The sequence below is a fragment of the Serratia sp. AR11 genome (genome assembly GCF_056376275.1).
In genome coordinates this window covers 4,081,328-4,138,998 of record NZ_CM150739.1, presented here as the reverse complement: position 1 = coordinate 4,138,998, position 57,671 = coordinate 4,081,328, and the positions used below count along the sequence as shown (strand labels likewise).

General features: G+C 56.3%; 49 protein-coding genes (2 of these 49 running past the window's edge). 38 read left to right on the top strand and 11 right to left on the bottom strand.

From position 1 onward, the window contains the following. From patD to ACSOSI_RS19440, 3 genes are all read left to right on the top strand, one after another. A protein-coding gene (gene patD, locus ACSOSI_RS19450) for an aminobutyraldehyde dehydrogenase (protein WP_012146349.1) crosses the window boundary here: on the top strand, positions 1 to 476 show its final stretch. It extends 949 nt beyond the left edge of the window; 476 of the gene's 1,425 nt are visible here — the last part of the coding sequence; its start codon lies off the left edge, out of view; it ends in the stop codon at positions 474 to 476. A gap of 90 nt (positions 477 to 566) precedes the next feature. Beyond that, positions 567 to 2,477, top strand: coding sequence for an NAD(P)-binding protein (locus ACSOSI_RS19445; protein WP_476705976.1), 1,911 nt, complete (start codon positions 567 to 569; stop codon positions 2,475 to 2,477). Continuing rightward, a complete protein-coding gene (locus ACSOSI_RS19440; protein WP_476705975.1) occupies positions 2,474 to 3,661 on the top strand; it encodes a c-type cytochrome in 1,188 nt (395 codons plus the stop codon). Before ACSOSI_RS19445 ends, ACSOSI_RS19440 begins: the two co-directional genes overlap by 4 nt. A 164-nt stretch (positions 3,662 to 3,825) precedes the next feature. Here the strand turns inward: ACSOSI_RS19440 and hmpA are convergent, their stop codons facing one another. Beyond that, a complete protein-coding gene (gene hmpA / locus ACSOSI_RS19435) occupies positions 3,826 to 5,016 on the bottom strand; it encodes an NO-inducible flavohemoprotein (protein ID WP_017893703.1) in 1,191 nt (396 codons plus the stop codon). Between the two features lie 372 nt (positions 5,017 to 5,388). Between hmpA and glyA the strand changes: the two genes are divergently transcribed. The 5 genes from glyA (at position 5,389) to ACSOSI_RS19410 (ending at position 10,662) form a co-directional block, all read left to right on the top strand. After that, positions 5,389 to 6,642, top strand: coding sequence for a serine hydroxymethyltransferase (glyA, locus tag ACSOSI_RS19430; RefSeq protein WP_012146345.1), 1,254 nt, complete (start codon positions 5,389 to 5,391; stop codon positions 6,640 to 6,642). A 280-nt stretch (positions 6,643 to 6,922) separates the two neighbouring features. Beyond that, a complete protein-coding gene (locus ACSOSI_RS19425; protein ID WP_112363257.1) occupies positions 6,923 to 8,107 on the top strand; it encodes a NupC/NupG family nucleoside CNT transporter in 1,185 nt (394 codons plus the stop codon). Between the two features lie 75 nt (positions 8,108 to 8,182). Next, a complete protein-coding gene (locus ACSOSI_RS19420) occupies positions 8,183 to 8,926 on the top strand; it encodes a glutamine amidotransferase (protein ID WP_012146343.1) in 744 nt (247 codons plus the stop codon). A gap of 1 nt (position 8,927) precedes the next feature. Then, complete coding sequence (gene cdd, locus ACSOSI_RS19415; RefSeq protein ID WP_012146342.1) at positions 8,928 to 9,356, top strand: cytidine deaminase; 429 nt, start codon at positions 8,928 to 8,930, stop codon at positions 9,354 to 9,356. Positions 9,357 to 9,510: 154 nt separating this feature from the next. Next, the gene (locus tag ACSOSI_RS19410; RefSeq protein ID WP_012146341.1) at positions 9,511 to 10,662 is read left to right on the top strand and encodes a 3-phenylpropionate MFS transporter; all 1,152 of its coding nucleotides are present in this window, start codon (positions 9,511 to 9,513) and stop codon (positions 10,660 to 10,662) included. Here the strand turns inward: ACSOSI_RS19410 and csiE are convergent. After that, complete coding sequence (csiE, locus tag ACSOSI_RS19405; RefSeq protein ID WP_017893698.1) at positions 10,659 to 11,924, bottom strand: stationary phase inducible protein CsiE; 1,266 nt, start codon at positions 11,922 to 11,924, stop codon at positions 10,659 to 10,661. The genes ACSOSI_RS19410 and csiE overlap by 4 nt on opposite strands. A gap of 177 nt (positions 11,925 to 12,101) precedes the next feature. On the opposite strand from csiE, the gene ACSOSI_RS19400 reads away from it, so the two are divergent. Together ACSOSI_RS19400 and ACSOSI_RS19395 are read left to right on the top strand one after the other, a co-directional pair. Next, positions 12,102 to 12,737: a DUF1007 family protein gene (locus ACSOSI_RS19400; protein WP_232020733.1), complete on the top strand. Its 636-nt coding sequence runs from the start codon at positions 12,102 to 12,104 to the stop codon at positions 12,735 to 12,737. Then, positions 12,728 to 13,750, top strand: coding sequence for a nickel/cobalt transporter (locus ACSOSI_RS19395; RefSeq protein ID WP_476705974.1), 1,023 nt, complete (start codon positions 12,728 to 12,730; stop codon positions 13,748 to 13,750). Before ACSOSI_RS19400 ends, ACSOSI_RS19395 begins: the two co-directional genes overlap by 10 nt. Positions 13,751 to 13,812: 62 nt before the next feature. On the opposite strand, the gene suhB is transcribed toward ACSOSI_RS19395, so the two are convergent. Continuing rightward, positions 13,813 to 14,616, bottom strand: a complete 804-nt coding sequence (gene suhB, locus ACSOSI_RS19390) for an inositol-1-monophosphatase (RefSeq protein ID WP_012146337.1) — start codon at positions 14,614 to 14,616, stop codon at positions 13,813 to 13,815. 119 nt (positions 14,617 to 14,735) lie between these two features. Here suhB and trmJ point away from each other — a divergent pair, with 119 nt between their 5' ends. From trmJ to sseB, 11 genes are all read left to right on the top strand, one after another. Next, entirely contained in the window at positions 14,736 to 15,470 is a 735-nt protein-coding gene (gene trmJ, locus ACSOSI_RS19385) for a tRNA (cytosine(32)/uridine(32)-2'-O)-methyltransferase TrmJ (protein WP_476705973.1), read from the top strand. 194 nt (positions 15,471 to 15,664) lie between these two features. Beyond that, entirely contained in the window at positions 15,665 to 16,159 is a 495-nt protein-coding gene (gene iscR / locus ACSOSI_RS19380) for a Fe-S cluster assembly transcriptional regulator IscR (RefSeq protein WP_012146335.1), read from the top strand. A gap of 54 nt (positions 16,160 to 16,213) precedes the next feature. Next, positions 16,214 to 17,428 (top strand): IscS subfamily cysteine desulfurase, encoded by a 1,215-nt coding sequence (locus tag ACSOSI_RS19375; RefSeq protein ID WP_012146334.1) that lies wholly within the window; start codon positions 16,214 to 16,216, stop codon positions 17,426 to 17,428. Positions 17,429 to 17,452: 24 nt separating this feature from the next. After that, positions 17,453 to 17,839 carry a Fe-S cluster assembly scaffold IscU gene (gene iscU, locus ACSOSI_RS19370; protein WP_012146333.1) on the top strand — a complete coding sequence of 129 codons (387 nt, stop codon included), beginning with the start codon at positions 17,453 to 17,455 and terminating at the stop codon, positions 17,837 to 17,839. A gap of 55 nt (positions 17,840 to 17,894) precedes the next feature. Further along, positions 17,895 to 18,218, top strand: a complete 324-nt coding sequence (gene iscA / locus ACSOSI_RS19365; RefSeq protein ID WP_012146332.1) for an iron-sulfur cluster assembly protein IscA — start codon at positions 17,895 to 17,897, stop codon at positions 18,216 to 18,218. Between the two features lie 63 nt (positions 18,219 to 18,281). Continuing rightward, positions 18,282 to 18,803, top strand: a complete 522-nt coding sequence (gene hscB / locus ACSOSI_RS19360) for a co-chaperone HscB (RefSeq protein ID WP_012146331.1) — start codon at positions 18,282 to 18,284, stop codon at positions 18,801 to 18,803. A 27-nt stretch (positions 18,804 to 18,830) separates the two neighbouring features. Next, positions 18,831 to 20,681, top strand: coding sequence for a Fe-S protein assembly chaperone HscA (gene hscA / locus ACSOSI_RS19355; RefSeq protein WP_012146330.1), 1,851 nt, complete (start codon positions 18,831 to 18,833; stop codon positions 20,679 to 20,681). A gap of 2 nt (positions 20,682 to 20,683) precedes the next feature. Beyond that, a complete protein-coding gene (gene fdx, locus ACSOSI_RS19350; protein ID WP_017893695.1) occupies positions 20,684 to 21,019 on the top strand; it encodes an ISC system 2Fe-2S type ferredoxin in 336 nt (111 codons plus the stop codon). A 13-nt stretch (positions 21,020 to 21,032) separates the two neighbouring features. Then, the gene (iscX, locus tag ACSOSI_RS19345) at positions 21,033 to 21,233 is read left to right on the top strand and encodes a Fe-S cluster assembly protein IscX (protein WP_012146329.1); all 201 of its coding nucleotides are present in this window, start codon (positions 21,033 to 21,035) and stop codon (positions 21,231 to 21,233) included. Positions 21,234 to 21,471: 238 nt separating this feature from the next. Next, complete coding sequence (gene pepB, locus ACSOSI_RS19340) at positions 21,472 to 22,767, top strand: aminopeptidase PepB (RefSeq protein WP_261408551.1); 1,296 nt, start codon at positions 21,472 to 21,474, stop codon at positions 22,765 to 22,767. A gap of 288 nt (positions 22,768 to 23,055) precedes the next feature. Beyond that, the gene (gene sseB, locus ACSOSI_RS19335) at positions 23,056 to 23,886 is read left to right on the top strand and encodes an enhanced serine sensitivity protein SseB (RefSeq protein ID WP_135345070.1); all 831 of its coding nucleotides are present in this window, start codon (positions 23,056 to 23,058) and stop codon (positions 23,884 to 23,886) included. Between the two features lie 142 nt (positions 23,887 to 24,028). Here sseB and ACSOSI_RS19330 read toward each other — a convergent pair whose 3' ends face one another. From ACSOSI_RS19330 to ACSOSI_RS19315, 4 genes are all read right to left on the bottom strand, one after another. Next, positions 24,029 to 24,112 (bottom strand): Hok/Gef family protein, encoded by an 84-nt coding sequence (locus tag ACSOSI_RS19330; protein ID WP_156816689.1) that lies wholly within the window; start codon positions 24,110 to 24,112, stop codon positions 24,029 to 24,031. Between the two features lie 478 nt (positions 24,113 to 24,590). Beyond that, the gene (locus ACSOSI_RS19325) at positions 24,591 to 25,769 is read right to left on the bottom strand and encodes a MalY/PatB family protein (RefSeq protein ID WP_476705972.1); all 1,179 of its coding nucleotides are present in this window, start codon (positions 25,767 to 25,769) and stop codon (positions 24,591 to 24,593) included. Between the two features lies 1 nt (position 25,770). Beyond that, positions 25,771 to 27,210, bottom strand: coding sequence for a Na+/H+ antiporter NhaC (nhaC, locus tag ACSOSI_RS19320; RefSeq protein WP_012146325.1), 1,440 nt, complete (start codon positions 27,208 to 27,210; stop codon positions 25,771 to 25,773). Between the two features lie 123 nt (positions 27,211 to 27,333). Next, positions 27,334 to 28,371: a LacI family DNA-binding transcriptional regulator gene (locus tag ACSOSI_RS19315; protein WP_017893690.1), complete on the bottom strand. Its 1,038-nt coding sequence runs from the start codon at positions 28,369 to 28,371 to the stop codon at positions 27,334 to 27,336. Positions 28,372 to 28,522: 151 nt separating this feature from the next. Here ACSOSI_RS19315 and ACSOSI_RS19310 point away from each other — a divergent pair, with 151 nt between their 5' ends. The 13 genes from ACSOSI_RS19310 (at position 28,523) to ACSOSI_RS19250 (ending at position 47,118) form a co-directional block, all read left to right on the top strand. Further along, on the top strand, positions 28,523 to 33,514 hold the full coding sequence (locus tag ACSOSI_RS19310) for an alpha-2-macroglobulin family protein (RefSeq protein ID WP_476705971.1): 4,992 nt from the start codon (positions 28,523 to 28,525) through the stop codon (positions 33,512 to 33,514). Positions 33,515 to 33,575: 61 nt separating this feature from the next. Beyond that, entirely contained in the window at positions 33,576 to 35,900 is a 2,325-nt protein-coding gene (gene pbpC, locus ACSOSI_RS19305) for a peptidoglycan glycosyltransferase PbpC (RefSeq protein ID WP_476705970.1), read from the top strand. 181 nt (positions 35,901 to 36,081) lie between these two features. After that, entirely contained in the window at positions 36,082 to 36,507 is a 426-nt protein-coding gene (gene ndk, locus ACSOSI_RS19300) for a nucleoside-diphosphate kinase (protein WP_012146321.1), read from the top strand. Positions 36,508 to 36,805: 298 nt separating this feature from the next. Then, a complete protein-coding gene (gene rlmN / locus ACSOSI_RS19295; protein WP_012146320.1) occupies positions 36,806 to 38,002 on the top strand; it encodes a dual-specificity RNA methyltransferase RlmN in 1,197 nt (398 codons plus the stop codon). Between the two features lie 87 nt (positions 38,003 to 38,089). Beyond that, positions 38,090 to 38,839: a type IV pilus biogenesis/stability protein PilW gene (gene pilW, locus ACSOSI_RS19290; protein WP_476705969.1), complete on the top strand. Its 750-nt coding sequence runs from the start codon at positions 38,090 to 38,092 to the stop codon at positions 38,837 to 38,839. Next, positions 38,829 to 39,800 carry a cytoskeleton protein RodZ gene (gene rodZ, locus ACSOSI_RS19285; protein WP_012146318.1) on the top strand — a complete coding sequence of 324 codons (972 nt, stop codon included), beginning with the start codon at positions 38,829 to 38,831 and terminating at the stop codon, positions 39,798 to 39,800. The genes pilW and rodZ overlap by 11 nt, the downstream gene beginning before the upstream one ends. A gap of 47 nt (positions 39,801 to 39,847) precedes the next feature. Next, complete coding sequence (gene ispG, locus ACSOSI_RS19280) at positions 39,848 to 40,969, top strand: flavodoxin-dependent (E)-4-hydroxy-3-methylbut-2-enyl-diphosphate synthase (RefSeq protein ID WP_012146317.1); 1,122 nt, start codon at positions 39,848 to 39,850, stop codon at positions 40,967 to 40,969. A 138-nt stretch (positions 40,970 to 41,107) separates the two neighbouring features. Further along, the gene (gene hisS, locus ACSOSI_RS19275; protein ID WP_017893685.1) at positions 41,108 to 42,382 is read left to right on the top strand and encodes a histidine--tRNA ligase; all 1,275 of its coding nucleotides are present in this window, start codon (positions 41,108 to 41,110) and stop codon (positions 42,380 to 42,382) included. 13 nt (positions 42,383 to 42,395) lie between these two features. Beyond that, on the top strand, positions 42,396 to 43,016 hold the full coding sequence (locus ACSOSI_RS19270) for a YfgM family protein (RefSeq protein WP_476705968.1): 621 nt from the start codon (positions 42,396 to 42,398) through the stop codon (positions 43,014 to 43,016). An 11-nt stretch (positions 43,017 to 43,027) separates the two neighbouring features. Then, positions 43,028 to 44,209: an outer membrane protein assembly factor BamB gene (gene bamB / locus ACSOSI_RS19265; protein ID WP_261408554.1), complete on the top strand. Its 1,182-nt coding sequence runs from the start codon at positions 43,028 to 43,030 to the stop codon at positions 44,207 to 44,209. A gap of 130 nt (positions 44,210 to 44,339) precedes the next feature. Then, positions 44,340 to 45,824: a ribosome biogenesis GTPase Der gene (gene der / locus ACSOSI_RS19260; protein ID WP_112363243.1), complete on the top strand. Its 1,485-nt coding sequence runs from the start codon at positions 44,340 to 44,342 to the stop codon at positions 45,822 to 45,824. 102 nt (positions 45,825 to 45,926) lie between these two features. Then, positions 45,927 to 46,883 carry an AEC family transporter gene (locus tag ACSOSI_RS19255; protein ID WP_012146312.1) on the top strand — a complete coding sequence of 319 codons (957 nt, stop codon included), beginning with the start codon at positions 45,927 to 45,929 and terminating at the stop codon, positions 46,881 to 46,883. A 13-nt stretch (positions 46,884 to 46,896) separates the two neighbouring features. After that, positions 46,897 to 47,118: a zinc ribbon domain-containing protein gene (locus ACSOSI_RS19250; protein WP_261408555.1), complete on the top strand. Its 222-nt coding sequence runs from the start codon at positions 46,897 to 46,899 to the stop codon at positions 47,116 to 47,118. 4 nt (positions 47,119 to 47,122) lie between these two features. Here the strand turns inward: ACSOSI_RS19250 and ACSOSI_RS19245 are convergent, their stop codons facing one another. The 3 genes from ACSOSI_RS19245 to ACSOSI_RS19235 are packed head-to-tail and all read right to left on the bottom strand — an operon-like array spanning position 47,123 to position 49,613. Next, positions 47,123 to 47,464, bottom strand: a complete 342-nt coding sequence (locus tag ACSOSI_RS19245) for a protealysin inhibitor emfourin (protein WP_017893681.1) — start codon at positions 47,462 to 47,464, stop codon at positions 47,123 to 47,125. Continuing rightward, entirely contained in the window at positions 47,464 to 48,489 is a 1,026-nt protein-coding gene (locus ACSOSI_RS19240) for a M4 family metallopeptidase (RefSeq protein WP_476705967.1), read from the bottom strand. The genes ACSOSI_RS19245 and ACSOSI_RS19240 overlap by 1 nt, the downstream gene beginning before the upstream one ends. 41 nt (positions 48,490 to 48,530) lie before the next feature. After that, positions 48,531 to 49,613, bottom strand: a complete 1,083-nt coding sequence (locus tag ACSOSI_RS19235; RefSeq protein WP_012146308.1) for a LacI family DNA-binding transcriptional regulator — start codon at positions 49,611 to 49,613, stop codon at positions 48,531 to 48,533. A gap of 365 nt (positions 49,614 to 49,978) precedes the next feature. Between ACSOSI_RS19235 and ACSOSI_RS19230 the strand changes: the two genes are divergently transcribed. After that, positions 49,979 to 51,286 (top strand): MFS transporter, encoded by a 1,308-nt coding sequence (locus ACSOSI_RS19230; protein ID WP_012146307.1) that lies wholly within the window; start codon positions 49,979 to 49,981, stop codon positions 51,284 to 51,286. An 11-nt stretch (positions 51,287 to 51,297) separates the two neighbouring features. Further along, the gene (locus ACSOSI_RS19225) at positions 51,298 to 53,664 is read left to right on the top strand and encodes a glycoside hydrolase family 31 protein (RefSeq protein ID WP_476705966.1); all 2,367 of its coding nucleotides are present in this window, start codon (positions 51,298 to 51,300) and stop codon (positions 53,662 to 53,664) included. A 6-nt stretch (positions 53,665 to 53,670) separates the two neighbouring features. On the opposite strand, the gene xseA is transcribed toward ACSOSI_RS19225, so the two are convergent. Then, positions 53,671 to 55,047, bottom strand: coding sequence for an exodeoxyribonuclease VII large subunit (xseA, locus tag ACSOSI_RS19220; protein WP_261096588.1), 1,377 nt, complete (start codon positions 55,045 to 55,047; stop codon positions 53,671 to 53,673). Between the two features lie 170 nt (positions 55,048 to 55,217). On the opposite strand from xseA, the gene guaB reads away from it, so the two are divergent. After that, positions 55,218 to 56,681, top strand: coding sequence for an IMP dehydrogenase (gene guaB, locus ACSOSI_RS19215; RefSeq protein WP_012146304.1), 1,464 nt, complete (start codon positions 55,218 to 55,220; stop codon positions 56,679 to 56,681). Between the two features lie 101 nt (positions 56,682 to 56,782). Continuing rightward, positions 56,783 to 57,671 carry the 5' portion of a glutamine-hydrolyzing GMP synthase gene (guaA, locus tag ACSOSI_RS19210; RefSeq protein ID WP_012146303.1) on the top strand. 689 nt of this gene lie beyond the right edge of the window, so the window shows 889 of its 1,578 coding nt (coding positions 1–889); its start codon is at positions 56,783 to 56,785; its stop codon lies beyond the right edge, outside the window.

Here is a 57,671-nt window from a genome sequence, read left to right as displayed (position 1 = left end):
GCGAACTGGGTCCGTTGATTACCGCTCAGCATCTGGAGCGGGTGGTGGGTTTTGTCGAGCGAGCCAAGGCGTTGCCGCATGTACAGGTGGTGACCGGTGGTGAGCGGGTTAACGGCCCTGGGTACTATTTCCAGCCGACGCTGTTGGCCGGTGCTCGTCAGGAGGATGAAATCGTGCAGCGTGAGGTGTTTGGGCCGGTGGTGACCGTTACACCGTTCGACGATGAGGCGCAGGTGCTGGCCTGGGCCAACGAGTCTGACTACGGGCTGGCGTCGTCGCTGTGGACCCGCGACGTGGGGCGGGCACACCGCCTGAGCGCCCGTTTGCAATACGGCTGCACCTGGGTGAATACTCATTTCATGCTGGTGAGCGAGATGCCGCACGGTGGCCAAAAGTTGTCCGGCTACGGCAAGGATATGTCGATGTACGGCCTGGAAGATTACACCGCAATCCGCCACGTGATGTTTAAACATTGATTCATCAGGTTTTATCTGCAAAATAATGCGGCTTTCAGACCGGCTCCGGCCGGTCTGATGATAATAAAAACTCAAAGGAAGCCAATAGCCATGGGAATCACCAGACGCGATTTTCTTAATGGGGTGGCGATCACTATCGCCGCCGGGTTAACGCCGATGCAGATCCTGCGTGCATCGCCGCAAACCGCCAATCAAACCCTCTATTATCCGCCGACGCTGACCGGATTGCGGGGCAACCATCCCGGTTCGTTTGAGCATGCTCACCAACTGGGGCGTGACGGCAAGGCCTTCGATTTTGCCAGCATCCCGGCGACGGAAGAGTTCGATCTGGTGGTAGTCGGTGCCGGGATCAGCGGACTGGCCGCCGCCTGTTTCTGGCAGCAAATGAAAGGTCAGCAGCAGCGTATCTTGCTGATCGACAACCATGATGATTTCGGCGGCCACGCCAAGCGTAATGAATTCAGCAGCGAAAATGGCACCATTCTCGGCTACGGCGGCAGCGAGTCGCTGCAGTCGCCGCGCTCCAACTTTAGCCCGGTAGCGATGGGGCTGCTGCAAAAGCTGGGCGTCAGCATCGACAACCTGGAAAAAGCTTTCGATAAAACCTTCTACCCGGATCTTAACCTGAGCCGTGGCGTCTATTTCGATCGCAGAAACTTCGGCGTCGACAAAGTGGTGAACGGGGATCCTGGCCGTATGGTGGCGGATGATATTCCCCATGACCGCCTTAATGGCCGTTCCTACGAAGCCTTTATCGGTGATTTCCCGCTGCCGGAAAGCGATCGCCAGGCGCTGATTGCACTGCATACGGTGGATAAGGATTACCTGCCGGAAATGAGTCAGGAGCAGAAAAGCGAATGGCTCGACAAGCACAGTTATACCGAATTCCTGCGTGACAAGGTTGGCCTGAGCGAAATGGCGATCCGTTATTTCCAACAAACCACCAGTGACTTCCAGGCGGTGGGTATCGACGCCACTTCGTGCAGCGATGCGCGTATTTGCGATCTGCCTGGCCTGAACGGCATGAACCTGCCGCCGCTGGATGAAGAGTCACAGGCGGATCTCGACGATCCTTACGTGTTCCACTTCCCGGACGGCAACGCCACGCTGACACGCTTAATGGTGCGCCATCTGATCCCGGCGGTCTCACCGGGCGGTAAGGACATGAATGACATAGTGCTGGCGAAGTTCGATTACAGCCAGCTTGACCGGGCGGAGTCACCGGTAAAACTGCGCTTGAACAGCACCGGGCTGCACGCGGCTAACGTCGGCGACAAGGTCGAAGTGACCTACATGACCGGCGAGAAAATGACCAAGGTGCGCGCCGGGCAGGTAGTGATGGCCGGCTACAATATGATGATCCCTTATCTGGTGCCGGAAATGTCGCCGGAGCAGCAACAGGCGCTGAAGCAGAACGTCAAGTCGCCGCTGGTGTACAGCAAAGTGGTGATCCGTAACTGGCAGTCGTTTATTAAACTGGGCGTGCATGAGGTTTACTCGCCAACGGCGCCTTATTGCCGTGTGAAGCTGGATTATCCGGTGAGCATGGGCGGCTACCAGCATCCACGCGATCCGAACCAGCCGATTGGCCTGCACATGGTGTATGTGCCGACGCTGGCGGGCAGCGGGTTAAGCCCACGCGAGCAGTCGCGCAAGGGCCGTGCCTTGCTATTGGGCACGCCGTTTGAAGTGCATGAGCAGATGATCCGTGAGCAATTGCAGGGCATGCTCGGCTCCGCCGGTTTTGATCATCAGCGTGATATTGAAGCGATCACCGTTAACCGCTGGTCGCACGGCTATTCCTACTTCCTCAACGGGTTGTTTGACGATGAGGACGAGGCGAAGAAAATCATTGAGACGGCGCGTAAGCCGATCGGCAAAATTGTGATTGCCAACTCGGATTCAGACTGGAGTCCGTACGCCAACTCGGCGATCGATCAGGCGTGGCGTGCGGTTAATGAATTGGCCTTCGGCCAGGTTGCCGCCAAGGAGGGAGCATGAGCATGCGTTCACTGTACTTACTGACCTTACTGGCGGCGGGTGGCTCGGCACAGGCGATGTCGGCCGGGGAATATGTTGCCAGGGCTGGTGACTGCACCGCCTGCCATACCACACCGGGTGGGGCTTTGCTCGCCGGTGGTATGAAGTTTCCGACCCCGCTGGGCAATATTTACGCTACCAATATTACACCGGACAAGCAGCAGGGCATCGGCGCCTATTCCTTTGACGAGTTTGACCGTGCGATGCGTCAGGGGATCGCCAAAGATGGCCATCGACTGTATCCGGCGATGCCGTACACCTCTTACGCCAAAATGAACGCGGAAGATATGCGTGCGCTGTACGACTATCTGATGAAGGAAGTCCCGGCGCAGAACACCGCCAACCGCGCCAGTGATATCAGTTGGCCGCTGTCGATGCGTTGGCCGTTGGCAATATGGAACCAGCTGTTCCATGAGGATACGCCTTATCAGCCGGACAGCAGCCAGAGCTCCGAGTGGAACCGTGGCGCCTATTTGGTGCAAGGGGTAGGGCACTGCGGCAGTTGCCATACGCCGCGCGGTTGGGCGATGCAGGAGAAAGGGCTGGACAGCAAAGATCCGGTCTTCCTGAGCGGTGCCGAACTCGATGGCTGGTACGCTTCAGGAATACGCGGGCTGAAACAGGATGATGTGGTGGCCTTGCTGAAAACCGGGCGCAGCCAACATGCGGCAGTCGCAGGGCCGATGAGTGAAGTGGTTAGCCACAGCACGCAATATCTGACCGACGGTGATTTGAACGCCATTGCTACTTACCTGCACAGTCTGGCTGCAGAGAAACCGCCGGCGGAGAAACCCGTAGCGATGGCGGTCGACAACTGGCAAGCGGGGCAACGCACCTATGCCATGTACTGTTCAACCTGCCATGGTAATAAGGGCGAGGGCAGCGATAACACCATTCCGGCATTGGCCGGTAACGCAACGGTCACGGCGGAGGATCCACTCACCGCGCTGCGCGTAGTGTTGGAAGGAGCACATACGCCGATCACCCAACATGCTACGGCGCTTGCTATGCCGGGTTACGCCTGGACATTGAACGACCAGCAGGCTGCCGATCTGATGAGTTATTTGCGGGGAAGTTGGGGCAACCAGGCGGCACCGGTCACGGCGCAGCAGGTAAAAGAGACACGCAAGCTGGCGGAGAAATAACGGTGGGCGCGCGTTGAGCTGTTTGTTAGACAGAGATACTCGGGCCTAGCGCACCGAGGGGCGCTCCGGCGGGCAAGCCGCTACGACCCCTTCGGCACGCTCTCCCTAATAACGGGCATTATCAGCCGTCTGAGGGCACGGCAGCAGGCCGCGCCCCATTTCAATTACATGACCTTGTGCGGGCCGAAGCATTCGTAGTGGATGCGTTCGGCCTCTACACCCATGTCCAGAAGTTGGCTGGCCACAGACTGCATAAACGGCAACGGCCCGCAGAAGTAGTAATGCATCTGCGGCGTGCTGAGCGTTTCACGCAGGGCACTGAGATTCATCAGGCCACGGCTCTGGTAGTCGCGGCCTTCCACATCATTGGCACCCGGTTGGTTGTACCACACGTGACGGCTCAGATTCGGCATGCGGCCGGCAATATCCGCTACTTCATCGGCAAAGGCGTGAACGCTGCCGTTTTCCGCCGCGTGCAGCCAGTGCACGTCCGCCGGGTGCTGGTTATCGTGCAGCGTATGGAGCATGCCGAGCATTGGTGTTTGGCCGACACCGGCGGAGATCAGTGCCACCGGGGTTTCCGGCTGCGCTTCCAGGAAGAAATCCCCGTGCGGCGGAGCGATATAAATGACGTCGCCTTCTTTGGCCTGCTGGTGCAGGAAGTTCGATACCTTGCCCTGATCCTCTCGTTTTACCGCAATGCGATAGTACTCGCCATTCGGTGAGGTGGTCAGTGAGTATTGGCGAATCTCCTGGTTTTCCATGCTGTCGTGCTTGATGTAGACCGCAAGGTACTGACCCGGTTTGAAGTCGATCACCTTGCCACCGTCAACCGGCGCCAACACGAAGCTGCAAATCACCTCGCTCTGTGGCTGTTTTTTGACGATGCGGAAGGCTCGTCGATCGCGCCAGCCACCCTCGGCAGTTTCGCTGGCCTGATAAATCTGGCCTTCGCGCTGGATAAATACATCCGCCAACACCCCGTAGGCTTTACCCCAGGCGTCCAGCACTTCCTGCCCCGGGCTGAACATTTCGTCCAGGGTTGCCAGCAGATGACCACCGACAATCTGATATTGATCCGGGCGAATATTCAGGCTGGTATGCTTCTGGGCAATGCGCTCCACCGCCGGCAGCAGCGCCGCCAGGTTTTCGATATTCGCGGCATAGGCGCAGATCGCGTCGAACAGCGCCTGACGCTGATCGCCATTGCGCTGATTGTTCATATTGAACACGTCCTTTAACTCGGGATTATGCTCGAACATGCGATCGTAGAAGTGGGCGGTCAGTTTTGGCCCGGTAGCGGCCAGCAGGGGAATGGTAGATTTTACGGTGGCGATGGTTTGGCTATCCAGCATGGTGGCGCTCCTTGGTCGGACATTATTGGAATATTCTAATGATGCATTTAAAATGCATCTTTACGTTTGAACGCATCCTAACGGTTTCTGCCGTGGCTGTAAATACCCCTGTTTTTGTTGCGGAGTCGCCATGCGACGATCTCGCTCACAGAACATGAAAAAACCGCATCCTCAGTATGAGTAAATGTCGGTTGTCGAATGGGGTGTTTTATCGGATCAAAGCCTTGCTGCGCCTTATGCCAATCGTTTGCGTAAAAACCTCTGTCAAGACCTATCCTCGGTGGGGCGAAACAGTTTACACTGTGGCCCAGAACCCGAACGGGTAGTTATTTGGTGATTTTTTAGTTAGCTGATTTAGTCAGGAGAAGCCGGATGTTAAAGCGTGAAATGAACATTGCTGATTACGATGCCGAACTGTGGCGTGCAATGGAGCAAGAAGTTGTGCGTCAGGAAGAGCACATTGAGCTGATTGCGTCTGAGAACTACACCAGCCCGCGCGTAATGCAGGCCCAGGGCTCCCAGTTGACCAACAAATATGCCGAAGGTTATCCGGGCAAGCGTTATTACGGCGGCTGCGAATATGTGGATATCGTTGAGCAACTGGCCATCGATCGCGCAAAAGAGCTGTTCGGCGCAGATTACGCCAACGTCCAGCCACACTCCGGTTCCCAGGCGAACTTCGCTGTTTACACCGCGCTGCTGCAGCCGGGCGACACCATTCTGGGCATGAACCTGGCGCACGGCGGCCACCTGACCCACGGTTCACCGGTCAACCTGTCTGGTAAACTGTATAACGTGGTGCCTTACGGCATCGACGAAAAAGGTCAAATCGACTACGAAGATCTGGCCAAGCAGGCACAGACTCATAAACCAAAAATGATCATCGGCGGCTTCTCTGCCTTCTCCGGTATCGTTGATTGGGCAAAAATGCGCGAAATCGCCGACAGCATCGGCGCTTACCTGTTCGTTGACATGGCGCACGTAGCGGGTCTGATCGCCGCCGGCGTTTATCCGAACCCGGTCCCTCACGCACATATCGTGACCACCACCACCCACAAAACCCTGGCAGGTCCGCGCGGCGGCCTGATCCTGGCGAAAGGCGGTGATGAAGATCTGTATAAAAAGCTGAACTCCGCGGTGTTCCCGGGCGGCCAGGGCGGCCCGCTGATGCACGTGATCGCCGGTAAAGCGGTGGCGCTGAAAGAAGCCATGGAGCCTGAGTTCAAAATTTACCAGCAGCAAGTGGCCAAAAACGCCAAAGCCATGGTGGAAGTGGTGCTGGAGCGCGGCTACAAAGTGGTTTCCGGTGGCACTCATAACCACCTGTTCCTGCTGGATCTGGTTGATAAGAACCTGACCGGTAAAGAAGCTGACGCTGCACTGGGCCGCGCCAACATCACCGTGAACAAAAACAGCGTGCCAAACGATCCCAAGAGCCCGTTCGTCACCTCCGGTGTGCGTATCGGTACTCCGGCAGTGACCCGTCGCGGCTTCAAAGAAGCTGACGTGCGTGAACTGGCCGGCTGGATCTGCGACGTGCTGGACAACATCAACGATGAAGCGACCATCGAACGCACCAAGAAGAAAGTACTGGATATCTGCGCCCGCCTGCCGGTTTACGCATAATTTCCATTGCTGTAAAAAACGCTGAGGCGTCAGGCCGGTCACTTGGGTGACCGGTTTTTTTTTACCTTTAGGCGACGGTTAGAGATTGAACGTCGTATATATATTTCCGTCATTAATATTAGTTATTGATATATATATCAACGATAGGGTGTGATATTTGTCGTCTTTTAATTAATTACCTTGTTTACAGACGGTGTTATGTGATGTAAGTCTATATGATTGTTATTTGCTCTCATGGTATACCTTGAAAAAGGACGGTTATTATACTATGGAGTGTCGTATGACGCAGGTTATTCACTTTATCCTCTCGTGTCTGTTAGTGACGATAATGGCATTGATGGTCAGCCATGACCGAAAGTTAATTAAGATCCGCTATATTATTCAGCTGCTGGTGATTGAAGTATTACTTGCCTGGCTGTTCCTTCGTTCTGATATGGGTACCGGATTTACGGCACAGGTTTCTACGGTGTTTAACGGTTTGATGCTGTTTGCCGGTGAAGGCACTGACTTTTTATTCGGCGGAATGCGGGCGCAAGGGCTGGCATTCTTCCTTCTCAATGTATTGTGTCCTATTATTTTTATTTCTGCATTGATCGGTATTATTCAGCACATCAATCTGTTGCCGATTATTATTCGGGTAGTGGGGACGGTGTTGTCCAAAGTCAATGGCATGGGCAAGTTGGAGTCTTTTAATGCTGTGAGCGCATTATTGCTGGGGCAGTCAGAGAACTTTATCGTTTATAAAGACGTGCTGGGCAAGATGTCCGAAAATCGCATTTACACTATGGCAGCCACCGCGATGTCAACCGTCTCGGTTTTTATGGTCGGTGCCTATATCAATATGGTTGATGCCCGCTATGTCGTAGTGTCATTGATTCTGAATATGTTTAGCACATTTATCGTGCTGTCACTGATTAATCCGTATCGTGTCGATTTGGAAGAAGAGGTTGAGATGCAGGATCTGCATCGTGGACAAAGTTTATTTGAAATGTTGGGCGAATATATTCTTGCCGGCTTTAAGGTCGCAGTAATCATTGCCGCCATGCTGCTGGGCTTTATTGCCCTGATCGCCGCCATCAACGCGTTGTTTAGCAGCCTGTTTGGCATCAGTTTTCAAGGCTTGCTGGGCTATCTGCTTTATCCTTTTGCCTGGGTGCTTGGCGTGCCGGCTCATGAGGCGCAGCAGGTTGGCAGCATCATGGCGACCAAGATTGTCGCCAACGAGTTTGTCGCCATGACTGAGTTGCAACAGATTAAAGCCGTGCTGTCGCCCCGCGCCGAAGGGATCTTGTCGGTATTCCTGATTTCCTTTGCCAACTTCACCTCGGTGGGCATTGTGGCGGGGGCGATTAAAGCATTGAACGAGGAGCAGGGGAACGTGGTTTCCCGTTTCAGTATGAAACTGCTGTATGGCTCAACGCTGGTGAGTTTCTTATCGGCAGCGGTAGCGGGCTTGGTCATTTAAACCCTCTGGCAGGCTCGATTAAGGAATATTTATCCCGGCGGTATTTAAAATCAACCGACATAAGGAGGTGTTGCAATGAAGATTTTGTTTATTGGTGAGTCATGGCATATTCACATGATCCACTCTAAAGGCTTTGACAGTTTTACCTCGAGTAAATATGAAGAGGGAGCAGAGTATCTGTTGTCCTGTCTGCGCAGCGCCGGTATTTCCATCGACTATATGCCGGCGCATACAGTACAAAATGCCTTCCCACAAACGTTAGACGAACTGCTGGTTTATGATGTCGTCGTGATTAGCGATATCGGCAGTAATACCTTCCTATTGCAAAATAAAACCTTTTATAAAATGGAGATGATGACCAATGCTCTGTCACTGATAAAAGACTATGTCGCTATGGGAGGCGGTGCGTTAATGATAGGCGGTTATCTTTCCTTTACCGGCATAGAGGCAAAAGCAAATTATAAAAACACCATCCTTGCCGAAGTATTACCGGTTGAAATGTTAGACCACGACGACCGCGTTGAGTTGCCGCAAGGCTGCAAGCCCCTCACATTAAGCAAGACTCACGAGATTACCCGTCATTTAAATGAATGGCCGCCCTTACTGGGCTATAACAAATTTATTGCCAAACCCGGCAGCGAAACATTAGCCGAAATTAACGGCGATCCTCTGCTGGTGGTGGGTAAGTATCAAGAAGGCCATGTTGCCTGCTTTGCCGCTGATTGCTCCCCTCATTGGGGTGGGCCGCAATTTATGCAATGGGAAAGTTATACCGCCTTCTGGTGCAATATATTGAATTCAATCAAAAGGAGAAATTAGAATGGAAGACAAAGCCAAGATTCAAGAAATGATTGCTGCCGCCTCCCAGGCCAGAGAGTTTTCCTATGCCCCTTATTCTAACTTTACCGTGGGGGCGGCATTGATCACCAAGAGCGGCAAGGTGTTCACCGGCTGCAATGTCGAATCCGTCTCTTATTCGCCAACCACCTGCGCAGAACGCGTGGCGATCCTGAAAGCGGTCTCCGAAGGCGAGCGCAGTTTTGAGATGATTGTGGTGATCGGCGGCCCCAGAGTGGGTGAAAGCAAGGCTAAAGGTTATTCCGGGCCTTGCGGCGTGTGCCGCCAAATGATTTATGAATTCGGCAAGGATATCCAGATCATTATCGCTAACAGCCTGGATGAGTACTATGTGCACGATATTTCTGAGCTTTTCCCACTTGGGTTCGGCCCGGATCATTTGTTGGGCTAAATAGCTATCTCTCCATAATCAGGGTAGCGGCAAGCTGCACCCTGATTATGGGAATAAACTGTGAACTCACTAGCACTCTACTCCCTCGACTGTGAATGAACATTGCTAGCCAGTGTGAGCTCTGTCAAAGTATCGCCCTCACACCGGAGGGATCATGGTTCTGCAATCTACGCGTTGGCTAGCTCTCAGTTACTTCACCTACTTTTTTTCTTACGGCATCTTCTTACCCTTTTGGGGCGTTTGGTTAAAAGGTGAGGGCATACCGCCTGAAACCATCGGTATTCTGCTCGGCGCCGGTCTGGTTGCGCGCTTCCTCGGTAGTTTGTTGATTGCTCCCCGGGTAAAAGATCCCGCCCATCTGGTGACGGCATTGCGCCTGCTAGCATTGCTGACGCTGGCTTTTGCCATTGGGTTCTGTTTCGGCAACGGCTGGGGCTGGCTGATGCTGGTGATCGCCGGCTTTAACCTGTTCTTTTCACCGTTGGTTCCGCTCACCGACGCACTGGCCGGCACCTGGCAAAAACAAATCACCATGGATTACGGCCGGGTCAGGCTATGGGGCTCGCTGGCGTTTGTGATTGGTTCGGCGCTGACCGGGCAGATGGTTTCCGTCTGGGGCCATAGCGCCATTCTCTACAGCCTGATAATCAGCATACTGGCGATGCTGTTGGGCATGATGTTGAAACCGAGCGTGATGCCGCAGGGGGAAGCGCGCACCCACAGCGAAACCGAACGTTCTCTGTGGGAGATGCTTAAGGAAGGGCCCGTCTGGCGCTTCCTGTTGTGCGTCACTCTGCTGCAGGGCGCGCATGCCGGTTATTACAGTTTCGGTTCTATCTATTGGCAGGAGGCGGGCTACTCGGCTTCGACCATTGGCTATTTGTGGTCGCTGGGGGTGGTGGCCGAAGTGGTTATTTTTGCCAGCAGCAATTTCCTGTTCCGCCGCTGGAATGCGCGCAATCTGCTGCTGCTTTCCGCCTGTTGCGGGATACTGCGCTGGAGCCTGATGGCCAGTAGCACCGAGTTGGGGTGGCTGCTGGTGATCCAAATTCTGCACTGCGGCACCTTTACCGTTTGCCATCTGGCAGCGATGCGTTTTATCGCCGCGCGCAAGGGGCCGGAAGTGATCCGGCTGCAGGCGGTTTATTCGGCGCTGGCGATGGGCGGCGGTATTGCGATTATGACGGTGATCGCCGGTTTCCTGTTCGAGCATCTGCAGGGTGGGGTGTTCTGGGTGATGGCGGCAGTGGTGTTGCCGGCGTTGTTTATCCGCCCACCGGCCGTTGCGGTCAGCAGCAGCCGTTAAGAGGTTTCCAGCAGCGCACGGATGAATTTGCGCTGCTGGCGCGCTAATGGCAATTCGGTATAAATCAGCGGCGGCTGTGGCGCACTGTGCTCCGTGGCATAGGGGGTGATCACCAGGGTGACGCCCTGCGGCGCGCCAGAATGCAGATAGTCGCGTAGTGGCAAATACTTGATATTCAGTGGCAGCAGCGTTAATTCGCGGATCTGATATTCCACTTCATCTTCCAACTGCGGGTTGTCCAGCGTCAGCAATAACACCTGTTTTTCCTGCAACGCATTGCCCTGCATCAACCAGGCACCGAAACTGATGGCGACCAGCCCGGCTTCTTCGCTGGAAAAATGAATACCGTATTCCTGTTCCAGCGGGGCCAGTGCCTCCTGGGCGGTACGCATCAGGCGCGGATACTTGCGTTCAACTTCCTCCAGCAGGGTGTTATCGATACCAATCTCAAAACGACAGCGTTCTACCGCAGGGGCCAGATGGGCGAACAGCTGGCTGATCAAATCCTCTTTACTGCTAAAAGTCATGCCGGAAATCTGCTGGAAGCGCTCGACCATATTTTCAATCGCTGCCATTAATCGCAGATCTTCCGTTGAGTCATTGCTGTGGTAGCTGTGATTTTTCAGCATGGTAAACATCAGCACCAGAAAATCGTTTTCGCTGGTTTCGGGTGGCAGGGCAAATAACTGATTCAATGATTGATGCAGCAAGAGGGTCGCCTGATGTTCCGGCTTCTGATGCAGCCAGTCGCGTTGTGCGGGGCTGAATGTCGGGTGCCGCCGGCGCTGGTTCTCCCATGCGCAGTAGCGCAGGTAGTGTTGCAGAAACTGACGATCGCGTCGATCAAAGCTGCGGTTGACCAGCGCTTCATACTCGCTGATGCACTGTTCCAGCTGCGGTGTCAGATCGGTGCTTTGCCCCAGAGCTTGCTGTAACCAGCGGGAAAAATGTTGATCGATAAATTCCGGGCTACAGCGCAGGGCTCTGCGCAGCCAGTGGAGCAGGCAGAGGCGTTGGTTGAGTGCGCTGCCCCTGATCCGGTAACCCTCGTCGGGGTTACCGTCGATCTCCAGATGGTGGAAACGCTGGATTTCACTGGCAACCTCGGCTATATCTTGCCGGGTAATCGGGGGGGAAACGCCATTAATTTGGCTGATAGTCTCCAGTTGTACTGCGGGCACCGGCGCATACAACATCAATAACAGATGGCAGCGTCGTTGTTGACCGGAGAGCTCAGGCACGGGGGCAGTGTCCAGGCTCATATCACCTTCGGGCAGGTAACGTTTAAATTAAGAATAAGCATAGCAAAAGGTGATGCGCGGCGCGGCAACGGCACCCGGTTTTACTTCGGCTTACAACTTTCGTCACAAATATTGGGCGGGATCGCGGCGGTTGAAGAACGGTTTATGTTACTTTATAACAATAATGAGTATCTTTTGATGATGAAGTTACGCTTTGTTTTGGCCGGTTTTTTAATGCTATTGAGCGCCGGCGCTGTGGCTCACCCGCACAGCTTTATTGATATGAACACCACCTTTGTGGCGAAGGATCAACAGCTGGTTGGCTTGAAAATGGTTTGGGTTATGGATGAAATCACCTCGGCAGATCTGCTGTACGATGCACAAAATGCCAAAAAAGACTCGGAAATATGGAAAAAGCTGGCGGCGGAAGTGATGGCCAATGTTCTGGGGCAACACTATTTTACGGATGTCTATCGCGACGGCAAGCCGGTGAAATACCTGAATCTGCCAACGGAATACCACCTGTCACGCCAGGGGCACCAGGCGGTACTGGAGTTTGTACTGCCGCTGGCCGAACCGCAGCCGCTGGCGGGCAAGCCGTTCGAGATCTCCACCTACGATCCCACTTATTTTGTCGATATGACTTATAAAGATAAAACGGCACTGCATTTGCCGCCGGAGATGGCTTCGCAGTGCAAATTCAAACTGATGACGCCCAAACCGGATTCCTCTTTACAGGCTTACGCATTGTCCCTCGATAAAAACGATTCACCCGGCGAAGATATGGCGCTGGGGCAACAGTTCGCCCAGCGGGTTAGCCTGCAATGTCAATAAATCTCAGCCAGCACCGGGCGCGTAAGCGACACTGGGGTTTCAGCCTGTGGCCGCTGCTGCTGTTTGCCGTGTTGCTGATGCTGGGCGCGCAGTTGGCGTGGCACTATTGGCCGCAATTACTGATGCAAAGCGTGGTGTGGCAGAAAGGGCTGCACCTGCAATTGGCGGGTTTGTTGCAGCAGGTAAAAGCGGCACCGCAACAGGCCGGGTTGGCGCTGATGTTGTTCAGCCTGAGTTATGGCGTGCTGCACGCCCTTGGCCCCGGCCACGGTAAAGTGGTGATTGCCACCTATCTGGCTACCCATCCGGCGCGGTTGAAAAGCAGCCTGAAACTGACCTTTGCCGCGTCGTTGGTGCAGGGACTGGTGGCGATCGCGCTGGTGACGTTGATGCTGGTGGTACTGCAACTGTCGTCCCGGCAACTGCACCAGAGCAGTTTCTGGCTCGAGAAAGGCAGTTTTATTCTGGTGATGCTGCTCGGGGTGTTGCTGAGCTGGCGAGCGCTGAAGCGTTTGTATTATGCGGTGAAAGCCATGCGTCCGTCGCCAGCGCTGCGAATCAACAGCCTGCAACTGCTGCCGGCGGACCACGTTCACAGTGAGCATTGCGGCTGCGGTCATCGCCATATGCCGAGCGACAGTGAACTGCAGGCGGGTAGCGACTGGCGTACGCAGACCGCCATCGTGTTGGCGATGGGAATGCGGCCGTGCTCGGGCGCAATACTGGTGTTGCTGTTTTCCAAGGTGATTGGCGTGTTTGTCTGGGGCGTTTTCTCGGCGTTGGCCATGGCGCTGGGCACCTCACTGACCATCTCATTATTGGCCTTGTTGGTGCATTACAGTCGCCGATTGGCGGTACGTCTCAGCCAATCGCGTGCACCTGCGGCCTGGAGTGCGGTGGCCTGGGGTTCTCTGGCGCTGGCCGGTGGCCTGATTTTGCTGTTCGCCGGGCTGTTGCTGTATCTCACTGCCCAGTCGGAATTTATCGGCGGCATCCGGCCTTTCTCCCGCTGACAGGCATAAAAAAAGCGCTGCAATAACTGCAGCGCTTTTTTTTACTCATTCACTTCGCGATATTAACGCTTCAGCGCTTCGCTCAGTTCTTCACGCATGGTGGAAAGCATGGCTTTCACTACGCGCGGGTTGCCGGCTACCACGTTGCCGGAGCTGAAGTGGTTATGGCCGCCAACAAAGTCGGTCACCAGGCCGCCGGATTCACGTACCAGCAGTTCACCTGCGGCGAAATCCCATGGCTTCAGGCCAATTTCGAAGAAACCGTCAACGCGACCGGCGGCCACATAGGCCAGATCCAGCGCGGCAGAACCGGTACGACGGAAGTCGGCACACTGAGTGAATAGTTTGCCAACCACATTAATGTATGGAGTTGCGTGCTGCTTAACCTTGAACGGGAAGCCGGTCGCCAGGATGGTGCCATCGAGATCTTTGGCATTGGTGCCGCGCAGACGGTAACCGTTGAGCTGTGCGCCCTGACCGCGGGTGGCGGTGAACAGTTCGTTACGCATTGGATCGTAAACCACAGCCACTTCAGTACGGCCTTTAATGCGTACGGCGATGGAAACTGAGAAGTGTGGGAAACGTTTGATGAAGTTTGATGTGCCATCCAGTGGATCGATCACCCATTGTACGTCTTTATCTTCGCCGACCAATTCGCCGCGTTCTTCGGTAACAATAGTATGTTGCGGATAGGACTTGCGAATGACGTCGATGATCAGATGCTCTGCATCGCGATCGACGTTAGTGACAAAGTCATTGGTCCCTTTCTGGCTCGCTTCTACAGCGTCCGGGGTTTCGTAGTTTTTGGCAATCAGGTTACCGGCCTTGCGCGCAGCGCGCACGGCGATCGTCAGCATCGGATGCATGGGTATCTTCCAACTAGGATGTTAAAGAACAGGAAACGGCGCGAAGTATAGCAGGTGTTCGGCAAAATGCCTACGGCTGTGTTAAGCTGCTGTGATTTTCCGCTACGCTCAGAGTTTGTATGCTGCATAACATCCGCATTGTTCTGGTAGAAACCTCTCATACCGGTAACATGGGCTCGACCGCCAGAGCCATGAAAACCATGGGATTAACCAACCTTTATTTGGTTAATCCGCTGATAAAACCTGATTCTCAGGCGATCGCCCTGGCCGCTGGTGCCAGCGACGTGATCGGCAACGCCACTATTGTTGACACTCTGGATGACGCCATTGCCGGCTGCAGTCTGGTCGTGGGCACCAGTGCGCGTTCGCGCACCTTGCCGTGGCCGATGCTGGAACCGCGCGAATGCGGCATCCGCGCCGTGCACGAAGGTGAACATGCCCCGGTAGCGCTGGTGTTCGGCCGTGAACGTGTCGGCCTGACCAATGATGAGCTGCAAAAATGCCATTATCATGTCGCCATCCCTGCCAACCCGGATTACAGCTCGTTGAATCTGGCGATGGCGGTGCAAATTCTGGCCTATGAAGTGCGTGTGGCTTACCTCGATCGTCAACAGGCAGACGCGCCACAACTGGAAGAAACGCCGTATCCGTTGGTCGATGACCTGGAGCGTTTCTATCAGCATCTGGAACAAACGCTGCAGCATAGTGGCTTTATCCGCCCCTCTCATCCGGGGCAGGTCATGAGCCGTTTGCGTCGTTTATTCACCCGTGCGCGGCCGGAAGCTCAAGAGCTGAATATCCTGCGCGGTATGCTGACGTCGATCGAGAAACAGGACAAACATCAAGGTAATTAATTTGATGTGAAATGACGGCTTGCGGTAATAGTATTAGTTATCTAACGGTTATAATGTGTATTTTATATGCATATTATCTGGCTTAGTCCAAAACGTGCTAATACTTGAGTAAATTACTAGGTTAAATAGTTGACTGATTTACTCAGGAATGTCAGACTTTCGGCCATGTTTGACCAACAGGTAACCACTTAGCTATGAGACTGACATCCAAAGGCCGTTATGCCGTAACCGCTATGCTTGACGTGGCATTGCACTCCCAGGAAGGGCCCGTTCCTCTGGCGGATATTTCTGAGCGCCAGGGTATCTCGCTCTCTTATCTGGAACAATTATTCTCCCGTCTGCGCAAGAATGGCCTGGTGGCCAGCGTACGTGGACCGGGCGGTGGTTATCTGCTGGGCAAAGACGCAAGTGAGATTGCCGTAGGTGCAGTCATCACTGCTGTCGATGAATCGGTAGACGCAACCCGTTGCCAGGGTAAAGAAGGCTGTCAGGGTGGCGATCGCTGCCTGACCCATACCCTGTGGCGCGATCTGAGCGAGCGCATCAGCGGGTTCCTGAACAACATTACGCTGGCTGAACTGGTGAACAACCAGGACGTGCTGGTGGTGGCGGACCGTCAAAACAACGATACCCGTCGCACGGCCAACGGTCGTCCGCAAGAAACTATCAACGTTAATCTGCGCGCATAAGCAGCTGGCGATATTTTTTTAGTTTTTGGAAGTGATGTACGGAGCACAAGAGCAATGAAATTACCGATTTATCTGGATTACTCAGCAACGACGCCGGTTGATCCGCGCGTTGCTGAGAAAATGATGCAATTTTTGACTCTGGACGGGACTTTTGGTAACCCGGCTTCCCGTTCCCACCGTTTCGGTTGGCAGGCGGAAGAGGCGGTAGATATCGCCCGTAACCAAATTGCTGAACTGGTTGGCGCTGACCCGCGCGAAATCGTGTTCACTTCCGGAGCCACCGAGTCCGACAACCTGGCGATCAAAGGCGCTGCCAATTTCTATCAAAAGAAAGGCAAGCACATTATCACCAGCAAAACCGAACACAAAGCCGTGCTGGACACCTGTCGCCAGCTCGAGCGTGAAGGCTTTGAAGTGACCTATCTGGCACCTCAGAGCAACGGTATTATCAGCCTGCAGGCCCTCGAAGCCGCGATGCGTGAGGACACCATTCTGGTTTCTATCATGCACGTGAACAACGAAATCGGCGTGGTGCAGGATATCGAAGCTATCGGCGAAATGTGTCGTGCGCGCGGTATCATTTATCACGTTGATGCTACCCAGAGCGTGGGCAAATTGCCTATCGACCTGAGCAAGCTGAAAGTTGATCTGATGTCTTTCTCCGGCCACAAAATTTATGGCCCGAAAGGCATTGGTGCACTGTACGTGCGTCGTAAGCCACGTATCCGTATCGAAGCCCAGATCCACGGCGGTGGTCATGAGCGCGGTATGCGTTCCGGTACCCTGCCAGTACACCAGATCGCCGGTATGGGCGAAGCCTACCGTATCGCCAAAGAAGAAATGGCGTCGGAAATGGCACGTCTGCGCACGCTGCGCGATCGTCTGTGGAACGGCGTGAAAGATATGGAAGAAGTGTATCTGAACGGCTCTCTGGAGAACGGGGTGCCTAACATCCTGAACGTCAGCTTCAACTATGTTGAAGGCGAGTCGCTGATCATGGCGCTGAAAGACCTGGCCGTATCCTCGGGTTCTGCCTGTACCTCCGCCAGCCTTGAGCCATCTTACGTGCTGCGCGCGTTGGGCATGACTGACGAATTGGCGCATAGCTCGATCCGTTTCTCTCTGGGGCGTTTCACCACAGAAGAAGAGATCGATTACACCATTCAACTGGTGCGTAAATCCATCGGCCGTTTGCGTGACCTGTCTCCACTGTGGGACATGTTCAAGCAGGGCGTGGATATCAACAGCATCGAATGGGCACATCATTAATTCTCAGGATTCAGGAGCAAGGTCATGGCTTACAGCGAAAAAGTAATCGATCACTATGAAAACCCGCGTAACGTGGGTTCTTTCGACAACGAAGATCCTAGCGTTGGCAGCGGCATGGTGGGTGCACCGGCCTGTGGCGACGTGATGAAGTTGCAGATCAAAGTCAACAATGAAGGTATCATTGAAGACGCCCGTTTCAAGACTTACGGCTGCGGTTCCGCCATCGCCTCCAGCTCGCTGGTGACCGAATGGATGAAAGGCAAGTCTCTTGATCAGGCCGAAGCGATCAAAAACACCCAGATCGCCGAAGAGCTGGAATTACCGCCGGTAAAAATTCACTGCTCAATCCTGGCCGAAGACGCCATTAAAGCAGCGATTGCCGACTACAAGAGCAAACACAGCGCCAAGTAATTATTTCTGAGTCATTTAGCCCGGCTTTGGTTGGGCTTTGAAGTGTGAGGTTGTGATGTCAATTACCATGAGCGACAGCGCTGCACAGCGCGTTCAGGCATTTATGAATAACCGTGGCAAAGGCCTTGGCCTGCGTCTGGGGGTGAGAACCTCTGGCTGCTCCGGGATGGCGTACGTGCTGGAATTTGTTGACGATATGAACGATGACGACATCGTTTTTGAAAACAAAGGCGTTAAGGTGATCATTGACGGCAAGAGCCTGGTCTACCTTGACGGCACCGAGCTTGATTTCGTTAAGGAAGGCCTGAACGAAGGCTTCAAGTTCAACAACCCCAATGTCTCAAGCGAGTGTGGCTGCGGCGAAAGTTTCAACGTCTGACAGTCCATCGTGCTCCCCCGCCAGGTGCGGGGGAACTTCATCCGATAACGCCCAGAGCACGCTATGGATTACTTTACTTTATTCGGGCTGCCAGTTCGCTATCCCGTGGACGGCAGCCTGCTTGCCTCTCGCTATCAGGATCTGCAGCGCCAATTCCATCCCGATCGTTTTGCAAGTCAGCCAGAACGCGAACGCCTGATGGCGTTACAACAGGCAGCGACTATCAATGAAGCCTACCAAACGCTGAAGCACCCATTAAAACGCGCGGAGTATATGCTATCTTTGCACGGCTTTGATTTGGGCAACGAGCAGCACACTATGCGTGATACCGCGTTCCTGATGGAACAGTTGGAACTGCGCGAGGAGCTCGACGCCATTGAGCGCAAAGCAGATGCACAAACCCAGTTGGCCAGCTTTGGCGCGCGGGTTAACGAGACGGTCAAACAACGCAGCGCTCTGATGATTCAGCAACTCGATAGCCAGCAGTGGATGGATGCCGCTGACACCGTGCGTAAGCTGCGTTTTTTGGACAAACTCCAGCAACAGGTTGAACAACTCGAAGAAAAACTGCTGGGTTTTGAGTAACACATTTTTGCTTGTGGAAGCTTCAATATGGCCTTATTACAAATTAGTGAGCCCGGCCTCAGCGCTGCGCCGCACCAGCGCCGTCTGGCTGCCGGTATTGATTTAGGCACCACCAACTCTCTGGTCGCCACGGTGCGCAGTGGGCAGGCGGAAACGCTGGCCGATGCCGAGGGCCGCGATTTACTGCCCTCGGTAGTGCATTACCAGGCTGACACTTTGCGTGTCGGTTGGGATGCGCGCCAACAGGCAGCGCAGGATCCTGCCAATACCATCAGCTCAGTCAAACGTATGATGGGCCGCTCATTGGCCGACGTACTGGCGCGTTACCCGAACCTGCCGTATCAGTTTCAGGCCAGCGACAACGGCTTGCCGATGATGCTGACCGCTGCCGGTGCGGTTAACCCGGTAGGGGTTTCTGCCGATATCCTCAGAGCCCTTGCCGAGCGTGCAAAAACTGCGCTGGAAGGGGATCTGGACGGCGTGGTGATCACCGTTCCTGCCTATTTTGATGATGCACAGCGCCAGGGCACCAAAGACGCTGCGCGTCTGGCCGGGCTGCACGTGCTGCGTCTGCTGAACGAACCGACGGCGGCGGCGATTGCCTATGGTCTGGATTCCGGGCAGGAAGGCATTATCGCGGTGTACGATCTGGGCGGCGGTACCTTTGATATTTCCATTCTGCGGCTGAGCCGTGGGGTGTTTGAAGTGTTGGCTACCGGCGGGGATTCCGCGCTGGGAGGCGACGACTTTGACCATCTGCTGGCTGACTGGCTGCGTGAACAGGCCGGTGTGGCTGACCGTAGCGATCACGGTGTACAGCGCCAACTGCTGGATGCGGCCATCGCGGCCAAAGTTGCACTGAGCGATGCCGACAGTACTGTCGTTGAGATTGCCGGCTGGCAGGGCGAAGTGACCCGAGCACAGTTTGATGCGCTGATCGCCACTCTGGTGAAACGTACCCTGATGGCCTGCCGCCGTGCGCTGAAAGACGCGGGCGTGAGTGCCGAAGAAGTGCTGGAAGTGGTCATGGTTGGCGGTTCCACCCGCGTGCCTCTGGTGCGTGAGCAGGTGGGCACGTTCTTCGGCCGCACGCCGTTAACTTCGATCGATCCGGATAAAGTAGTCGCTATTGGTGCGGCGATCCAGGCGGACATTTTAGTGGGTAACAAGCCTGACAGCGACATGCTGCTGCTGGATGTAATCCCACTTTCGCTAGGTCTGGAAACCATGGGCGGTCTGGTAGAAAAAGTGATCCCGCGTAACACCACCATTCCGGTGGCGCGTGCGCAGGAGTTCACCACTTTTAAAGACGGCCAAAGCGCGATGATGATCCATGTGCTGCAGGGCGAGCGCGAATTGGTGCAGGATTGCCGCTCGCTGGCGCGCTTCTCGCTGCGTGGCTTACCGCCTCTGCCTGCCGGCGGCGCCCATATTCGCGTTACCTTCCAGGTGGATGCCGATGGCCTGCTGAGCGTCACCGCGATGGAGAAATCCACCGGCGTTGAGGCTTCAATTCAGGTTAAACCGTCGTATGGTCTGTCCGACGCCGAAATTGCCGGCATGATCAAAGATTCGATGGCCAATGCGCAGAGCGATGTCGGCGCGCGCATGCTGGCGGAGCAGCGGGTTGAGGCGTCACGGGTGCTGGAAAGCCTGCAGGGCGCACTGGCCAGCGACGCCGCATTGCTGAGCGAAGCAGAAAGCACGGCGATCCCCGCGGCGGTAGAAGCTTTGCAACAGGCGACGCAGGGCACCGATCCTGCCGCTATTGAAGCCGCAATTAAAACATTAGATGCACAAACGCAAGACTTTGCCGCGCGCCGCATGGATGCTTCCATTCGCCGTGCGCTGGCTGGCCATTCTGTGGATGAGGTTTAATCATGCCTAAAATTGTTTTCCTGCCCCATCAAGATTTATGCCCGGAGGGGGCAGTACTGGAAGCCGAACAAGGGGAGTCAATCCTCAACGTTGCGCTGCGCAACGGTATCGAGATTGAGCATGCCTGTGAGAAATCCTGCGCCTGCACCACCTGTCACTGCATCGTGCGCGAAGGTTTCGACTCTCTCGAAGAGAGCACTGAACTGGAAGACGACATGCTGGACAAGGCCTGGGGTCTGGAGCCGGAAAGCCGTCTGAGCTGTCAGGCACTGGTGGCCGACGAAGATTTGGTGGTTGAAATGCCGCGTTATACCGTTAACCACGCGCGTGAAGGGTGAGAGGAAAGTAGAAATGGGACTGAAGTGGACCGACAGCCGTGAAATCGGCGAAGCCCTGTACGACCAATACCCGGATACCGATCCGAAAACCGTACGCTTTACCGACATGCATCAGTGGATTTGCGATCTGGAAGATTTTGACGACGATCCACAGGCTTCCAACGAAAAAATACTGGAAGCTGTTCTGCTGGTCTGGTTAGATGAAGCGGAGTAAATAGCGTAACGGGCTGCCATAGGCGGCCCGTTTATTTTGTATCCGACATACCCCTCGCCTTTCAAGCTGCAGCGTTGTTGCCTGCACTCACTCCCCCCAGTTACTTACTCAAGTAAGCGCCTGGGGATGAGCGAGCTGGCCGCCTAGCTGCAACTTGAAACTCATAGGGTATACAATAAAAATCCCCAATAGATTTTGCGCGTGGCGTGAAAATGAAGGGGAAATCCGGAGTAAGGCTATGACAACTGAATTTATGCTGGTAACGCTGTCGAACCAATCTGCTGACGCTCGCTGGGGCGAGAAAGCGCTACTGAGCACCGGTGCAGAAGGGATGACCATCCACCTGACCGGCAAAGATAAACTGGGCAGCATTCAACGTGCGGCCCGTAAGATTGACGGCCAGGGCATCAAGAATGTCAAACTGGCCGGTGACGGCTGGGATCTGGAAAACAGCTGGGCATTCTGGCAGGGCTTCCGTGGGCCGAAAGGCAAACGCAGTGTCGAATGGGCGCCATTGCCGGCAGCGGAAAGCAAAGAGCTGGAACAGCGCCTGAAGATTGTTGACTGGGTGCGTGACACCATCAACATGTCGGCGGAAGAGTTGGGACCGGAGCAGTTGGCTACCCGCGCAGTGGATCTGATGTGTGACATCGGTTGTGAAGCCGTCAGCTATCGTATTACCAAGGGTGAAGATCTGCGTGAGCAAAACTACGCCGGTATTCACACCGTGGGCCGTGGGTCAGATCGTTCACCGGTGCTGTTGGCACTGGATTTCAACCCGACCGGTAACCCGGAAGCGCCGGTGTTTGCCTGCCTGGTGGGCAAAGGCATCACCTTTGACACCGGTGGCTACAGCCTGAAACAAAGCGCCTTTATGGACTCCATGAAGGCGGATATGGGCGGTGCAGCCACCATTACCGGCGCACTGGCGCTGGCAGCGGCTCGCGGTCTGAAACAGCGCGTGAAACTTTACCTGTGCTGTGCCGACAACATGGTCAGCGGCAATGCTTTCAAATTGGGTGACATCATCCGTTACCGCAACGGCAAAACCGTTGAGGTGATGAATACCGATGCGGAAGGGCGTCTGGTGCTGGCCGATGGCCTGATCGATGCGTCCGCGCAGAACCCTCAGTTGATCATCGACTGCGCCACTCTGACCGGTGCGGCGAAAACGGCGGTGGGTAACGACTACCATGCGCTGTTCAGCTTCGATGACGCCCTGGCGCAAGAGCTGCTGGCCAGTGCGGCGGCGGAGCAAGAGCCATTCTGGCGTCTGCCGCTGGCTGAATTCCACCGCAGCCAACTGCCGTCCAACTTTGCCGAACTGAACAACGTAGCCGGTCCGGCCTACACGGCGGGTGCCAGTACCGCGGCTGCCTTCCTGTCGCATTTTGTGACTAACTACCAGCAGGGCTGGCTGCACATTGACTGTTCCGCTACTTACCGCAAAGGTGCAGTAGATCAATGGTCCGCTGGCGCAACCGGTCTGGGGGTACGTGCCCTGGCCAACCTTCTGCTGAGTAAAGCCAAATAATTGAATGCCCACCCCGGTGGGCGTTATACCCGTCATCTTTCAAGTTGCAGCGTTGTTACCTGCTTACAAGGCCCATCCATGGTCCTTGCCCTTTCAGGGCCGCTGCAAGCAGCGTTCAAATCTGTTCCCGACAGATTTGTCGCTCACCCCAGTTACTTACTAAAGTAAGCGCCTGGGGATGAGCGAGCTGGGCGCCTAGCTGCAAAATGAAAGCTATAGGGTATAGAATGTCGTTTACCCTCGGGGCCCAGCATGCTGGGCCCCGTTATTTGATTGCTGGAGTTTGCCATGAGTTCTCACCATCACGAAGCCGCCACAGGCGAAAACGAACTTGAACGCCTGTTGAAACTGGCGGTGACGGAGCCGGCCCATCGTCCGGCATTCTTTCGTGAACTGCTTGAGGCTACGGTGTTGATCCTCGGTGACAGCGAACAGGTGCAACTCGGTGGAGACATCACGCTGAACGCCGATACGCCGGTGAATATTCAGCATTGGGAAAAGCAGGAAGGCGGCAGTATCATCCCGTTTTTCACCTCGGTGGAAGCGCTGCAAAAGGCCGTTGAAGATGAACAGCCCTTCATCGCCATGCCGGCACGGGTCTTATTCGAAATTACGCAGGGTGCGGACCTGTTCCTCAACCCGAAGGCCGAGTACGGCAAGGAGTTTTATCCTGAAGAGGTGGCAATGCTGCTGGCCACCGGCGGCGTAAGCAAACCGGCAGAACGCTATATCGACAAGGATACCCAGATCCTGTTGGGCCAGCCGGAAGAATATCCGTCGGCGATGGTCGATGCCTTGACCACATTGTTCAGCCAGCGCAAGCCGGTCCGCCGCGCGTTTCTGGCGCTGATGCACGATCAGGCGGTCGACGAAAAACCCAATCTGCTGGTCGGGCTGGAAGTAGACGGCGAACAAGGCGATATCGAGGCGCTGATCAATGAAGCGGGCAGCGTGGCCAGCGAAACCGCACCTAACGACGAACCGGTGGATTTTTGCCTGGTATCGGAAAAGGAACGTGGCGTCAGCCATTACCTGATCACCCATACCCAACCCTTCTACCAGCGCCGCTGGGGCAGTTGGTTACGCAACATCATCCCTTCTACCGATAAAACTCAGTAGCCCTGTTTTTGCTGTTGTAAGTTGTATCAGGGTAAAAGAGAGCGGCCAACCTCGAAAGGCTGGCCGCGTACAACAATGGGCGCCGGAAAACCACTGCGTCGCACCAAAACAGGCGGGGCGAACCCCGCCTTCAGGTTGCCATTTAACGTTTAACGTTACAGGACAACACTGCCGCTACCTCCGTATTTCCCTGTTTGTATGTAAGCTCGCAAACTGAGCCACGTATTTACCCGTCGCCTTTCAAGTTGCAGCGTTGTTACCTGCACTCGCTCACCCCAGTTACTTACTAAAGTAAGCGCCTGGGGATGAGCGAGCTGGGCGCCTAGCTGCAACTTGAAACTCATAGGGTATAGGTTGGGTGAATACCAAGAATGTTACGCATCCTATTGTAAATCCTGGTAAAAACAGTTTTCGCGACATGTCAGCCCTCCGTTGCATTTCTGCGGTTAAGAGGCTACCATGCTGGTGTTGATGCAGTATGGTGAAGCCTCATTCTGATTAAGAGTCAGTTTGGGGCTTTCTTCTTTCTGCTTCCCACCCAGGGCCTGAAGCAGAAAGCTTCAAGCGCCCGTCAGCAGTCTAACAGAAGCTTTAATTTCAAAGCTATACCGTCAGGTCGAGGTAAATTCGTTCAACCATTTCCGCCAGATATCGTTCAACAAAAAGACCCCGTTTGGGGCCTTTCATACGTCGGTGATTGTGGTTCAGGGTTTTAACCGTGCGAGCCCCGCGATGGCCTGTTCAAGATATTGGCGAGGACAGCCGAGGTTGATGCGGATAAAGCCTTTTCCCTGCTCGCCAAAGCTGATGCCCATCGAGGCGGCAATCTTTGACTGGTGGATCAACGCCTGCTGTAGGGCGTGATCATCCAGGCCTAAGGCGCGACAATCCAGCCAGGCAAGGTAGGTTCCTTCGGCTGGGGTCATTTTGCACCAGGGTGCGGCACAGGCTAATGCCTGCTCAAACCAACGCCGGTTGTCTGCCAGATAACCTTGTAAATCATCAAGCCAGGCTTCCCCCTGTTGATAAGCTGCCGTTGCGGCAGTCATCGAGAGTGCATTAAAGACATCCAACCCATGGGCATTAAGGCGTTCGATAAACGCATTACGGGTGCGAACATTGGGGATCAGAAAATTTGAGATCCTCAGCGACGACAAGCCAAAGCTCTTGCTGGCTGAGGTCGCCGAAATCATCTGGTCGTGCCAGGCTTCATCCAGATGCAGCACCGAGGTAAAGGTTTCGCCGGGCAGCGTCAGGTCGGCCCAGATTTCATCGGAAATCACCGTCACGCCATGACGACTGCATAGCGTCATCAACTGCGTCAGTTCGCTGCGAGTCCAGCATCGCCCGGTGGGGTTATGCGGATTACACAACAGCAGTAACGGCGGTTTCCGCTGTTCAAAGCAGGCTTCCAGATGCTCGAAATCAAATTGATAACCCTGCGCGCTTTTCTTCAGCGGGTTTTCGAGGACTTCTCGGCCGTTCATGGTGATGATCTTGGCGAAAGATCCATAGTATGGTCCCTGGATCACTACCGGATCGCCAGGCTGGCTGAGCAGTTGGATCAGCATCGCCAGGCCGGGCACCACCCCCTCAACGGAGGTGAACCATTCGCGCTGCAAAGGCAGATTGTGCCGTCTTGAGAACCAATTGATCGCCGCCTGGTAATATGCGTCATCGCGCTCACTGTAGCCAAATACGCCGTGATCAACCCGCTGATGCAGTGCCTGCCGGACTTCCGCCGGGCACTGGAAGTCAAAATCAGAGACCCACATTGGCAAAAGGTCGGTTTCATCGAGTTGCAGATAGCGGTCGATAAAGTCCCATTTCACCGAGCCGGTGTTGTGGCGGTTAACTATCTGGTTAAAATCGGTCTGTTTCACGTCAGGCTTCCTTACGCTGTAAATCGTTTTCTGGCTGTATTCTGGCAATCCCAAATCCGGTAAACCCATAAATCAGGGCGAAGACCACGGCGGCGTAGCATTGGATGGCCCACGGCAGGAGATCCAGCGTGCTGACCCCCAGGGTGGTTGCCATATAAATACCTGCAGCGGTCCACGGAATTAAAGGTTCGATGACGGTGCCCGCATCTTCTACGGTCCGCGACAGGTTTTTATTGTCTAACCCCATGCGACGGTAAGCGCCTTTGAACAGCTCGGCGGGAATGAGCAGCGCCAGCTTGCCGTCGCTGGTGGCACCGGTCACCAGAATGGTGGTCGCGACCGTCGCGGCGATCAATTGGCCGGTGGTATGAACCACTTTCAGCAAGCGATTGATGATAACGGTCAGCGCGCCGGTCAGCGTTAAGGCACCGGCAAAGGAAAACGCACAGAACACCAGCAGAATGGTGCTCATCATCGAGGACATGCCGCCGCGGTTGAGCAGGCGCGGAACATCTAGGGCGATGCCAGCAATGTTGTGTCCCTGAGCCGTAAACATTGAAAGATTAAAGCCGTCCATCAATGCATTTAAGCCCTGCTGCAGGTTAAACCCCTGGAGCAGTACCCCAATGAATATGGCCAGAGTACAGGCCGACAGCATGACGGGGATCACCGGCCGTTTGGTCACGGCACCCCACAGCACCAACACCGGCGGCAGGATCAGCAGCAGGTTAAAGTGATACAGACCCTCCAGCGCGGTCACGATCTCGGTGACTTTTTCCGGCGTGGCTACGCTGCCGACGGCGCTGGTGTGCCCGGCAATCAGATACACCACCGCGGCTAAAACAAAGCTCGGTATTGTGGTGTACATCAGGTGCTGGATATGGCTGTAGAGATCGGTATCCGCGACGATGGCCGCGAAATTGGTGGAGTCGGACAGCGGGGAGATCTTATCGCCAAAGTAGGCGCCGGAAACCACGGCACCGGCGGCGGCGGCCAGGGGAACATCCAGTCCGGCTGCAACGCCCATTAATGCCACGCCCACGGTGCCTGCCGCGCCCCAGGAGGTGCCGGTACAAACGGAGATCACGCTGGTAATAAAGAATGCGGCGATCAGGATATATTGCGGGCTAATCAGCTTTAAGCCCCAGTACACCATGTAAGGAATGGTGCCGCTGAACATCCAGGTGCCGATCAACCCGCCGACGCAGATCAGTATCATGATCACCGGCATGGCCTTGGCCAGTTTGGCGACGATGGACTCGATAATGTCGTTCCAGCGATAACCTTGCCACCAGGCCAGTGCGGCGGCAATGGTGGCCGAAACCAGCAGCAACGGCTCGATCCGCAGCCCAAGCTGGCCGTAGCCGACGATGAGCAGCAATAGCATCGCCACAATGGGCAGCATCGCCAGTCCCAGGTTGAGTTTCTTTTTGTTATTCATTAACAACTCCGGTTAAGGATGAGGGTGTGACGCCAGCCTAATGAATTCGTTTTGATTGAGATGTGAGCCTGGGCAACTGTCCATGTAATCGGTTTCATGAGTAGGCGTTGTGTGCGTTGCCTCTCATTTTTCAGGCTTGTTTTCTTGATTTGAGGTGTTTTTCTCGAGGGGGGTGACCGAGTCACGCAGGATCAATTCAGCGGAAAACATATTATTCTGCGGTGCCACAGTGGCAGCAGAGTTCAACTGCAGCGCCAAATTAGCCGCACGTCGCGCCATTTTCTCAATCGGATAATGCATGGTGGTCAATGACGGGTGAAGATATTTTGCCAGGGTCACGTCATCAAAGCCGACAATCGAGATAGCCTCCGGCAGTTTTATCTGCCGCTGGCGAAAGGTTCGCATCATACCGGCGGCCATCACGTCATTGAACGTCAGTGCGGCGGTAAAAGGGTGATCGCTTGCCAGGATCCTTTCTGCCGCTAATTCGCCCCCTTGCTCATTGAAGGGAACGCTGATGATCCAGCTACCCGGCACCGAGATCCCGGCATCATTCATGGCACTGCGATAGCCTTCCAGACGCTGTTTTCTGTCATCGATGGGTAAGTCCGTCGTGATACAGGCGATATTGCGGTGCCCGTGCCGAATCAGCATCTGGGTGGCGGCCTGAGAGGCGCTGACGTTGTCCAGCCAGATGCAGCGGTTGGCGATGGCAGGCAAATAGCGATTGATCACCACCATCGCCGGGGTGTGGGCGGCATAGCGTAAAACGTCGGCATCGCTCATCCGGGTCACGTGGGCGACGATGGCTTCACAGCCCTGATTGATCAGAAAATCGAGACCATTCTTCTCCAGTTCGGCCTGATGGCCGCCGCTGCAGACCATTAATTTTACGCCGTCTTTGCGCGTGACATCTTCGACTCCCCGTGCCAGACGCGAGAAAAAAGGGTCGTCGAGATTACCGGTCAACAGCCCCAGCATATTGCCGCTTCTTTTCGCCAGGGCCAGCGCGGCGGCATTGCGGTGATAGTTAAACTCGCGCATGGCTTTTTCAACCCGTTCGCGGGTGACCGGCTCCACATAGGCGGTGCTGTTGATCACCCGGCTGACGGTGGCCGTCGACACCCCTGCCCGGCGGGCAACATCTTTCATTGTGGCCATATCATTTCCTGCTTCAGGCTTGGGTGGCCCCTTTCTGTTGAAGGGGAAAAATTGAGCTGGGTCTGATGCTAACAGCGCTGCTATTATTCATCCATATTCGGATCTTGCGCCGACGAGTGTCGTTGCGTAAAGGCTGCCAGGGAGTTAAACGATGAAACCATACCGTTCAGGGGCATTTGCATCAGGCAAGAAGCTTTGTCAGGGGATCGCATTGGCGGGAGGCCTGCTGCTGCTGGCCGCCTGTGATGACGGCGGAAAAAAACCAACCGCAGCGCAGGCTGATGCCCAGGCCAGCAGTGTCACGCAGGCCAAACGGCCGGATGCCGCCGCGTTGGCGGCATTGGCGAAACGCGACGCCGGTAAGCCGCTGACGTTGCTTGATGCCTCCGAACTGCAACTCGACGGCGCCAGTGCCATGGTGCTGACGTTTTCTTTGCCGCTGGATCCGAGTCAGGATTTCGCCGCGCGAGCGCATCTGGTCGACAGCGTTAGCGGTAAAATCGACGGCGCCTGGGAGCTGTCAGATAACCTGATGGAACTGCGGCTGCGTCATCTGCAGCCCAACCGCAAGCTGGTGCTGACCCTCGAGAGCGCTCTGAAAGCGGTCAACGGTGCCGAACTGGGCAAACAGCAAGAACAGACTATTACCACCCGCGACATCAAACCGAGCGTCGGCTTTGCCGGCAAAGGCTCGCTGTTGCCGACCAAGCTGGCGCAGGGGCTGCCGGTGATGGCATTAAACGTCGATAACGTTGACGTTAACTTCTTCCGGGTGAAGGCCGATGCCTTACCTGCGTTCCTGGCAAACTGGGAATATCGCAATTCGCTCTCCAGTTGGGAGTCGGAAGAGCTGCTGAAAATGGCCGATCTGGTCTACAGCGGCCGCTTCGATCTCAACCCGCAGCGCAATACCCGCGAACGCCTGCTATTGCCGTTGAGTGGCATCGAGGCCTTACAGCAGCCGGGTGTCTACCTGGCGGTGATGCAACAGGCCGGGCATTACGGATATACCAACCCGGCGACCCTGTTCACTCTCAGTGATATCGGCGTTTCGCTGCACAGTTATCATGACCGTCTGGACGTGTTTACCCAGGCTCTGGATGGCGGCGCGGCATTGGGCGCGGTTGAACTGCGCCTGCTGGATGAAAAAGGTCAAACGCTGACCCAGGGCACCACCGATAAGCAAGGGCACGCCCAGTTGGTGAAAAGCGCCAAGGCGCGGCTGTTGCTGGCGACCCAACAGGGCCAGACCAGCATGATCGATCTGTCGATGCCGGCGCTGGATTTGGCTGAGTTCGATATTGCCGGGCCGGAAGGCTACAGCAAGCAATTCTTCGCCTTCGGCCCGCGTGATCTTTACCGCCCCGGCGAAACGCTGATCGTTAACGGGCTGCTGCGTGACGCCGACGGCAAACCGCTGCCGGCTCAGCCGGTGAAGGTGGATATCGTCAAACCGGACGATCAGGTGGCGCGTAGCTTTGTCTGGCAGCCGCAGGATGGCTTGTATCAATATCAGTACCCAATCCCTGAAGGCGGGCCGACCGGCAACTGGTCGCTGCGTTTCAATCTGGGCGATAACCAGCCGCGGCTTTACAACTTCAAGGTCGAGGATTTCCTGCCGGAACGCATGGCGCTAGACATTACCGCCGAGAAAACCCCGCTGCGCCCTGACGCACAGTTAGTGTTCGACGTCACCGGCCGCTATCTCTATGGTGCCCCGGCCTCGGGTAACCGTCTGCAGGGGCAGGTGTTCCTGCGGCCGCAGCGTGAGGCGGTCAGCAGCCTGCCGGGCTATGAGTTTGGTTCGGTGACGGAAGAAAGCCTGTCGCGCAATATGGATGAATTCGACCAGGCGCTGGATAACGCCGGCAAGGCGCAGGTGGCGGTGGACAGCAGTTGGGCAGAGGTAAAATCGCCGTTGAAAGCCATCTTGCAGGCCAGCCTGCTGGAGTCCGGTGGTCGCCCGGTGACGCGCCGCGCCGAACAGGCAATCTGGCCTGCCGATGCGCTGCCCGGCATTCGACCTTTGTTCAACAAACAACAGATTTATGATTATCGTAGCAACAGCTACCAGGCCCAGCCGGTGGTGGATGAAAACACCCAGGCCGGGTTTGATATTGTCTACGCCAATGCCGCTGGTGAAAAACTGGCCGTCAGCGGGCTGAAGGCTCGCCTGGTGCGTGAGCGTCGCGACTACTACTGGCAGTGGTCAGAAGGCGAAGGCTGGCAGTCGTTGTACGATAAGAAGGATCTGCCGCTGGCGGAACAGTCTATCGATATCGCCGCCAACGGCAGCACCAAGGTCAGTTTCCCGGTGGAGTGGGGCGCATATCGTATTGAGGTCGTGGATCCGCAGAGCAATCTGATCAGCAGCCTGCGTTTCTGGGCCGGTTACAGCTGGCAGGACAACACTAATGGCAGTGGGGCTGTACGTCCGGACCAGGTGAAGCTTAAGCTGGATAAACCGGCCTACCAACCGGGCGAGAAAGTGAAGCTGCATATCGAAGCGCCGGCCGCCGGCAAAGGCTATCTGCTGGTGGAATCCAGCGATGGTCCGCTGTGGTGGCAGGAACTGGATGTGCCGGCCAAGGGCGTTGATGTTGAAGTACCTATCAATCAGGAGTGGAAACGCCACGATCTGTACCTCAGCGCATTGGTGATCCGCCCGGGTGACAAGCAACAGCAGTCGACGCCGAAACGGGCGGTGGGGCTGTTGCATCTGCCGCTGGTGGATGAAGGACGCAAACTGGCACTGCAGCTGGACGCGCCGCAGCGTATGCGGCCGAACCAAATGCTGACGGTGAAGGTGAAGGCTGCCCACAGCAGCGGTAAACCGCCACAGCAAATCAACGTGCTGCTTTCCGCGGTGGACAGCGGCATCCTCAACATTACCAATTACGCGACGCCGGATCCGTATCAGGCCTTCTTTGGCCGCAAACGCTACAGCGCCGATCAGTACGATGTTTATGGTCAGCTGATTGAAGGCAAAGGGCGTTTGGCAAACCTGCGCTACGGCGGCGACGGTGATGACGAAGATGCGTTGTCGCGCGGCGGTAAAAAGCCGATCACCGCGGTTACCATTGTTGCCCAGCAGGCGCAGCCGGTTAAGCTGGATGCCAACGGCGAAGGCGAAATTCAGATTGCCATTCCTGACTTCAACGGTGAATTACGACTGATGGCGCAGGCGTGGAGCGATGAAGACTTCGGCAAGGCGGAAGGCAAGACCGTGGTTGCCGCACCGGTGGTGGCAGAGCTGGCGACGCCACGCTTCCTGGCCGGGGGCGACAGCACCCAATTGGCGCTGGATGTCAGCAACCTGTCCGGCCAGCCGCAGACATTAACCGTGAAACTGGCTTCCAGCGGGTTGGTGGCGCTGCAGGGGGCTGGCGAACAGCAGGTTAGCCTGGCCAACGGTGAGCGCACCACGCTGCAGATACCGGTGCAGGCGCTGGCGGGCTTTGGTCAGGGCGAGGTCGCGCTGACCCTCAGCGGTCTGGTGCTGCCGGGGGAAACGTTCAAGGACTATCAGCACAGTTGGAAGATTGGCGTAAGGCCTGCTTATCCAGCGCAAACCCGCCAGTTCGCCAGCGTGATCCACGCCGGTGAAAGTTGGAGTCTGCCGGCAGATGCCGCCGCTGGGCTGGTTCAGGCGACGACCGAAGGGCAACTGCTGTTGACCAGCCGTCCGCCAATCAACCTGGCGCGTTACATCAGCGAACTGTACGCCTATCCCTACGGCTGCCTGGAGCAGACGACCAGTGGGCTTTATCCGTCGCTGTATACCAACCGGGCGCAGCTCAGTGCGCTCGGGATTAAATCCGGCAGCGATGAAAGCCGCCGCAACAGTATCGACGTTGGCATCGAGCATCTGCTCAGCATGCAGCGCTATAACGGCGGTTTTGGTCTGTGGAGTCGCGACAGCCAGGAAGAGTTCTGGCTGACGGCCTACGCTACCGACTTCCTGTTCCGTGCCAGTGAACAGAATTACAGCGTCCCGACCGATGCGCTGACGGCGGCCAACAACCGGCTGCAGCGCTATTTGCAGGACCGTAGTCAGATTGACGTTGCTTCCACCCAGTATCCGGACCACACCCGTTTTGCGGTGCAGGCCTATGCCGGATTGGTATTGGCGCGTCAGCAACAGGCACCGCTCGGGGCATTGCGACAGCTGTTTGAGCGCCGTGCCGATGCTCGTTCGGGCCTGCCGCTGGTGCAACTTGGCGTAGCGCTGAAGCTGATGGGCGATATGCCGCGTGCCAATCAGGCTATTGAACAAGGGCTGGCAACGCAGCGCAATGCCAAGGATTACTGGTTGGAAGATTATGGCAGTCCACTGCGTGATGACGCGATGATCCTGGCGCTGCTGACCGAAAATAACCTGCTGCCGGCCGAGCGTGACCAGCGTTTGCTGACGCTCTCTGAACGTCTCAACGGTGAACGTTATCTGTCTACGCAGGAGAGCAATGCCCTGTTCCTGGCGGCGCGCAATCTGATTGGCAGTGCTGAAACGCCATGGCAGGCACAAACGGCGCAGGGCAAAACCCTGTCCGGCAGCCAGGCGCTGACGCAAAATCTGTCCGCTGAGCAGTTGGCGAACGGGTTGCAGCTCACCAATACCGGCAGCGGTACGCTGTACAGCCGGGTCGATTTGGTCGGTTATCCGCAGCAGGCGCCGGAGCCGCAGAGCAACGTGTTGAATATTCGCCGCGAATTCCTGGGGTTGGACGGCAAACCCGTGGATCTGACCCAACTGAAAAGCGGCCAGCTGATCCTGGTGCACCTGGACGTCTGGGCCGATAATCAGGTGCCGGACGCGCTGGTGGTGGATCTGCTGCCGGCCGGGCTGGAGCTGGAGAACCAAAATCTGGGGGACAGCAGCGCCAGCCTGGGCGAAAGCGCCAGTAGCGTGACCGAACTGCTGCAGGACATGCAGCAGGCCGATATCAAACATCAGGAGTTCCGTGACGATCGCTATGTGGCGGCGGTGAATATCGACGGCTACCGTCATACCACGCTGCTGTATCTGGCTCGGGCAGTGACGCCGGGCGCTTATCTGGTTCCGGCACCGCAGGTTGAGTCGATGTATGTGCCTGCCTGGCGTGCGCTGGGCGCGACACCACAGCGGCTTGAAATTGCCAAATGATCCTCTTTGCCCCGCCCCGGTGATTTAGCCGGTGGCGGGGCAAAGGGGTGATACCTTCCTGATGAATCGACTTCTTACTCATTTACGTCGCCGGGCAGCCATCTGGCTGCTGGCTATTTTGCTGCCGCCCGTTTTGCTGTGGTTGGCGGACCGGCTGTGGCCGTTGCCGCTGAAAGATGCCGAGATGGCACGAGTGGTGGTGGCGGAAGACGGTACCCCGCTGTGGCGCTATGCGGACAGTGACGGCGTATGGCGCTATCCGGTCAGTCTGCAGCAGGTCTCGCCCTATTATTTGCAGGCGCTGCTGACCTATGAAGACCGTTGGTTTTATCGGCACCCCGGCATCAATCCATTGTCGCTGGCCCGTGCTGCCTGGCAAGACCTGTGTAACGGGCAGATCGTTTCCGGCGGCAGCACGCTGTCGATGCAGGTAGCGCGCCTGATTGATCCCCATCCACGCACGCTGGGCGGCAAGTTACGCCAGGTGTGGCGTACCGCCCAGTTGGAATGGCATCTGTCGAAGGATCAAATCCTTGAAATCTACCTTAACCGGGCGCCGTACGGCGGCACGCTACAGGGGATTGGTGCGGCCAGCTGGACTTATCTGGGCAAACCGCCTTCGGCGCTGACGCGTGGTGAGGCGGCGTTGCTGGCAGTGTTGCCGCAGGCTCCCAGCCGTTTGCGGCCGGACCGCTACCCGGAACGGGCGCAGGCTGCGCGTGACAAGGTGCTGGAACGCCTGGCGTATTATCAGGTTTGGCCAGCGCAGCAGGTGGCCGAAATCCGGCAGGAAGCGTTGTGGCTGGCCCCGCGTCAGGTACCGCAGTTGGCCCCGTTACTGGCAAGGCGCATGACACAGGGTAATCGTAGCCAGGTGGTGACCACCACGCTGGACGCTACCTTGCAACGGCGGCTGGAAGAACTGGCTCGCGGCTGGAAGAGTCAACTGCCGGAAAAAACCTCGGTTGGCGTATTGGTGGTTGATCACACCAATATGAAAGTACGTGCCTACCTGGGCTCGCTGGATTTGAACGATAACAGCCGTTTTGGCCATGTCGACATGGTGGCTGCCTGGCGTTCGCCGGGCTCGACGTTAAAACCCTTTTTGTATGGTTTGGCGCTGGACGACGGCCTGATCCACGCCGAATCGCTGTTGCAGGACGTACCGCGCCGTTTTGGGGATTATCGGCCCGGTAATTTTGATACCGGTTTCCACGGCCCGGTCAGCGCCAGTGAAGCGTTGTCGCGTTCACTCAACCTGCCGGCGGTCCAGTTGCTGGAAGCCTACGGGCCGAAGCGTTTTGCCGCCAATCTCCGTAACGTGGGGGTTGAACTGCGGCTGCCGGCACACGCCGAACCCAGCCTGGCGCTGATCCTGGGCGGGGCCGGTGCCCGGCTGGATCAGTTGGTGGCCGGGTTCAGCGCGCTGGCTCGTCAGGGCCGGGTGGCACCGCTGCGCTTTACACCTCAGCAAGGAATTTACGATCGCCAGTTCATGTCGCCGGGCGCCGCCTGGATTGTACGGCGAATATTGGCGGGAGAGGCACGTCCATTGCCGGATGATGCATTGCCTGCCAGTGTGCCACTGGCGTGGAAGACCGGCACCAGTTACGGCTACCGCGACGCCTGGGCCATCGGCGTTAATGCGCGCTATACGATAGGCATTTGGGTGGGGCGACCGGACGGTACTCCGGTGGCCGGGCAGTTCGGCTTCGCTACCGCGGTGCCGCTGCTTAATCAGGTCAATAACCTGTTGCTGACCTCTTTACGCCAGCGTGGGGAAGGCATTCCGGCCGATCCGCGCCCCGCCAGCGTCAGCCGTGCGGTGATCTGCTGGCCGGGCGGCCAGCCACTGCCCGCGGGTGACAGCAATTGCCGCCAAAGACGCCTGAGCTGGACTCTCGACGGGACTATTCCGCCCACGCTGCCCGCACCGGGTCAGGAAAGTCTGCTGGGTAGCCAGCCGCTGATGTGGTTGAACGCGCGCGGATTGCGGGTTGCAGCGGATTGTCCGGGGGCGACACCGCGTCGGCTGGCCCTGTGGCCTACGCCGCTGGAGCCCTGGTTGCCTCCGGCGGAGCGTCGTGCGCAGCGCTTGCCGGCTATTGATCCGCAGTGCCCGCCGTTGCAGCAACAGGAAGCACCGCCGCTGTTGATGCTGGGCGTGCGTGACGGCGCGATACTGCGTCGCCTGCCGGGCAATAATACGCTGGATTTGCGGGTCAGCGCCCAGGGCGGCGGCGGACAGCGCTGGTGGTTCCTCAACGGCCAGTTGGTGGGGGAAGGGGAGTCGCTGCTACAGACGCTGACCCAACCTGGTCGCTATCAGCTCAGCGTGCTGGATGAGAGCGGTCAGGTGGCATTGCGCGAATTTAGCCTCGATTAAGGTAAGTTTTCATAACCTGTGCTCTGGGCCGCAAAGTGAAGAATAAAGATAATGATTTTTTAATGAAATGTTGATTTTCCCGTAGGCAAGCGTTGGCAGCACACATATAATCTGCGCCACTTGAGAAGGCCGGCACCCTGTTTGCAGACCGGCCTGTTTTGGAAGTTATACAGAGGCCATCATGACCGTAGAACGTACCTTTTCCATCATTAAACCAAACGCTGTAGCTAACAACGACATCGGCGCAATCTATGCTCGCTTTGAGCGTGCCGGTTTCAAAATCATCGCATCCAAAATGCTGCGTCTGACTCGCGAACAAGCCGAAGGCTTCTACGCTGAGCACAAAGGCCGCCCATTCTTCGATGGCCTGGTTGAGTTCATGACCTCTGGCCCGATCGTGGTTCAGGTTCTGGAAGCAGAAAACGCCGTACAGCGTAACCGTGACATCATGGGCGCAACCAACCCAGACAACGCACTGGCCGGCACCCTGCGTGCTGACTACGCGGACAGCTTCACTGCCAACGCCGTACACGGTTCTGACGCAGTAGAATCTGCACAGCGCGAAATCGCGTATTTCTTTAATGAGAGCGAAATCTGCTCACGTTAATTTGCTCGTAGCCTTTCAAGCTGTAGGCGGCGATATATTCGCCCCGATTGGCTCAGGCGCAGCATGCAGCGCCGCTACTCGAATTTTTCATTCATCGGCTGAAACAATAAAAATGCCCTGAATGTCTTTCAGACGTGGAAAGCTGCTACTAAAATTTGTACAATGCCGCGCCCCTGATGAGGCTTCTTGTCAGGGGCGCGCTTTTAGCGCCGTCACCGCAATTTATGCGGGTTGAACGACGCACTTACTTTCCACTCTTTCGCGCCGTAACGTGTAACAACGAGGCCAGAGATCAATTATGTTAGAACCCATCACGTCCGAGCACATCGTGTCTGAAAATAATTCGCTGACTACTCAATCCGTTAACGCGGAACAACCGGCTGTGGCCAAAATTAACCTGCTGGATTTGAACCGTCAGCAACTGCGTGAGTTTTTCGCCAAAATGGGCGAGAAACCCTTCCGTGCCGATCAGGTCATGAAGTGGATGTACCACTATTGCTGCGATGACTTTGAGCAGATGACCGACATTAACAAGGTCCTGCGCAATAAATTGCAGAGCGTCGCCGAGATCCGTGCGCCAGAAGTGGCGGAAGAACAACGCTCAGCCGATGGCACCATCAAATGGGCGATCAAAGTGGGCGATCAGCAGGTCGAAACCGTGTATATCCCGGACGGCGACCGTGCGACCCTGTGTGTCTCTTCCCAGGTGGGTTGTGCACTGGAATGCAAATTCTGTTCGACCGCGCAGCAAGGCTTTAACCGCAACCTGCGCGTGTCGGAAATCATTGGTCAGGTTTGGCGTGCGGCGAAAATTATCGGTGCGCTGAAAGTGACCGGCGAACGTCCGATCACCAACGTGGTGATGATGGGCATGGGTGAGCCGTTGCTCAATCTGAACAACGTGGTACCGGCGATGGAAATCATGCTGGACGACTTCGGTTTTGGCTTGTCCAAGCGTCGTGTGACCCTGTCTACTTCCGGCGTCGTGCCGGCACTGGACAAGTTGGGCGATATGATCGACGTTGCACTGGCAATCTCGCTGCATGCGCCGAACGACAAGATCCGCGACGACATCGTGCCGATCAACCGTAAATACAATATCGAGACCTTCCTGGCGGCGGTACGTCGCTACCTGGCAAAATCCAATGCCAACCAGGGGCGGGTAACGGTTGAGTACGTGATGCTGGACCACATCAACGACAGCACCGACGACGCGCACCAGCTGGCAGAAGTCCTGAAGGACACGCCATGCAAGATCAACCTGATCCCATGGAACCCGTTCCCGGGGGCACCTTACGGCCGCAGCTCCAACAGCCGGGTGGATCGTTTTTCCAAAGTGTTGATGGAATACGGCTTTACGACTATTGTTCGTAAAACCCGTGGTGATGATATCGATGCCGCCTGCGGGCAACTGGCGGGTGAAGTGATCGACCGTACCAAGCGTACCCTGAAAAAGAAAATGGCCGGGGAACCTATCTCTGTACGTGCGGTCTGAATCCTATAGCATGATTTTTTTGTTATCTTACAGTCTGTTATGTGAATGGACGTCAAGGTGACATCAGACAAGGAAATGAATGCAGGCATGAAGCTGACTCTGTGGGGAACGTTGCTGGCGGCTGGTTTACTGGCCGGCTGTTCCGGTTCAACGCCGGAAGAAAAAGACGCGCAGTCACAAGCGGGCCAGACGCGTTTGCAACTGGGTCTGGAATATCTCAAGCAGGGCGATTTACCCGCCGCGCGACAGAATCTGGAGAAAGCGGCAGACGCTGCCCCACAGGATTACCGTACCCAATTGGGCATGGCGCTTTATGAGCAGCGGATGGGCGAAAATAGCGCGGCCGAACAGCGTTATCAGCAAGCGCTCAAACTTGCGCCGAACAATGGCACCGTGCTGAATAATTACGGTGCGTTTCTTTGCAGTTTAGGGCAGTATGTACCGGCACAACAGCAGTTTAGCGCTGCGGCAGTAGCACCGGATTACGGTCAGGTTGCCGACAGCCTGGAAAACGCAGGTTACTGTTTTCTCAAGGCCGGACAGAACGATGAAGCACGTACCTTGTTTACGCGTGCCATGAAGATCGATCCGGACAAAGGCACTCCACTGTTGGTGGAGGCAGAAAAGCAATTTGGAGAAGGGAAGCGCGCACAGTCGCAACTTTTACTCGATAGTTATCAGCATGTTCTGCCGGCTAGCGCCGACAGCTTATGGTTACAGATTCGTTTCGCCGCGTTAGCCGGGCGCCAGGATAGCGTGCAACGCTATGGCAAGCAGTTATCGCGAAGTTTTCCACAATCCAAACAGTACCAGCAGTTCTTAGCTAATGAATACTGAAGCCTCCCAAGATAAAACTGTATCAATGACGACAGGCGAACGTCTGCGTCAGGCCCGTGAACAACTCGGGTTGAGTCAACAGGCCGTTGCAGAACGCCTGTGCCTCAAAATGTCTACCGTGCGCGATATCGAAGAAGACAATCTGTCCGCAGATTTGGCTTCAACCTTCGTGCGGGGTTATATCCGTTCCTACGCCAAGCTGGTGCGTTTGCCAGAGGATGAACTGCTGCCGATGCTGGCCAAGCAGGCTCCGTTGAAGGTTGCGAAAGTTGCACCAATGCAGAGTTTTTCATTGGGCAAGCGCCGCAAAAAACGCGATGGCTGGCTGATGAGCTTCACCTGGCTGATCGTTTTCGTGGTGGTTGGCCTGACCGGCGCCTGGTGGTGGCAAAACCACAAGGCCCAGCAGGAAGAGATCGTCACCATGGCCGATCAATCCTCTGCGCAGCTTTCACAAAACAATGAAGGCCAGTCAGTGCCGTTGACCGACAGCAATGCCGACAACAGCGCGCCTCTGGCTGACAATGGTTCCACGCCGGTAGATACCGGCGTTGCTCCACAGCAGTCTCAGACTCCGGCCGTTAGCGGCAGTGCAACCGCGCAGCAGCCTGCGGTGGTTTCACCAAGCCAGACGACGCTGCCTGAGACCACGCCTGCGGCTCCAACTGCGCCGTTACCAACTGCCGACGCGGGCGTGACTGCCCCGGCTGTTGATCCTAACGCGCTGGTTATGGAGTTCTCCGCCGATTGTTGGTTGCAGGTGAGTGATGCCAACGGTAAAACGTTGTACAGCGGCAGCCAGAAAAGCGGCGGCAAGCTGAGCCTGGCGGGTACCGCGCCGTACAAACTGACCATTGGCGCCCCGGCTGCAGTACAGATTCAATATCAAGGTAAGCCGGTTGATTTAAGCCGGTTTGTTAAGTCAAACCGTGTTGCTCGTCTGACCGTTGCCGCGCAGTAATTGCGCGGCCATTGTCGTTAAGTCAGGGCAACAATGGAGAGTAAGTAATGCATAACCAATCGCCCATCATCCGTCGAAAATCAACGCGAATTTACGTCGGCAATGTGCCTATTGGTGATGGTGCGCCGATTGCCGTGCAGTCGATGACTAACACCCGTACCACTGATGTTGAAGCAACGGTTAATCAGATCAAAGCGCTGGAGCGCGTGGGCGTTGATATCGTCCGCGTTTCAGTCCCCACCATGGATGCCGCCGAGGCGTTCAAACTGATCAAGCAGCAGGTTAACGTGCCGCTGGTCGCCGATATCCACTTCGATTACCGTATCGCGCTGCAGGTTGCCGAGTATGGCGTAGACTGCCTGCGTATCAATCCGGGCAATATCGGTAACGAGTCGCGTATCCGTTCAGTCGTAGACTGCGCGCGCGATAAAAACATCCCAATCCGTATCGGGGTGAATGGTGGTTCGCTGGAAAAAGACATCCAGGAAAAATACGGCGAGCCTACGCCGGAAGCGCTACTCGAATCCGCCATGCGCCACGTTGATATCCTTGACCGTCTCAACTTCGACCAGTTCAAAGTGAGCGTCAAGGCATCCGATGTGTTCCTGGCGGTGCAATCCTATCGTCTGTTGGCTGCACGTATCGATCAGCCGTTGCATCTGGGCATCACCGAAGCCGGTGGCGCACGCAGTGGCTCAGTGAAGTCGGCGATTGGTTTGGGGCTGCTGCTGTCGGAAGGCATCGGCGATACTCTGCGTATCTCATTGGCAGCCGATCCGGTGGAAGAAGTTAAGGTCGGTTTCGACATTCTGAAATCGCTGCGCATCCGCGCACGCGGCATTAACTTTATCGCGTGCCCGACCTGTTCACGTCAGGAATTTGACGTTATCGGAACGGTCAACGCATTGGAACAGCGTCTGGAAGACATCATCACGCCGATGGACATTTCGATTATCGGCTGTGTGGTCAATGGCCCGGGCGAAGCGTTGGTTTCCACGCTGGGCGTTACCGGTGGCCATAAAAAGAGCGGTTTCTACGAAGACGGTGTGCGCCAGAAAGAACGTTTCGACAACGAGCAGATGATTGACCAGCTGGAAGCCAAAATTCGCGCCAAGGCGTCGATGATGGATGAAAGCAATCGCATCGCGGTCAACCTGCTGGAAAAATAAGCATTACACCGATACGGCGGGCTTTTTAGCCCGCTTGTTTATGAACCCGGGAGCAGAACTCGGTATTCGCGTTGAATACGGGGCGGCAAAGTCCCTATAATCGGGTTCATTTTTTTAGACAACGGACAGAGAACTCACGTGGCAAAGAACATTCAAGCCATTCGCGGCATGAACGACTACCTGCCGGAAGAAACGGCATTATGGCAGCGTATTGAAGGCATCCTCAAGCAGGTGCTTAGCGGCTACGGTTACAGCGAAATCCGCTTGCCGATTGTAGAGCAGACCCCGTTATTCAAACGCGCGATCGGCGAAGTGACCGACGTCGTGGAAAAAGAGATGTATACCTTCGACGACCGCAACGGCGAAAGCCTGACGCTGCGTCCGGAAGGCACGGCTGGTTGCGTTCGCGCCGGCATCGAACATGGTCTGCTGTACAATCAGGAGCAGCGTCTGTGGTACGTCGGTCCGATGTTCCGCTACGAGCGCCCACAAAAAGGCCGCTATCGCCAGTTCCATCAACTGGGGGCCGAAGTGTTTGGCCTGCAGGGCCCGGATATTGACGCAGAGCTGATCCTGCTGAGCGCCCGCTGGTGGAAAGCGCTGGGGATCGCCGAGCACGTCAAGCTGGAGCTGAACTCCATCGGTTCACTGGAGGCGCGCGCCAACTACCGCGATGCTCTGGTGGCCTTCCTGGAACAGCATCAAGAGAAGCTGGACGAAGATTGCAAACGCCGTATGTACAGCAACCCGCTGCGCGTACTGGACTCGAAAAACCCGGAAGTGCAGGCGCTGTTGAACGACGCGCCACGCCTGTCCGAGTATCTGGATGCAGATTCCAAAGCCCACTTCGAAGGTCTGTGTGAACTTTTGGCGCAGGCAGGCATCCCATATACCATCAATGAACGCCTGGTGCGCGGTCTGGACTACTACAACCGCACGGTATTCGAATGGGTGACCACCAGTCTGGGCGCTCAGGGCACGGTGTGTGCCGGCGGTCGTTATGACGGCCTGGTAGAGCAACTGGGCGGGCGTGCAACGCCGGCGGTCGGTTTCGCCATGGGCCTGGAGCGCCTGGTGTTGCTGGTTCAGGCGGTTAACCCAGAGTTCAAGGCCGCGGCGACCATCGACGTGTATGTGATCTCCTCCGGTGCCGGTACTCAGAGTGCAGCAATGCAGCTGGCGGAGCGCGTGCGTGATGCGGCGCCACAGCTCAAACTGATGACCAACTACGGCGGTGGTAACTTTAAGAAGCAGATCACCCGTGCGGATAAGTGGGGCGCGCGCGTCGCCTTGATCCTGGGTGAGAACGAAGTCGCAGCCCAGCAGGTGGTGGTTAAGGACCTGCGCAGTGGTGAACAAGAAACGCTGGCGCAAAGCGAAGTCGCAGTGCGCCTGGCTCTGATGTTAGGTTAAGGAGAAGGACACCGTGGAAGTCTATACCACTGAAAACGAACAAGTCGACGCCGTGCGTCGGTTCTTTGCCGAAAATGGCAAAGCGCTGGCAGTGGGCGTGGTGCTCGGAATTGGTGCCCTGGTCGGCTGGCGTTACTGGCAGAGCCACGAAAACTCCAACATGATGGTTGCGTCCCAGTCCTATCAGGAAGCCAGCGATCGTCTGGCTAGCGGTAAGCCGGACGATGTAGCCGCCGCGGAGAAGTTTGCCCAGGCCAACAGCAACAGCTATGGCGTGCTGGCCTCCCTGGAGCTGGCGAAGCATTTTGTTGAACAAAATGAGTTTGCCAAAGCGAGCCAACAACTGGTGTTGGCTCAGGGCCAGACCAAAGACGAAAACATGCTTTCGATGATTAACCTGCGTCTGGCACGTGTCCAGCTGCAGGAGAAAAAGCTGGATGACGCGCTGAAAACGCTGGATGGCGTGAAAGGCGAAGGCTGGGCGGCGATGGCGCAAGATACGCGCGGCGACGTGTTGTTGGCTAAGAGTGACACCAAAGGTGCACGTGAAGCTTACAGTAAAGGCATTGAGTCTAACGCTTCTCAGGCGCTGCAGGTTCTGCTGCGCATGAAATTGAATAACTTGTCCAGCTAAGGGGAATTCCCATGCAATTGCGTAAAACACTCTTGGTCGGACTGGTTTCCGTTGCCTTGCTGAGTGGTTGCTCACTGTTCAACAGTGAAGAAGACGTGGTTACCATGTCGCCGCTGCCGAAAGTTGAAAATCAGTTCACGCCGAACAAGGCGTGGAGTACCTCGGTCGGTGACGGTGTTGGTGAGTTCTATTCTCACCTGCGTCCTGCTTTCCAGGACAACACTATTTACGCAGCCGATCGTCATGGCATCGTGAAAGCACTGGATGCCGATAACGGTAACGAAAAGTGGAAGGTTGATCTCTCTGAGAAAACCGGCTTCCTGTCCAGCAACCTGCCGGCACTGCTGTCGGGCGGTATGGCGGTCGCGGGCGACAAGGCTTATGTCGGCAGTGAGAAAGCCGTGGTTTACGCGCTCAATACCGCAGACGGTACCCTGGCCTGGCAGACCAAGGTGGCCGGCGAAGCGATTTCACGTCCGGTGATCAGCGACGGCATGGTGTTGATCCATACCACTAACGGCCTGCTGCAGGCGCTGAACGAATCTGACGGCGCGGTGAAGTGGACGGTTAACCTGGACATGCCTTCACTGTCGTTGCGCGGTGAGTCCGCACCGGCCGTTGCCTTTGGCGCAGCCATTGTTGGCGGTGATAACGGTCGCGTCAATGCCGTGCTGATGCAGCAAGGTCAGTTGATTTGGCAACAACGTATTTCCCAGCCAAGCGGCGCGACCGAAATCGATCGTTTGAACGATGTCGACACTACGCCGGTGATTGTTGAGGGCGTTGTCTACGCATTAGGTTACAATGGCAACCTGACGGCGCTGGATCTGCGTTCCGGCCAGATCATGTGGAAGCGTGAATTGGGCTCGGTGAACGACTTTATCGTTGATGCAGGTCGCATCTACCTTATCGATCAGAACGATCGCGTGGTGGCGTTGAGCACCGAAGGTGGCGTGACCGTATGGACGCAGAGCGATTTGCTGCACCGCAACCTGACTCCGCCGGTGATGTACAATGGTTTCTTGGTGACCGGTGACTCTGAAGGTTACCTGCACTGGATCAACACCACGGACGGCCGTTTTGTTGCTCAGCAGGAAGTGGATAGCTCCGGCTTCCTGTCAGCGCCGATGGTAGCTGGCGATAAGCTGGTCATCCAGGCGAAGGGCGGAAAAGTTTACGCTTTCACCCGCTAACGCCGCTCGTCGCACGGATTGCCAACGGCTCCTGAATGTTCAGGGGCCGTTTCGTATTTTTATAAGCTGCACTCCTGGTGTCTATCCATAGTGTAGTAACGCTTTGATTATTAAGTAATGAGGCTTCACAATGATACCTGTCGTCGCGCTAGTAGGGCGCCCGAATGTGGGTAAATCCACCTTGTTTAACCGTTTAACCCATACGCGCGATGCGCTGGTGGCGGATTTCCCCGGGCTAACGCGAGACCGCAAGTATGGTCGTGCTGAGGTTGAGGGTAATGAATTTATTATCGTCGATACCGGGGGCATTGACGGCACCGAAGATGGCGTTGAAACACGCATGGCCGGTCAGTCGCTGCTGGCGATCGAAGAAGCAGACATCGTGCTGTTTATGGTCGATGCTCGCGCCGGTCTGATGCCGGCCGATCTGGGCATTGCCCAGCATCTGCGCAACCGTCAGAAAGCCACCTTCCTGGTTGCCAACAAAACCGACGGTATGGATCCAGACATGGCCGCCGCCGATTTCTATTCGCTGGGCCTGGGCGACGTGCATCCGATCGCGGCTTCCCACGGTCGTGGCGTAGCGCAGTTGATCGAGCACGTACTGGTGCCGTTTGTCGGTGAAAAGCCGGAAGAAGTCGAGCTGACCGAAGAAGAGGCTAACGCCGCTTATTGGGCCGAGCAAGAAGGTGAAACCCTCGAAGGCGCAGACGAAGAGCCGGAAGACGACTTCAACCCGCAGGATCTGCCAATCAAGCTGGCTATCGTGGGTCGTCCTAACGTAGGTAAGTCCACACTGACTAACCGCATTCTCGGCGAAGATCGTGTCGTGGTCTACGACATGCCGGGCACGACCCGTGACAGCATCTATATCCCGATGGTCCGCGACGAGCGCGAATACGTGCTGATCGATACCGCCGGGGTACGTAAGCGCGGCAAGGTTACGGAAACCGTAGAGAAGTTCTCGGTAATCAAAACCCTGCAGGCGATTGAAGACGCCAACGTGGTGTTGCTGGTCGTGGATGCACGCGAAGGCATTTCCGATCAGGATCTCTCGCTGCTCGGCTTTATCCTCAATAGTGGGCGCTCACTGGTGATTGTCGTCAACAAGTGGGACGGCATGAGCGAGGAAGATCGCGATCACGTGAAAGAGATGCTCGATCTGCGTCTGGGCTTTGTCGATTTCGCCCGCATTCACTTTATCTCTGCCCTGCATGGTAGCGGCGTTGGCAACTTGTTCGTGTCGGTACTGGAAGCTTACGAGTGTGCGACCCGCCGCGTGAACACCTCAATGCTGACCAAAATCATGCAAATGGCTGCCGACGATCACCAACCGCCGTTGGTACGTGGCCGCCGCGTGAAGCTGAAATATGCGCACGCCGGTGGGTATAACCCGCCGATTGTGGTGATCCACGGCAACCAGGTGACCGATCTGTCCGATTCGTACAAACGCTACCTGATGAACTACTTCCGTCGTTCTCTGAAGGTGATGGGTACGCCGATCCGCATCCAGTTCAAAGAGGGTGAGAACCCGTTCGCCGGTAAGCGCAACCTGCTGACGCCGAACCAGATGCGCAAGCGTAAACGCCTGATGAGCCACCTGAAGAAAGGCTAATCATAAGAATGAGGGGCGCGGTATCACTACCGCGCCCCTTTTTTATTGGATCGAAATCGTTTTATTATCTGACTATTACCGCCGTTAGCCTGAAGGAACATCATGTCCTGGGAAACCTGGAGTTTTGCATTCAACGTCACCGTACCCAATCTGTTAATGATGTTGCTGGGCATATTGCTGCGCCACTGGCGCTTGATGGACGACCGTTTTATTGATGGCGCCACCAAGCTGGTGTTTAACCTGGCGCTGCCCTGTTTGTTGTTCTTCAGCATCGCCACCAACCACCCGCAGTTGCTGGGCAACCTGCCGCTGGTAATCTTTGGCGCTATTGGTACCGTGGTCACCTTCCTGCTGCTGGAAGTGGCGGCCATCTGGCTGGTTAAAGAGCCACGTGAGCGCGGTGTCTTTGTGCAGGGGGGCTTCCGTGCCAATACCGCTATTGTCGGCCTGGCCTATGCCATGACCGCTTACGGCAGTGAGGGCGTGGCGTTAGGGTCGCTGTACCTGACGGTGACGGTGATCCTGTTTAACATACTGTCAGTGATCACCCTCACGCGTAGCCTGCAGGGCGGGCAGGGCAAGAGGATCAGCCGTTTGTCGCTGTTGCGCAGTATTGTCACCAATCCGCTGATTATCGGCCTGGTGTGCGGACTGGCTTATGCCCAGACCGGTCTGGGAATACCTCAGGTGATCCGGCAGACCGGCAGCTATATCTCCGCACTGTCGTTGCCACTGGCCTTGCTGTGCACCGGCGCCAGTTTAGACCTGCGCGCCATGTTTCGTTCGTCCAACGTGGCGGCGCTGTCCTCTTCGGCCAAGCTGTTTGTCGTGCCAGTGATAATGACGCTGAGTGGCTGGCTGTGCGGTTTTCACGGCGCGGCGTTGGGGATTATTTTCCTGTTCTCGGCCACGCCAACGGCTTCTGGCAGCTATGTGATGACGCGTGCGATGGGGGGGAACGCCACGCTGGCGGCGAATATTATCGCCATCACCACCGTCGGCTCGTTTTTCACTACCGCGTTGGGCATCTATTTCTTACGCTCATGGGGCGTGATTTAACCAGGGAGTGACTATGGAAGCGCAGTGTCCGCAATGCGATCAAACGATGGAGTGGGTGAATGGTCACTACCATTGCCCCGCCTGTAACAGCGATTATCAGCAGTTGGCCCACTGCCCGGATTGCGGGCAGCCGTTACAAGAACTCAAGGCCTGCGGAGCGGTGGACTACCTGTGCCAGAACGGCCATGGGTTGATATCCAAAAAGCGGGTGTTATTCAGTTATCAGCCGTTGTAAGCGTTCACTCATCCACCTGACCGGTTTTCCACAGGTCGATCAACGCCTGCGGGGCGCTGGTTTCCGGGATCAGCAGTACGATTTCGCTGCGTAAAGTTTGGCTGTAATAGCTGATCTGCACGCGAAAATAACGTTGGTCACCGCAGCCGGGAGAGTCCGGTTGCCCCTCTTCCTGGGCGTAGGGCAGCGTCTGGTTCAATAGTTGATTCAGGCGCTGCCGTTGTTCTGGAGTAATGTCGGCCAGCGCAATGCGCCGCTGGCCCGCCAGTTTGGGAATAAAGGCGAAGCCGCCTTCACGCGCCAGCTCAATGACCGTGTCCTGATTGAGTGCCGGCAAGGGTTTCATTACTCTACCCCTACCTGATGCCAGGCCTGCTGTACCTTATCCGCCACTTTACTGTCGAAGCGCTGTTTGGCATGTTTCACTGTGGTACGGGCAAAGGTGGCGAAGTCAGAGTCCTGCGGCAGTGTCTTGTCGCAAAGCGTGTCGTACCAGATGTAACCGGCTTTCTCCCAGGCAAAGCCGCCCAGAGCCGTGGCCGCCAGATAGAAGGCGCGGTTGGGAATGCCGGAGTTGAGGTGGACGCCGCCGTTATCCTCTTTGGTCTGAATGTAGTCTTTCATGTCGGCAGGCTGCGGATCTTTCCCCAGCAGCGGATCGTCGTAGGCGGTACCGGGTGCCGACATCGAACGCAGGCCCTTGCCGTTGATGCCTTTCGCCAGCAGGCCTTCGCCAATCAGCCAGTCGGCCTTATCCGCGGTTTGCTTGAGGTGGAACTGTTTGACCAGAGAACCGAACACGTCAGACAGCGACTCATTCAGCGCACCGGCCTGTTGGAAGTAAATTAGTCCGGCCTCGCTTTCGGTGACGCCGTGTGCCAGTTCGTGGCCGACTACGTCGATGGCGATGGTAAAACGGTTAAAGATTTCGCCGTCACCGTCGCCGAAAACCATTTGCTGGCCGTTCCAAAAGGCGTTCTGGTATTCCTTGCCGTAATGCACGCTGCCGGTCAGCGGCAGGCCTTGATTGTCCAGCGAGTTGCGTTTGAATGCCTGCCAGAAGAAATCGTAGGTGACGCCGAGATAGTCATAGGCTTCATCCACCGCCACGTCATGATTACTGGCCTGGCCCTCATTACGCACCTGTTTACCCGGCAGTTGGGTGCCGTTTTCGGCATCAAAAATATCGCGGATGACTTCGCCACCGGTCGAGGTTTTCGCCCCGGGGGCGCGTAACGGCTTATTGCCGAGCAGGCTTTGAACGTGGTTCAGGGTGTGTAATGCGCAGTCGCGCTGCGGCAGGCTGCCGTGCTCAATGATCCGACGCAGCATATAAGGGGGAATGACCGAACGCGCTGTCAGGGTCGGCATAGTGGCTCTCCTTGAATAAAGATTCCGCCACTAAGTGTAGTTCAGACATCGTAAAGACGGTGATCGTGAGTGCTGACCGCCGGGCTGGTTTTATGGGGGCTGACGCGTTTGACCGAGGCGCGGACCGCCAGCTTGCCATGCAGCAGCAGGTTGCACGGGGGCGCATCGGCGCGCAGCATGCGGCGTTGCAGTAGCTGAATGGCCTCATAGCCCAACTCGTCGCGCGGCACATGTACCGAGGTGAGCGGCACGTCATGAATTTCTGCCAGATTAAAACCGTCGGTGCTCATCACCGAAATATCGCCTGGCACGCTCAACTGCAATTTGTTGAGTGCCTTGACCGCGCCGACCGCCATATAGTCGCCACCGGCAAGAATGGCCGTCGGCAGTTGTGAGCGCTGACTGACCCGGTTGATAAAGGTGGTGAGTGCCTGTTCGGCCTCTTCGCTACCGAAACCGGAGGTGGTGACCAGATGGCGACCCTCGTCAAAGGCGATGTTGTGCCGCGCATAGGCTTGCTTGATGCCCGCCAGCCGCAGCTCCATAGTGTGCCGACGCAGGCACTGCAGGTTCAGAATATGGCTGTGCCCCTGCTGGATCAGATAGTTGGCGGAGAATTCGCCAATCAGTTGATGATCGGGCGACACGCTATCGAGCCGCATCTGCCGGTCGCTGCAGTTAATCAGCACGCAGGGTTTATTCAGATCGGCGGCTAACTGGTGAATATGCTCGTCATCGATACCGATAATCAGCGCCGCCTGGGTCTGCGGATCGCTCATCTTTTCCAGAAACAGTGCGCCGTCACTGTGCAGTTCCTCAAGCCCGCAATAGCGAATACGCACCTCATGTTCCGCCAGCGCAGCGGTGATGCCCTGGATCACCTTGTAGTAAAAAATATCGGTACGTACGTCAAAGGCGCGTTGTGGCGCGAAGACCATCACGCTGTTCAACATCAGTCGACCGCTGGAAATCCCCTGCAGGATGCCGTTCTGTTGGGCGCAGGCCAAGACCTTTTGGCGCGCCTCGACGCTGGTATTGGATTTGCCGGCTAAAACGCGTGAAACGGTGCTGATCGACAACCCGGTTTGGTGGGCGATCTCCTGTATTTTCAGCTTTCCGTTCATTCTGTGATCTCCTTCAAATTTGGCAATGAAAATATTTTCACTGCATTTTTTCAGCGTACTGTCAGGCTTAGGTGGCCATTATGGCGAGCTTTTATCCTTCGTATGAAAATTTTTGCAAAAAACCACGTTTCGCTCACGCTTCCGGCTGGCTAGTCTGAATTGGTATACCAACTTTATAGATTTATCAGTCCAATTAATGGGCTGAATTATAAATAAAATGAAAATAAATCATGTGGTTGTGAAGGACGTGCGCCTGCTTCTGGGAAGCATAATGCAATTTAACACCACCCATACCTTCGCTAACCAAACGTACCCTACCAAAAAGCGCGCTGTGTCACCGGGCAGCCGTCGTGGAGAGAAGACAGATGAGTGTGGAAATTAATCAAAGGGTCGTCGACAGCGGCCGGCGTAAATTTAAATCACTGCGCTGGTGGATGCTGGCGCTGTTTCTGCTGGGTGTCACGGTTAACTACATCACTCGTAACTCGCTGGGCATCCTGGCGCCGGAGCTGAAAACCAGCCTGAACATGACCACCGAGCAGTATTCCTGGGTGGTTGCGTCGTTCCAACTGGCCTATACGGTGTTTCAGCCGATCTGCGGTTGGCTGATCGATGTGATTGGCCTGAAGATGGGGTTCCTGATCTGCGCCAGCATCTGGGCGGTGGTTTGCATGATGCATGCCGGGGCCGGCACCTGGGTGCAGTTGGCGATCCTGCGCTTTTTTATGGGCGGGGCAGAAGCGGCGGCTACGCCGGCCAACGCCAAGGCGATTTCCGACTGGTTCCCGAAGAAGGAACGGCCCATCGCCGCCGGTTGGGCGGGCGTCGGGTTTTCTATTGGCGCCATGCTGGCACCGCCGATCATCGTTATTGCCCACGTCTCCTTTGGCTGGCAGGGCGCTTTCCTGTTTTCCGGCGCGCTGGCGCTGCTCTGGGTGGTGCTGTGGTGGCGGTTCTACCACTCGCCGCAGCAGCACCCCAATCTGAGCCAGCAGGAGCTGGATCTGATCCGCGAAGACAACGAGCCGGAGTTACCCCGACTGCCTTTCCTCAAGTCGCTGGCCATTCTCTGCCGCAACAAAAAGTTCTACGGCATTGCCATTCCGGCCTTTCTCGCCGAGCCGGCCTGGGCGGTATTCAGTTTCTGGGTGCCGCTGTATTTGGCCACCGAACGCGGCATGGATTTAAAACACATCGCCATGTTTGCCTGGCTGCCGTTTTTGGCGGCGGACATCGGCAGCGTCGCCAGCGGCTATCTCACCACTTTGTACCGTAAATGGTTCGGCTGCAGCCGCGTCAACTCGGTGGTTGCCAGCTCGGTCACCGGCGCATTCATGATGGTCTCGCTGGCGTTCGTCGCGATCACCAAAGATCCCTATGTGGCGATCGCTCTGATCTCGATCGGCGGTTTCGGCCATCAGGTGATCTCCTGCATGCTCAGCGCGCTGGTGGTGGAATCATTCGATAAAAATCAGGTAGCGACGGTCAACGGTATGCGCGGCTCCAGCGCCTGGATCGCCAGCTTCCTGTTCACGCTGCTGATCGGCGCGGTCTCCGATACCGTCGGTTTCAACCCGCTGTTTATCGCCATGGGCTTCTTCGACCTGATCGGCGCCGTATTCCTGATTGCCTTGATCGCCGAACGCGGCGGTAAAAAAACACTTAATAGTTAAGTTGGATGCCTATGAAAACCTTAAAAAATTGGACGTTGGCCGGTCAGTCTGCCGATCGCATTGAGCTGTTGGTCGATGAACGTCACCTATTCTGTCTTTACGTGCTGGAAAACAGCCTGTTCCGCGTGTTGATTAAACGCAATGGCGAGTTGGCGCTGGATCGCACCTGGAGCATTGCGCCGCAGACTGATGTGCCCTGGGAAGGGCGTGATCGCTTGAGCGTGGCCGGCTTCGGCCTGCCGGGTTATCAGTTGCAGCAACATGAGGATCGGCTGGTGGTGACGACGTCTGCACTGCGCGTGACCGTGCATCAGCCGCTGTGGCTGGAGTGGGAGCACTGCAACGCCGCGGGTGAATGGCGTCCTCTGGCCGCCGATCGGCCAACCAGCGCTTACCTGCTGAACCCGCACGGTGACGGCGTGGCCCACTACCAGCGCCGTCAGGCCGCCGAGCGGTACTATGGCCTGGGTGAGAAGGCCGGTGATTTGGAGCGCAGCGGTCGCCGCTTTGAAATGCGCAACCTGGACGCGATGGGTTACAACGCCGCCAGCACCGATCCGCTGTACAAGCACATTCCTTTCACCATCACCCGTGGGGAAGAGGCCAGTTTCGGGCTGTTTTACGACAACCTGAGCAGTTGCTGGCTGGATCTGGGCAATGAGATCGATAACTACCATCTGGCCTATCGCCGCTATCAGGCCGAAGCGGGAGATCTGGATTATTACCTGTTCCTCGGCCCCAAAGTGCTGGACGTGACCAAGGCGTTTGTACGCCTGACCGGCAAGACTCACTTCGGCCCGAAATGGAGCCTGGGCTACAGCGGTTCCACCATGCATTACACCGATGCGCCGGACGCCCAGCAGCAGCTACAGCAGTTTATTCAGCTCTGTCGCCAGCATGATATTCCCTGCGACTCGTTCCAACTGTCGTCGGGTTATACCTCGATCGGCAACAAGCGCTATGTATTCAACTGGAACTACGACAAGGTGCCGCAGCCCAAGCAGTTGAGCCAGGCATTTCACGACGCCGGGTTAAAGTTGGCGGCCAACATCAAGCCGTGCCTGTTGCAGGATCATCCGCAGTATCAGCAGGCGGCGGAGCAGGGGTTGTTTATCCGGGATTCCGAAAGTGACCGGCCGGAGCGCTCCAGCTTTTGGGACGACGAAGGCTCGCACCTCGACTTCACCAATCCGGCGGCGGTGCAATGGTGGCAACAGGGCGTGACGCAGCAGCTGCTGGAGATGGGCATTGATTCCACCTGGAATGACAATAACGAATACGAAGTGTGGGACGGAGAGGCGCGTTGCCACGGTTTTGGCACGCCTATCGCCATCAAGCACATTCGCCCGGTGATGCCGTTACTGATGATGCGCGCTTCAATGGAGGCTCAGCAACGCTTTGCTCCCGAGCTGCGGCCTTACCTGATCTCGCGTTCAGGTTGCGCCGGTATGCAGCGCTATGTGCAGACCTGGAGCGGCGACAACCGCACCAACTGGCAGACTTTGCGTTACAACATCCGTATGGGGTTGGGCATGAGCCTGTCTGGCCTGTATAACCTGGGGCACGACGTCGGCGGTTTCTCCGGTGACAAGCCGGACGCTGAACTCCTGGTGCGCTGGGTGCAAAACGGCGTGATGCATCCGCGTTTCACCATTCACTCCTGGAACGATGACGCCACGGTGAATGAACCCTGGATGTATCCGGCCGCTACCCCGGCGGTACGCGAGGCGATTAACCTGCGTTACCGGCTGATGCCGTATTTTTACACCCTGCTGTGGCAGGCCAATGCCGACGACGAGCCGATGCTGCGCCCGACCTTCCTCGACCATGAGCATGACGAGCAGACCCTGAAAGAAACCGATGATTTTATGATTGGTCGCGATCTGCTGGTGGCCAGCGTAGTGGAGCAGGGGCAACGCCAGCGGCCGGTGTATCTGCCGGATAACGGCGATGGTTGGTATTGCTTCTACAGCGGCCAGTGGTTCAGTGGCGGCCAGACGGTGATGCTGAAAGCCCCGCTGGAGCGCTTGCCGCTGCTGGTGCGTGCCGGTGCGGCATTGCCGTTGTCATCCCGCCTGGCGCATGTTGACGTAACGGCGGACGATCGACGTGAGCTTAAGTTGTACCCGCTAAAAGGCTGTGGCAGCGCTTCTGGGCTGTTATTTGAAGACGACGGCGAGAGTTATGGCTGGCAGCAGGGCGACGCGCTGTGGCTGCGCTGGGAGATGCTCAGTGACAATCAGCGCATCATGCTGAACATCACCACCGAGGGCCGCTTTAAACCGGCATGGCGAACCATCACCTTCAGCTTGCCTGCCGGAGAAACGCGTGAGTTGTGGATCAACGGCGCGCCCGGCAACAGTTTTACGCTGGAATAAGCGGAATTATTCAGCCGCGCGCTTTTTGCGCGGCTTTTTGGCCAGGGTAATGGTTTTCACCTCACTTTCCACCCAGCCATCCTGCAGACGGGTTTTCAGCAATTCACCCACCTGTGCCTGTTTGGTGGTTTTCAGCAGTTCGCCGCGTGGCGTTTGCGTCACGCTGTAGCCACGCGCCAGCGTTGCCAGCGGGCTGACCGCCTCAAGCTGGCTGCAGGCCACGCCAAAGCGCTGACGCCAGGCGTTAAGCTGCCGCTCCAGTGCCTGCTGCAAACGGTATTCCTGCTGCTGCACGCGTTGCTGATAGCGATGAATGCGTGCCTGTGGCTGCATCTGCGCCAAGCGCTGTTGCGCCCGTTCGCTGCGGCGTGAAGAGACCCGCAGCTGGTTCTGCATGCCATCTTCCAATCGACGCTGCAGTTTGAACAACAGCGTCTGCTGACGCGCCAGGCGCAGGTGCGGATGCTGTTGCTGCAAACGGTGGTTGATACGGGTGAACTGCTGCTGGCGCTGTGCCAGGTAGTAATCCATCGCCATTTCCATCCGCTGCTGCTGGGACTGCAACTGGCGCAGCAGCTCCAGCTGATTGCGGCTGACCAGTTCGGCGGCGGCTGAAGGGGTTGGCGCACGCAAATCAGCGACAAAATCGGCAATGGTGACGTCGGTTTCATGGCCGACGGCGCTGACGATCGGAATGCGGCTGGCGAAAATTGCCCGCGCCACGCGTTCGTCATTAAAACTCCACAGATCTTCCAGCGAACCGCCACCACGGCCGACGATCAGCACGTCACACTCGTCGCGGCGGTTAGCCGTTTCGATGGCACGCACAATCTGCAATGGCGCTTCTGCGCCCTGCACCGAAGTAGGGTAAATAATGATAGGCAGTGAAGGATCACGCCGTTGCAGCACCTGCAACACATCGTGCAGCGCCGCACCGCTGGCGGAGGTAATGACCCCGACGCGTTTGGCCGGGCTGGGCAAGGGTTGCTTGAACTGTTGGTCGAACAGGCCTTCGGCGCTCAGGCGCTGTTTCAACTGGTCGAACTGCTGTTGCAACAGGCCGTCACCGGCAGGCTGCATGCTTTCGGCAATCAGTTGGTAGTCGCCGCGCGGTTCATACAGCGTAATGCTGGCACGAACCAGGACCTGTTGACCATTCTGCGGACGGAAAGTGGTGCGGCGGTTAGTGTTGCGGAACATCGCGCAACGCACCTGCGCACGATCGTCTTTCAGCGTGAAATACCAGTGGCCGGAAGAGGGTTGAGAGAAGTTGGAAATCTCTGCGGAGAGCCAAATCTGGCCCATTTCCATTTCCAGCAGCTGTCGAACCGTCTGATTCAGGCGGCTTACGGTAAAAATAGACGGCGAAACAGGTAGCGACATGTGACCCAGATCAAATTTCAAAACAAGCACTTAATTGGTCGATACTACATGGCTGAAAAAGGTAATCAAGAGTTTTTGTGCGAAAGTACTGGAGGCAACCGATTACGCTCTGTATAATGCCGCGGCAATATTTTATCTTTTTCACAGCCCACTCTGGTGAGATATTGCCCATGCTACGCATCGCAAAAGAAGCACTGACATTCGACGACGTTCTCCTGGTTCCAGCTCACTCTACGGTTCTGCCTAATACCGCTGAGCTCGGCACCCAATTGACCAAAACCATCCACCTGAATATCCCTATGCTGTCCGCAGCCATGGACACCGTTACCGAAGCCAATCTGGCTATCGCGCTGGCGCAGGAAGGCGGTTTAGGCTTCATCCACAAAAACATGTCCATCGAGCGTCAGGCTGAAGAAGTCCGCCGCGTGAAAAAACATGAAAGCGGCGTGGTCACCGATCCACAGGCCGTGACTCCGACCACCACCCTGAAAGAAGTGAAAGAACTGACGGCGCGTAACGGCTTTGCCGGTTACCCGGTAGTGACCGAAGAAAACGAACTGGTCGGCATCATTACCGGCCGTGACGTACGCTTCGTCACCGATCTGAACCAGCCTGTTACCGCCGTGATGACGCCGAAAGAGCGCCTGGTTACGGTGAAAGAAGGTGAAGCGCGTGAAGTCGTGCTGCAGAAAATGCACGAAAAACGCGTTGAGAAAGCGCTGGTGGTAGACGACCAGTTCCATCTGCTGGGCATGATCACCGTCAAAGACTTCCAAAAAGCGGAACGCAAGCCAAACGCCTGTAAAGACGAGCATGGCCGTCTGCGCGTTGGTGCTGCGGTTGGCGCCGGTGCAGGTAACGAAGAGCGCGTTGATGCGCTGGTCGCTGCCGGCGTTGACGTCCTGCTGATTGACTCCTCCCACGGCCATTCCGAAGGCGTATTACAGCGCATTCGTGAAACCCGCGCCAAATACCCGGATCTGCAGATCGTTGGCGGCAACGTCGCGACCGCTTCAGGCGCCAAAGCGCTGGCTGATGCCGGTGTTAGCGCGGTGAAAGTGGGTATCGGCCCTGGCTCCATCTGTACCACTCGTATCGTTACCGGCGTTGGCGTACCGCAGATCACCGCTATCGCCGACGCGGTTGAAGCGCTGGAAGGCACCGGTATTCCGGTTATCGCCGACGGCGGCATCCGTTTCTCCGGTGACATCGCCAAAGCCATCGCGGCTGGTGCATCCTGTGTGATGGTCGGCTCCATGCTGGCGGGTACCGAAGAATCTCCGGGCGAAATCGAGCTGTATCAGGGCCGTTCGTTCAAATCCTATCGCGGTATGGGTTCACTGGGCGCGATGTCCAAAGGCTCTTCCGACCGTTACTTCCAGACCGATAACGCCGCCGACAAACTGGTGCCGGAAGGTATCGAAGGCCGCGTGGCTTACAAAGGCATGCTGAAAGCCATTGTTCACCAGCAAATGGGCGGTCTGCGCTCTTGCATGGGCCTGACCGGCTGCGGCACCATCGACGAGCTGCGCACCAAGGCTGAATTTGTGCGCATCAGCGGCGCCGGCATTCAGGAAAGCCACGTGCACGATGTGACCATCACCAAAGAGTCACCGAACTACCGCATGGGTTAATGCTTTAACTTCTCCTGCGGGAGAAGCCGGGGTGGGGCGTAACGCTTCACCCCGAAAACACTATTTTCGCTCTTTTTCTCTGTTGCTGGAATTCGCCTCACATGACAAAAAATATCCATAAGCATCGCATCCTGATTCTGGACTTTGGTTCGCAATACACTCAACTGGTAGCACGCCGCGTGCGCGAAATCGGCGTTTACTGTGAGCTGTGGGCCTGGGACGTTAGCGAAGAGCAAATCCGCGAATTCAATCCAAGCGGCATCATCCTGTCCGGCGGCCCGGAAAGCACCACCGAAGCCAACAGCCCGCGCGCGCCAGAATACGTGTTCACCGCCGGTGTCCCGGTGCTGGGCGTATGCTACGGCATGCAGACCATGGCGATGCAGTTGGGTGGCCAGGTAGAAGGTTCCAACGAGCGTGAGTTCGGTTATGCCCAGGTGGAAATCACCACCGAAAGCGCATTGGTGCGCGACATCGAAGACGCCCTGAGCCCGGCCGGCAAACCGCTGCTGGACGTGTGGATGAGCCACGGCGACAAAGTGACCGCTATCCCGGCTGACTTCGTGACCGTTGCCAGCACCGATACCTGCCCGTTTGCCATTATGGCCAACGAAGAAAAACGCTTCTACGGCGTGCAGTTCCACCCGGAAGTAACCCACACCCGTCAGGGCCAGCGTATGCTGGAGCGTTTCGTGCTGGATATCTGCCAGTGTGAAGCCCTGTGGACCCCGGCGACCATCATTGAAGATGCGGTAGAACGTATTCGTCAGCAGGTAGGTGAAGATCACGTAATCCTCGGCCTGTCCGGCGGCGTGGATTCTTCCGTTACCGCCATGTTGCTGCACCGTGCCATCGGTAAACGCCTGACCTGCGTGTTTGTCGACAACGGCCTGCTGCGCCTGAACGAAGCCGAACAGGTTCTGGAAATGTTTGGTGACCACTTCGGCCTGAACATCGTTCACGTGGCGGCAGAAGATCGCTTCCTGAGCG

Excerpts from the sequence above, each read along its gene's own strand:
- ACSOSI_RS19445 (WP_476705976.1), top strand. The coding sequence starts at position 567 with ATGGGAATCACCAGACGCGATTTTCTTAATGGGGTGGCGATCACTATC.
- ACSOSI_RS19440 (WP_476705975.1), top strand. The coding sequence starts at position 2,474 with ATGAGCATGCGTTCACTGTACTTACTGACCTTACTGGCGGCGGGTGGC.
- hmpA (WP_017893703.1), bottom strand. The coding sequence starts at position 5,016 with ATGCTGGATAGCCAAACCATCGCCACCGTAAAATCTACCATTCCCCTG.
- glyA (WP_012146345.1), top strand. The coding sequence starts at position 5,389 with ATGTTAAAGCGTGAAATGAACATTGCTGATTACGATGCCGAACTGTGG.
- ACSOSI_RS19425 (WP_112363257.1), top strand. The coding sequence starts at position 6,923 with ATGACGCAGGTTATTCACTTTATCCTCTCGTGTCTGTTAGTGACGATA.
- ACSOSI_RS19420 (WP_012146343.1), top strand. The coding sequence starts at position 8,183 with ATGAAGATTTTGTTTATTGGTGAGTCATGGCATATTCACATGATCCAC.
- cdd (WP_012146342.1), top strand. The coding sequence starts at position 8,928 with ATGGAAGACAAAGCCAAGATTCAAGAAATGATTGCTGCCGCCTCCCAG.
- ACSOSI_RS19410 (WP_012146341.1), top strand. The coding sequence starts at position 9,511 with ATGGTTCTGCAATCTACGCGTTGGCTAGCTCTCAGTTACTTCACCTAC.
- csiE (WP_017893698.1), bottom strand. The coding sequence starts at position 11,924 with ATGAGCCTGGACACTGCCCCCGTGCCTGAGCTCTCCGGTCAACAACGA.
- ACSOSI_RS19400 (WP_232020733.1), top strand. The coding sequence starts at position 12,102 with ATGATGAAGTTACGCTTTGTTTTGGCCGGTTTTTTAATGCTATTGAGC.
- ACSOSI_RS19395 (WP_476705974.1), top strand. The coding sequence starts at position 12,728 with ATGTCAATAAATCTCAGCCAGCACCGGGCGCGTAAGCGACACTGGGGT.
- suhB (WP_012146337.1), bottom strand. The coding sequence starts at position 14,616 with ATGCATCCGATGCTGACGATCGCCGTGCGCGCTGCGCGCAAGGCCGGT.
- trmJ (WP_476705973.1), top strand. The coding sequence starts at position 14,736 with ATGCTGCATAACATCCGCATTGTTCTGGTAGAAACCTCTCATACCGGT.
- iscR (WP_012146335.1), top strand. The coding sequence starts at position 15,665 with ATGAGACTGACATCCAAAGGCCGTTATGCCGTAACCGCTATGCTTGAC.
- ACSOSI_RS19375 (WP_012146334.1), top strand. The coding sequence starts at position 16,214 with ATGAAATTACCGATTTATCTGGATTACTCAGCAACGACGCCGGTTGAT.
- iscU (WP_012146333.1), top strand. The coding sequence starts at position 17,453 with ATGGCTTACAGCGAAAAAGTAATCGATCACTATGAAAACCCGCGTAAC.
- iscA (WP_012146332.1), top strand. The coding sequence starts at position 17,895 with ATGTCAATTACCATGAGCGACAGCGCTGCACAGCGCGTTCAGGCATTT.
- hscB (WP_012146331.1), top strand. The coding sequence starts at position 18,282 with ATGGATTACTTTACTTTATTCGGGCTGCCAGTTCGCTATCCCGTGGAC.
- hscA (WP_012146330.1), top strand. The coding sequence starts at position 18,831 with ATGGCCTTATTACAAATTAGTGAGCCCGGCCTCAGCGCTGCGCCGCAC.
- fdx (WP_017893695.1), top strand. The coding sequence starts at position 20,684 with ATGCCTAAAATTGTTTTCCTGCCCCATCAAGATTTATGCCCGGAGGGG.
- iscX (WP_012146329.1), top strand. The coding sequence starts at position 21,033 with ATGGGACTGAAGTGGACCGACAGCCGTGAAATCGGCGAAGCCCTGTAC.
- pepB (WP_261408551.1), top strand. The coding sequence starts at position 21,472 with ATGACAACTGAATTTATGCTGGTAACGCTGTCGAACCAATCTGCTGAC.
- sseB (WP_135345070.1), top strand. The coding sequence starts at position 23,056 with ATGAGTTCTCACCATCACGAAGCCGCCACAGGCGAAAACGAACTTGAA.
- nhaC (WP_012146325.1), bottom strand. The coding sequence starts at position 27,210 with ATGAATAACAAAAAGAAACTCAACCTGGGACTGGCGATGCTGCCCATT.
- ACSOSI_RS19315 (WP_017893690.1), bottom strand. The coding sequence starts at position 28,371 with ATGGCCACAATGAAAGATGTTGCCCGCCGGGCAGGGGTGTCGACGGCC.
- ACSOSI_RS19310 (WP_476705971.1), top strand. The coding sequence starts at position 28,523 with ATGAAACCATACCGTTCAGGGGCATTTGCATCAGGCAAGAAGCTTTGT.
- pbpC (WP_476705970.1), top strand. The coding sequence starts at position 33,576 with ATGAATCGACTTCTTACTCATTTACGTCGCCGGGCAGCCATCTGGCTG.
- ndk (WP_012146321.1), top strand. The coding sequence starts at position 36,082 with ATGACCGTAGAACGTACCTTTTCCATCATTAAACCAAACGCTGTAGCT.
- rlmN (WP_012146320.1), top strand. The coding sequence starts at position 36,806 with ATGTTAGAACCCATCACGTCCGAGCACATCGTGTCTGAAAATAATTCG.
- pilW (WP_476705969.1), top strand. The coding sequence starts at position 38,090 with ATGAAGCTGACTCTGTGGGGAACGTTGCTGGCGGCTGGTTTACTGGCC.
- rodZ (WP_012146318.1), top strand. The coding sequence starts at position 38,829 with ATGAATACTGAAGCCTCCCAAGATAAAACTGTATCAATGACGACAGGC.
- ispG (WP_012146317.1), top strand. The coding sequence starts at position 39,848 with ATGCATAACCAATCGCCCATCATCCGTCGAAAATCAACGCGAATTTAC.
- bamB (WP_261408554.1), top strand. The coding sequence starts at position 43,028 with ATGCAATTGCGTAAAACACTCTTGGTCGGACTGGTTTCCGTTGCCTTG.
- der (WP_112363243.1), top strand. The coding sequence starts at position 44,340 with ATGATACCTGTCGTCGCGCTAGTAGGGCGCCCGAATGTGGGTAAATCC.
- ACSOSI_RS19255 (WP_012146312.1), top strand. The coding sequence starts at position 45,927 with ATGTCCTGGGAAACCTGGAGTTTTGCATTCAACGTCACCGTACCCAAT.
- ACSOSI_RS19250 (WP_261408555.1), top strand. The coding sequence starts at position 46,897 with ATGGAAGCGCAGTGTCCGCAATGCGATCAAACGATGGAGTGGGTGAAT.
- ACSOSI_RS19245 (WP_017893681.1), bottom strand. The coding sequence starts at position 47,464 with ATGAAACCCTTGCCGGCACTCAATCAGGACACGGTCATTGAGCTGGCG.
- ACSOSI_RS19240 (WP_476705967.1), bottom strand. The coding sequence starts at position 48,489 with ATGCCGACCCTGACAGCGCGTTCGGTCATTCCCCCTTATATGCTGCGT.
- ACSOSI_RS19235 (WP_012146308.1), bottom strand. The coding sequence starts at position 49,613 with ATGAACGGAAAGCTGAAAATACAGGAGATCGCCCACCAAACCGGGTTG.
- ACSOSI_RS19230 (WP_012146307.1), top strand. The coding sequence starts at position 49,979 with ATGAGTGTGGAAATTAATCAAAGGGTCGTCGACAGCGGCCGGCGTAAA.
- ACSOSI_RS19225 (WP_476705966.1), top strand. The coding sequence starts at position 51,298 with ATGAAAACCTTAAAAAATTGGACGTTGGCCGGTCAGTCTGCCGATCGC.
- xseA (WP_261096588.1), bottom strand. The coding sequence starts at position 55,047 with ATGTCGCTACCTGTTTCGCCGTCTATTTTTACCGTAAGCCGCCTGAAT.
- guaB (WP_012146304.1), top strand. The coding sequence starts at position 55,218 with ATGCTACGCATCGCAAAAGAAGCACTGACATTCGACGACGTTCTCCTG.